Annotated in this window: 47 protein-coding genes and 4 tRNA genes (1 of these 51 running past the window's edge); 30 read left to right on the top strand and 21 right to left on the bottom strand. The window is 73.3% G+C overall.

From position 1 onward, the window contains the following. Positions 1-238 precede the first annotated feature (238 nt). Complete coding sequence (locus tag ACIRQF_RS33870; RefSeq protein ID WP_382486162.1) at positions 239-1,021, bottom strand: phosphatase; 783 nt, start codon at positions 1,019-1,021, stop codon at positions 239-241. Between the two features lie 34 nt (positions 1,022-1,055). Next, the gene (locus tag ACIRQF_RS33875) at positions 1,056-1,670 is read right to left on the bottom strand and encodes a TetR/AcrR family transcriptional regulator (RefSeq protein ID WP_404098314.1); all 615 of its coding nucleotides are present in this window, start codon (positions 1,668-1,670) and stop codon (positions 1,056-1,058) included. A 100-nt stretch (positions 1,671-1,770) separates the two neighbouring features. Here ACIRQF_RS33875 and ACIRQF_RS33880 point away from each other — a divergent pair, with 100 nt between their 5' ends. The 11 genes from ACIRQF_RS33880 (at position 1,771) to ACIRQF_RS33930 (ending at position 15,572) form a co-directional block, all read left to right on the top strand. Further along, positions 1,771-3,378, top strand: a complete 1,608-nt coding sequence (locus tag ACIRQF_RS33880) for a carboxyl transferase domain-containing protein (RefSeq protein ID WP_376637638.1) — start codon at positions 1,771-1,773, stop codon at positions 3,376-3,378. 20 nt (positions 3,379-3,398) lie between these two features. Next, complete coding sequence (locus ACIRQF_RS33885) at positions 3,399-5,417, top strand: biotin carboxylase N-terminal domain-containing protein (RefSeq protein ID WP_404098317.1); 2,019 nt, start codon at positions 3,399-3,401, stop codon at positions 5,415-5,417. Next, complete coding sequence (locus tag ACIRQF_RS33890) at positions 5,414-6,349, top strand: hydroxymethylglutaryl-CoA lyase (protein WP_376637640.1); 936 nt, start codon at positions 5,414-5,416, stop codon at positions 6,347-6,349. Before ACIRQF_RS33885 ends, ACIRQF_RS33890 begins: the two co-directional genes overlap by 4 nt. A gap of 2 nt (positions 6,350-6,351) precedes the next feature. Continuing rightward, a complete protein-coding gene (locus ACIRQF_RS33895) occupies positions 6,352-7,512 on the top strand; it encodes an acyl-CoA dehydrogenase family protein (protein WP_376637641.1) in 1,161 nt (386 codons plus the stop codon). A gap of 158 nt (positions 7,513-7,670) precedes the next feature. Next, positions 7,671-8,720, top strand: coding sequence for an ABC transporter substrate-binding protein (locus tag ACIRQF_RS33900; RefSeq protein ID WP_404098320.1), 1,050 nt, complete (start codon positions 7,671-7,673; stop codon positions 8,718-8,720). Between the two features lie 3 nt (positions 8,721-8,723). Beyond that, positions 8,724-9,599, top strand: coding sequence for a siderophore-interacting protein (locus ACIRQF_RS33905; RefSeq protein ID WP_404098323.1), 876 nt, complete (start codon positions 8,724-8,726; stop codon positions 9,597-9,599). 168 nt (positions 9,600-9,767) lie between these two features. Next, complete coding sequence (locus ACIRQF_RS33910) at positions 9,768-11,246, top strand: pyridoxal phosphate-dependent decarboxylase family protein (protein WP_404098612.1); 1,479 nt, start codon at positions 9,768-9,770, stop codon at positions 11,244-11,246. Next, positions 11,233-12,516 (top strand): lysine N(6)-hydroxylase/L-ornithine N(5)-oxygenase family protein, encoded by a 1,284-nt coding sequence (locus ACIRQF_RS33915; RefSeq protein ID WP_376637644.1) that lies wholly within the window; start codon positions 11,233-11,235, stop codon positions 12,514-12,516. The genes ACIRQF_RS33910 and ACIRQF_RS33915 overlap by 14 nt, the downstream gene beginning before the upstream one ends. Continuing rightward, positions 12,513-13,046: a GNAT family N-acetyltransferase gene (locus ACIRQF_RS33920; RefSeq protein WP_389759548.1), complete on the top strand. Its 534-nt coding sequence runs from the start codon at positions 12,513-12,515 to the stop codon at positions 13,044-13,046. Before ACIRQF_RS33915 ends, ACIRQF_RS33920 begins: the two co-directional genes overlap by 4 nt. Beyond that, entirely contained in the window at positions 13,043-14,824 is a 1,782-nt protein-coding gene (locus tag ACIRQF_RS33925; RefSeq protein ID WP_376637646.1) for an IucA/IucC family protein, read from the top strand. Before ACIRQF_RS33920 ends, ACIRQF_RS33925 begins: the two co-directional genes overlap by 4 nt. 133 nt (positions 14,825-14,957) lie before the next feature. Then, a complete protein-coding gene (locus tag ACIRQF_RS33930; RefSeq protein ID WP_404098327.1) occupies positions 14,958-15,572 on the top strand; it encodes a hypothetical protein in 615 nt (204 codons plus the stop codon). A 64-nt stretch (positions 15,573-15,636) separates the two neighbouring features. Here the strand turns inward: ACIRQF_RS33930 and ACIRQF_RS33935 are convergent, their stop codons facing one another. Continuing rightward, entirely contained in the window at positions 15,637-16,599 is a 963-nt protein-coding gene (locus ACIRQF_RS33935) for a hypothetical protein (protein WP_376637648.1), read from the bottom strand. A 262-nt stretch (positions 16,600-16,861) separates the two neighbouring features. Between ACIRQF_RS33935 and ACIRQF_RS33940 the strand changes: the two genes are divergently transcribed. Together ACIRQF_RS33940 and glmS are read left to right on the top strand one after the other, a co-directional pair. Continuing rightward, a complete protein-coding gene (locus ACIRQF_RS33940; RefSeq protein WP_376637649.1) occupies positions 16,862-17,137 on the top strand; it encodes a hypothetical protein in 276 nt (91 codons plus the stop codon). 33 nt (positions 17,138-17,170) lie between these two features. Further along, on the top strand, positions 17,171-18,988 hold the full coding sequence (gene glmS, locus ACIRQF_RS33945; RefSeq protein ID WP_376637650.1) for a glutamine--fructose-6-phosphate transaminase (isomerizing): 1,818 nt from the start codon (positions 17,171-17,173) through the stop codon (positions 18,986-18,988). A 145-nt stretch (positions 18,989-19,133) separates the two neighbouring features. On the opposite strand, the gene ACIRQF_RS33950 is transcribed toward glmS, so the two are convergent. Both ACIRQF_RS33950 and ACIRQF_RS33955 read right to left on the bottom strand, forming a co-directional pair. Continuing rightward, complete coding sequence (locus ACIRQF_RS33950; RefSeq protein ID WP_376637651.1) at positions 19,134-19,697, bottom strand: GPR1/FUN34/YaaH family transporter; 564 nt, start codon at positions 19,695-19,697, stop codon at positions 19,134-19,136. 142 nt (positions 19,698-19,839) lie between these two features. Continuing rightward, positions 19,840-20,361 (bottom strand): universal stress protein, encoded by a 522-nt coding sequence (locus ACIRQF_RS33955; protein WP_376637652.1) that lies wholly within the window; start codon positions 20,359-20,361, stop codon positions 19,840-19,842. 331 nt (positions 20,362-20,692) lie between these two features. On the opposite strand from ACIRQF_RS33955, the gene ACIRQF_RS33960 reads away from it, so the two are divergent. The 4 genes from ACIRQF_RS33960 (at position 20,693) to ACIRQF_RS33975 (ending at position 23,552) form a co-directional block, all read left to right on the top strand. Then, a complete protein-coding gene (locus ACIRQF_RS33960) occupies positions 20,693-21,139 on the top strand; it encodes a hypothetical protein (protein ID WP_404098332.1) in 447 nt (148 codons plus the stop codon). 307 nt (positions 21,140-21,446) lie between these two features. Continuing rightward, positions 21,447-22,616 (top strand): helix-turn-helix domain-containing protein, encoded by a 1,170-nt coding sequence (locus ACIRQF_RS33965; protein ID WP_382486141.1) that lies wholly within the window; start codon positions 21,447-21,449, stop codon positions 22,614-22,616. Between the two features lie 132 nt (positions 22,617-22,748). After that, positions 22,749-23,360: an oligoribonuclease gene (gene orn, locus ACIRQF_RS33970; protein ID WP_376637655.1), complete on the top strand. Its 612-nt coding sequence runs from the start codon at positions 22,749-22,751 to the stop codon at positions 23,358-23,360. Positions 23,361-23,479: 119 nt separating this feature from the next. Beyond that, positions 23,480-23,552, top strand: a tRNA-His gene (locus ACIRQF_RS33975). A gap of 267 nt (positions 23,553-23,819) precedes the next feature. Here the strand turns inward: ACIRQF_RS33975 and ACIRQF_RS33980 are convergent. The 3 genes from ACIRQF_RS33980 to ACIRQF_RS33990 form a co-directional block, all read right to left on the bottom strand. Continuing rightward, positions 23,820-25,307, bottom strand: a complete 1,488-nt coding sequence (locus ACIRQF_RS33980) for a cellulose binding domain-containing protein (protein ID WP_404098335.1) — start codon at positions 25,305-25,307, stop codon at positions 23,820-23,822. Positions 25,308-25,448: 141 nt separating this feature from the next. Then, positions 25,449-26,819 (bottom strand): sensor histidine kinase, encoded by a 1,371-nt coding sequence (locus tag ACIRQF_RS33985; RefSeq protein WP_382486136.1) that lies wholly within the window; start codon positions 26,817-26,819, stop codon positions 25,449-25,451. Further along, the gene (locus tag ACIRQF_RS33990) at positions 26,816-27,526 is read right to left on the bottom strand and encodes a response regulator transcription factor (protein WP_404098337.1); all 711 of its coding nucleotides are present in this window, start codon (positions 27,524-27,526) and stop codon (positions 26,816-26,818) included. Before ACIRQF_RS33990 ends, ACIRQF_RS33985 begins: the two co-directional genes overlap by 4 nt. 34 nt (positions 27,527-27,560) lie before the next feature. On the opposite strand from ACIRQF_RS33990, the gene ACIRQF_RS33995 reads away from it, so the two are divergent. Beyond that, positions 27,561-28,118 carry a hypothetical protein gene (locus tag ACIRQF_RS33995; protein ID WP_404098340.1) on the top strand — a complete coding sequence of 186 codons (558 nt, stop codon included), beginning with the start codon at positions 27,561-27,563 and terminating at the stop codon, positions 28,116-28,118. A 12-nt stretch (positions 28,119-28,130) separates the two neighbouring features. Here the strand turns inward: ACIRQF_RS33995 and ACIRQF_RS34000 are convergent, their stop codons facing one another. Next, complete coding sequence (locus ACIRQF_RS34000) at positions 28,131-28,997, bottom strand: spermidine synthase (protein ID WP_404098343.1); 867 nt, start codon at positions 28,995-28,997, stop codon at positions 28,131-28,133. A gap of 34 nt (positions 28,998-29,031) precedes the next feature. Then, positions 29,032-29,517: a hypothetical protein gene (locus ACIRQF_RS34005; protein ID WP_376637716.1), complete on the bottom strand. Its 486-nt coding sequence runs from the start codon at positions 29,515-29,517 to the stop codon at positions 29,032-29,034. Positions 29,518-29,741: 224 nt separating this feature from the next. Here ACIRQF_RS34005 and ACIRQF_RS34010 point away from each other — a divergent pair, with 224 nt between their 5' ends. Beyond that, positions 29,742-31,037 carry a tetratricopeptide repeat protein gene (locus ACIRQF_RS34010; RefSeq protein WP_404098346.1) on the top strand — a complete coding sequence of 432 codons (1,296 nt, stop codon included), beginning with the start codon at positions 29,742-29,744 and terminating at the stop codon, positions 31,035-31,037. A gap of 21 nt (positions 31,038-31,058) precedes the next feature. On the opposite strand, the gene ACIRQF_RS34015 is transcribed toward ACIRQF_RS34010, so the two are convergent. Further along, positions 31,059-31,652, bottom strand: a complete 594-nt coding sequence (locus ACIRQF_RS34015; protein WP_404098349.1) for a histidine phosphatase family protein — start codon at positions 31,650-31,652, stop codon at positions 31,059-31,061. Between the two features lie 149 nt (positions 31,653-31,801). On the opposite strand from ACIRQF_RS34015, the gene ACIRQF_RS34020 reads away from it, so the two are divergent. The 7 genes from ACIRQF_RS34020 (at position 31,802) to ACIRQF_RS34050 (ending at position 38,281) form a co-directional block, all read left to right on the top strand. Further along, complete coding sequence (locus ACIRQF_RS34020; protein WP_404098352.1) at positions 31,802-32,647, top strand: phosphatase PAP2 family protein; 846 nt, start codon at positions 31,802-31,804, stop codon at positions 32,645-32,647. Further along, positions 32,580-33,704, top strand: a complete 1,125-nt coding sequence (locus ACIRQF_RS34025) for a hypothetical protein (RefSeq protein ID WP_404098355.1) — start codon at positions 32,580-32,582, stop codon at positions 33,702-33,704. Before ACIRQF_RS34020 ends, ACIRQF_RS34025 begins: the two co-directional genes overlap by 68 nt. Then, entirely contained in the window at positions 33,695-35,278 is a 1,584-nt protein-coding gene (locus tag ACIRQF_RS34030) for a hypothetical protein (RefSeq protein ID WP_404098358.1), read from the top strand. Before ACIRQF_RS34025 ends, ACIRQF_RS34030 begins: the two co-directional genes overlap by 10 nt. After that, on the top strand, positions 35,275-36,618 hold the full coding sequence (locus tag ACIRQF_RS34035; protein ID WP_376637722.1) for an AAA domain-containing protein: 1,344 nt from the start codon (positions 35,275-35,277) through the stop codon (positions 36,616-36,618). Before ACIRQF_RS34030 ends, ACIRQF_RS34035 begins: the two co-directional genes overlap by 4 nt. A 480-nt stretch (positions 36,619-37,098) precedes the next feature. Then, on the top strand, positions 37,099-37,455 hold the full coding sequence (locus tag ACIRQF_RS34040; protein ID WP_376637435.1) for a hypothetical protein: 357 nt from the start codon (positions 37,099-37,101) through the stop codon (positions 37,453-37,455). 132 nt (positions 37,456-37,587) lie between these two features. Continuing rightward, positions 37,588-38,217, top strand: coding sequence for a hypothetical protein (locus ACIRQF_RS34045; protein WP_404098362.1), 630 nt, complete (start codon positions 37,588-37,590; stop codon positions 38,215-38,217). Further along, positions 38,208-38,281 (top strand) — tRNA-Lys (locus ACIRQF_RS34050). The genes ACIRQF_RS34045 and ACIRQF_RS34050 overlap by 10 nt, the downstream gene beginning before the upstream one ends. Positions 38,282-38,335: 54 nt before the next feature. On the opposite strand, the gene ACIRQF_RS34055 is transcribed toward ACIRQF_RS34050, so the two are convergent. Next, positions 38,336-39,568 carry a M6 family metalloprotease domain-containing protein gene (locus ACIRQF_RS34055; protein ID WP_382483599.1) on the bottom strand — a complete coding sequence of 411 codons (1,233 nt, stop codon included), beginning with the start codon at positions 39,566-39,568 and terminating at the stop codon, positions 38,336-38,338. Between the two features lie 381 nt (positions 39,569-39,949). Between ACIRQF_RS34055 and ACIRQF_RS34060 the strand changes: the two genes are divergently transcribed. Further along, positions 39,950-41,830: a putative bifunctional diguanylate cyclase/phosphodiesterase gene (locus tag ACIRQF_RS34060; RefSeq protein ID WP_376637438.1), complete on the top strand. Its 1,881-nt coding sequence runs from the start codon at positions 39,950-39,952 to the stop codon at positions 41,828-41,830. A 239-nt stretch (positions 41,831-42,069) separates the two neighbouring features. Here the strand turns inward: ACIRQF_RS34060 and ACIRQF_RS34065 are convergent, their stop codons facing one another. Both ACIRQF_RS34065 and ACIRQF_RS34070 read right to left on the bottom strand, forming a co-directional pair. After that, complete coding sequence (locus tag ACIRQF_RS34065) at positions 42,070-43,788, bottom strand: glycosyl hydrolase family 18 protein (RefSeq protein ID WP_404098365.1); 1,719 nt, start codon at positions 43,786-43,788, stop codon at positions 42,070-42,072. A 242-nt stretch (positions 43,789-44,030) separates the two neighbouring features. Continuing rightward, complete coding sequence (locus ACIRQF_RS34070; protein ID WP_404098614.1) at positions 44,031-45,122, bottom strand: LLM class flavin-dependent oxidoreductase; 1,092 nt, start codon at positions 45,120-45,122, stop codon at positions 44,031-44,033. 357 nt (positions 45,123-45,479) lie between these two features. Here ACIRQF_RS34070 and ACIRQF_RS34075 point away from each other — a divergent pair, with 357 nt between their 5' ends. Both ACIRQF_RS34075 and ACIRQF_RS34080 read left to right on the top strand, forming a co-directional pair. Beyond that, a complete protein-coding gene (locus ACIRQF_RS34075) occupies positions 45,480-46,238 on the top strand; it encodes an IclR family transcriptional regulator (protein WP_376637440.1) in 759 nt (252 codons plus the stop codon). 87 nt (positions 46,239-46,325) lie between these two features. After that, positions 46,326-46,399: transfer RNA gene (locus tag ACIRQF_RS34080), tRNA-Lys, on the top strand. Positions 46,400-46,453: 54 nt separating this feature from the next. Here the strand turns inward: ACIRQF_RS34080 and ACIRQF_RS34085 are convergent. From ACIRQF_RS34085 to ACIRQF_RS34110, 6 genes are all read right to left on the bottom strand, one after another. After that, positions 46,454-47,107, bottom strand: a complete 654-nt coding sequence (locus ACIRQF_RS34085; protein WP_382483605.1) for a response regulator — start codon at positions 47,105-47,107, stop codon at positions 46,454-46,456. Then, the gene (locus tag ACIRQF_RS34090; RefSeq protein WP_404098369.1) at positions 47,047-48,351 is read right to left on the bottom strand and encodes a sensor histidine kinase; all 1,305 of its coding nucleotides are present in this window, start codon (positions 48,349-48,351) and stop codon (positions 47,047-47,049) included. Before ACIRQF_RS34090 ends, ACIRQF_RS34085 begins: the two co-directional genes overlap by 61 nt. Before the next feature lie 135 nt (positions 48,352-48,486). Beyond that, a complete protein-coding gene (locus ACIRQF_RS34095) occupies positions 48,487-50,163 on the bottom strand; it encodes an AMP-binding protein (protein ID WP_404098372.1) in 1,677 nt (558 codons plus the stop codon). A 26-nt stretch (positions 50,164-50,189) separates the two neighbouring features. Further along, positions 50,190-50,780 (bottom strand): lytic polysaccharide monooxygenase, encoded by a 591-nt coding sequence (locus tag ACIRQF_RS34100; RefSeq protein ID WP_376637444.1) that lies wholly within the window; start codon positions 50,778-50,780, stop codon positions 50,190-50,192. 257 nt (positions 50,781-51,037) lie between these two features. Continuing rightward, entirely contained in the window at positions 51,038-53,149 is a 2,112-nt protein-coding gene (locus tag ACIRQF_RS34105) for an SPFH domain-containing protein (RefSeq protein ID WP_404098375.1), read from the bottom strand. A 1,497-nt stretch (positions 53,150-54,646) separates the two neighbouring features. Continuing rightward, a complete protein-coding gene (locus ACIRQF_RS34110; protein WP_404098378.1) occupies positions 54,647-56,005 on the bottom strand; it encodes a peptidoglycan-binding protein in 1,359 nt (452 codons plus the stop codon). Between the two features lie 182 nt (positions 56,006-56,187). Here ACIRQF_RS34110 and ACIRQF_RS34115 point away from each other — a divergent pair. Next, a tRNA-Lys gene (locus ACIRQF_RS34115) sits at positions 56,188-56,261 on the top strand. Between the two features lie 221 nt (positions 56,262-56,482). On the opposite strand, the gene ACIRQF_RS34120 is transcribed toward ACIRQF_RS34115, so the two are convergent. Then, positions 56,483-56,984, bottom strand: the 3' portion of a protein-coding gene (locus ACIRQF_RS34120) for a class F sortase (RefSeq protein ID WP_404098381.1). It continues 143 nt past the right edge of the window; only the last 502 of its 645 coding nucleotides appear in the window; its start codon lies beyond the right edge, outside the window; it ends in the stop codon at positions 56,483-56,485.

Consider the following 56,984-nt stretch of genomic DNA (forward strand, 5'->3'; position numbering starts at 1 on the left):
AGGGGGTGTCCGGACGTGGCGGCGACCTCCACGAGCGAAGCGAAGTGGAGCTCGCAGTCCGGACACCCCCTCCCCCGCGGAGCCGCCGGCCCCCGCTCGACGAGGGGTTTCCACGCGACGCCCCACAGGTCGGAGCACCCACCGCGGTGCCGGCGCCTGCGGCAGACAGCAGACGGCAGACGGCAGACGGCAGACGGCAGACGGCAGACGGGCGAGGGTAGCGCCCGGGCCGGGCCCGTCAGGAGAGGAGGCCGGCGGTGTCCAGGAGGTAGGCCGTCAGGGGTTCGTAGGAGCGGGGGTCCAGGACGTGGTCGTCGAGGGGGACCGTGACCTGCATCGTCCCCTCCGCCTCGGCGAGGAACAGCGCCGGGTCGTTGCAGTCCGCGTACCCCACCGAGTCCACGCCCCGCTGCGCCGCGCGCCCCGCCCATCCGTGGTCGGCGACCACGAGGTCCGGCGCGGGCTCGCCGAGCGCCTCCAGGCCGTCGAGGATCGCGTTCATCGGCTCCGGGGAGTGCGTGTGCCAGAGGCTGGCGCCCCGCTCGAAGACGGCGACGTCGGCGAACTGCACGACGTACCCCTCGTCGGCGGTGAGTCCGCCGGGGATCCGGACGATGTCGCAGCCGCGCGCCCGCAGCGCGCCGGCGACCCGGCCGTGCGCGTCGATGAGAGACCCGGGGTGACCGGTCGCGAACAGCACGCGCTCCTTCGCGGCCGCGGCCTTGGCGAGCCGGGCGGCCATGCGGTCGAGGGCGGCGACGGTGAGTTCGGGGTCGATGGTGTCCTGTCCCGTGCGGTGCGCCGGGTCGTCGACGACCCCGCACCGCTCGGCCATGACGGCGAGCACGTCCTGCTCGTCGGTCCACCGGTCGCCGAGCTCCAGGCCGAGCCAGTAGTGCCGGTCGCCGTTGGCGAGCTTCCGGTAGTGGCTGAGGTTGTTGTCGCGCGGTGTGGCGACGTCCCCGGCGATACGGGTCCGGACGAGGTGCTCGACGAGGGCGGCGCGGCTGAGTATCGGCATGGCGCCCATTCTGCCGGGCGCCGGGCCGGGCCTCCTAGGCGGCGCCCCCACCGCCGCCCAGCGAGCCGAAGGCCCCGTGGGCCAGGCCGCGCAGGAGGGTCTCCATCCGGGTGCGGCCCAGCGGGGCGCCGAGGTGGGGGGTGGAGTTGAGGAGTCCGAAGACCGCGTGGACGGCGGCGCGCACCTCGTACTCCCCGGCGGCCGGGTACAGGTCGCGGACGACGGCGACCCAGAGCTCGACGTACTGGCGCTGGAGCTGCCGGACCCGCTTGCGGTCCTCGTCCTTGAGGCGGTCGAGCTCGCGGTCGTGGAGCGTGATGAGCGGACGGTCGTCGAGGGCGAAGTCGATGTGGCCGTCGATGAGGGAGCGGAGGAGGGCGCGCGGGTCGCCGTCGGATTCGGCGACCCGCAGCCGGCCGCCGTCGAGCAGCCGCTCGCTGATGCCGACGAGCAGTTCGGCGAGCATCGCGTCCTTGCCGGGGAAGTGCCGGTAGAGCCCGGGGCCGCTGATGCCGACGGCGGCTCCTATCTCGTCGACGCCCACGCCGTGGAAGCCGCGCTCGGCGAAGAGACGCGCGGCCTCTTTGAGGATCTGCTCGCGTCGCGTCGGGGCGTCGGTCCGGCCGGTCGGGGTCGGCGTCGTGGTCATGGATTCGATTCTAGACAACGCGGTTAGCGCTCGTTAACCTGAGGCCATACGTTAACGCTCATTAACCCGAGTGGACCGACCGAGCAAGGGAGCTCGACGGATGCACCAGGCACCTGTGCTGACGAGCGCGGCGGATCCCGCCTCGGCGGCCTGGCAGGCCAACGAGGCGGCCCATCACGAGCTCGCCGCGACGCTGCGCGCCAAGCTCGCCGCGGCCGCCCTCGGCGGCGGCGAGCGGGCCCGCGCCCGGCACACCGCACGCGGCAAGCTGCTGCCGCGCGACCGTGTGGACACGCTGCTCGACCCCGGTTCGCCCTTCCTGGAGCTGGCCCCGCTGGCGGCCAACGGGATGTACGGCGACCAGGCCCCGGCGGCCGGCGTGATCGCGGGCATCGGCCGGGTCTCCGGCCGGGAGTGCGTGATCGTCGCCAATGACGCGACCGTCAAGGGCGGCACGTACTACCCGATGACGGTGAAGAAGCACCTCCGCGCCCAGGAGGTGGCGCTGGAGAACCGTCTCCCCTGTCTCTACCTGGTCGACTCCGGCGGCGCCTTCCTGCCGATGCAGGACGAGGTCTTCCCGGACCGCGAGCACTTCGGCCGGATCTTCTACAACCAGGCCCGCATGTCGGGCGCCGGCATCCCGCAGATCGCCGCGGTGCTCGGCTCCTGCACGGCCGGCGGCGCGTACGTCCCGGCGATGAGCGACGAGGCCGTGATCGTCCGGAACCAGGGCACGATCTTCCTCGGCGGCCCGCCGCTGGTGAAGGCGGCGACCGGTGAGGTCGTGACCGCGGAGGAGCTCGGCGGCGGCGAGGTCCACTCGCGGATCTCCGGCGTCACCGACCACCTGGCCGAGGACGACGCCCACGCCCTTCGGATCGTCCGGAACATCGTCGCCACGCTCCCCGAGCGCGGCCCGCTGCCCTGGTCGGTCGAGCCGGCCGAGGAGCCCAAGGTCGACCCGGCGGGCCTGTACGGCGCGGTGCCGGTCGACTCCCGCACCCCGTACGACGTGCGCGAGGTGATCGCGCGGATCGTCGACGCCTCCCGCTTCCAGGAGTTCAAGGCGGAGTACGGGCAGACGCTGATCACCGGCTTCGCCCGGATCCACGGCCACCCGGTCGGCATCGTCGCCAACAACGGCATCCTGTTCGCCGAGTCCGCCCAGAAGGGCGCGCACTTCATCGAGCTGTGCGACCAGCGCGGCATCCCGCTGCTGTTCCTGCAGAACATCACCGGCTTCATGGTCGGCAAGGCGTACGAGCACGGCGGCATCGCCAAGCACGGCGCCAAGATGGTGACGGCCGTGGCCACCACCCGCGTGCCGAAGCTGACGGTCGTCGTCGGCGGCTCGTACGGCGCGGGCAACTACTCGATGTGCGGCCGGGCCTACTCCCCCCGCTTCCTGTGGATGTGGCCGAACGCCAAGATCTCGGTCATGGGCGGCGAGCAGGCCGCGTCCGTCCTCGCCACGGTCAAGCGCGACCAGCTCGGCGACGCGTGGAGCGCCGAGGAGGAAGAGGCCTTCAAGGACCCGATCCGCGCGCAGTACGAGACGCAGGGCAGCGCCTACTACGCGACGGCCCGGCTGTGGGACGACGGGGTCATCGACCCGATGGAGACCCGGCAGGTGCTCGGTCTCGCCCTGACCGCCTGTGCCAACGCGCCCCTGGGTGACCCCCAGTTCGGCGTCTTCCGGATGTGAGGACCCAGAGGATGCAGCACATGTTCGACACCGTCCTGGTGGCCAACCGGGGCGAGATCGCCGTCCGGGTCATCCGCACCCTGCGGGAGATGGGCGTCCGCTCGGTGGCCGTGTACAGCGACGCGGACGCCGACGCCCGGCACGTGCGCGAGGCGGACACGGCGGTACGCATCGGGCCGCCGGCGGCCGCCGAGTCGTATCTCTCCGTCCCCGCGCTGCTCGACGCCGCCCGGCGCACCGGCGCGCAGGCCGTCCACCCGGGCTACGGCTTCCTCGCCGAGAACGCCGGCTTCGCACGGGCCTGCGCCGAGGCGGGCCTGGTCTTCATCGGGCCGTCCGCCGAGGCGATCTCGCTGATGGGCGACAAGATCCGGGCGAAGCAGACCGTGCAGGCGGCGGGCGTGCCCGTCGTCCCCGGCGCGGCCGACCCCGACATCGTCGACGCCGCCCGCGAGCTGGGCGCGCCCGTGCTGCTCAAGCCGAGCGCGGGCGGCGGCGGCAAGGGCATGCGCCTGGTGCGCGACCTGGCCGTCCTGGAGGAGGAGATCGCGGCGGCGCGGCGCGAGGCCCGCTCCTCGTTCGGCGACGACACGCTGCTCGTGGAGCGGTGGATCGACCGGCCGCGGCACATCGAGATCCAGGTCCTGGCGGACGCGCACGGGAACGTGGTGCACCTGGGCGAGCGCGAGTGCTCGCTGCAGCGCCGCCACCAGAAGATCATCGAGGAGGCGCCGAGCGTCCTGCTCACCCCGGAGATCCGGGCGGCGATGGGCGCGGCGGCGGCGGACGCGGCCCGCTCCTGTGGCTATGTCGGCGCGGGCACGGTCGAGTTCATCGTGCCGGGCGGCGACCCGTCCTCGTACTACTTCATGGAGATGAACACCCGCCTGCAGGTCGAGCACCCGGTGACGGAGCTGATCACCGGCCTGGACCTGGTGGAGTGGCAGCTGCGGGTCGCCGCGGGCGAGCCGCTGTCCTTCGCCCAGGAGGACGTCCGGCTGGACGGCTGGGCGATCGAGGCGCGGATCTGCGCGGAGGACCCGGCGCGCGGCTTCCTGCCGTCGGGCGGCACGGTCCTCGCGCTGGACGAGCCCCAGGGCGCCGGGGTCCGCACGGACTCGGGCCTCGCCGAGGGCACGGAGGTCTCGTCCCTCTACGACCCGATGCTGTCGAAGGTCATCGTCCACGCCCCCGACCGCCCGACGGCCCTGCGCAAGCTCCGCGCGGCCCTGGCCGGCACGGTCACCCTCGGCGTCCCCACCAACGCGGGCTTCCTGCGCCGTCTGCTGGCCCACCCGGACGTCGTCAGCGGCGAACTGGACACGGGGCTGGTGGAGCGGGACGCGGAGAGCCTGGTCGACGGTGCGGTCCCGCGGGAGGTGTACGCGGCGGCGGCGCTGCTGCGCCACTTCCCGGCGTCCGCGGCGGCGTCCGGCGGCGCCTGGTCGGACCCCTTCGACACCCGTACGGGCTGGCGCCTGGGCGGCACCCCCGCCTGGACGGCGCTGGACTTCCGGGTGCCGGGCCACGAGCCGGTGACGGTCCGCGTGCGCGGCGGGGCGGCGTCCGCCGAACTGCTGATCGGCGAGGCCGTTCCCGGCGACGAGGGCGGCGGCGTCTCCGCGGCGCTGGTCGGCGGGGCCGGCGGCTCCGCGCTGGTGGTCGCCGTCGACGGCGTCACGCACCGCTTCACCGTGGCCACCTCCCCGGAGGGGCTGTGGCTCGGCCGTGACGGCGACTCCTGGCACGTCCTGGACCACGACGCGGTGGCCGCCGCCCTCAGCGGCGCCCGGCACGGCGGGGCCGACACGCTGGCCGCGCCCATGCCCGGGACCGTGACGGTCGTGAAGGTGGCCGTCGGGGACGAGGTCGAGGCGGGACAGAGCCTGCTGGTCGTCGAGGCGATGAAGATGGAACACGTCATCTCCGCCCCGCACGCCGGCACCGTCACCGAGCTGGACGTCACGCCCGGCACGACCGTCGCCATGGACCAGATCCTGGCCGTGGTGACCCCGCGCGACGAGGAGGCGGCGGCATGAACGGCCTGCCGATGACCGTGTCCGACCCCACGCTCCCGACGCGGGTCCGGATCCACGAGGTGGGGCCCCGCGACGGGCTGCAGAACGAGAAGACCGCCGTCCCGACCGACGTGAAGGCCGAGTTCATCCGGCGGCTCGCCGCCGCCGGCCTGTCGACGGTCGAGGCGACCAGCTTCGTGCACCCCAAGTGGGTGCCCCAACTGGCCGACGCGGAGGAGCTGTTCCCCCGGGTCAGCGGACTGCCGGTGCGGCTTCCGGTCCTCGTGCCGAACGAGCGCGGGCTCGACCGGGCGCTCGATCTCGGCGCCCGCGAGGTCGCCGTCTTCGCCTCGGCCACCGAGTCCTTCGCCCGGGCCAACCTCAACCGGACCGTCGACGAGGCGCTCGCGATGTTCCGGCCGGTCGTCACCCGGGCCATAGAGGCGGGCCTCACCGTCCGCGGCTATCTGTCGATGTGCTTCGGCGACCCCTGGGAGGGCGCCGTCCCGATCGAGCAGGTCGTCCGGGTCACGAAGGCGCTCGCCGACATGGGCTGCGACGAGCTGAGCCTCGGCGACACCATCGGTGTCGCCACGCCGGGGCACGTCCAGGCGCTGCTCACGGCGCTCGGCGAGGCCGGGGTGCCCACCTCCCGGCTCGCCGTGCACTTCCACGACACCTACGGGCAGGCGCTGTCCAACACGCTCGCCGCACTCCGGCACGGCGTCACCACCGTCGACGCCTCCGCCGGCGGCCTCGGCGGCTGCCCGTACGCCAAGTCCGCCACCGGGAACCTCGCCACCGAGGACCTGGTGTGGATGCTTCAGGGCCTCGGCATCGAGACCGGGGTCGACCTGGCCGCCCTGACCGCCACGAGCGGCTGGATGGCCGACCAGCTGGGCCGCCCGAGCCCGTCCCGTACCGTTCGCGCGCTCTCCCACAAGGAGTCCTAGTCATGCCCCTCGATCACCGGCTCTCGGAAGAGCACGAGGAACTCCGCCGTACGGTGGAGGAGTTCGCCCACGACGTCGTGGCGCCCAAGATCGGCGACTACTACGAGCGGCACGAGTTCCCGTACGAGATCGTCCGCGAGATGGGCCGCATGGGCCTGTTCGGCCTGCCGTTCCCCGAGGAGTACGGCGGCATGGGCGGCGACTACCTGGCGCTCGGCATCGCGCTGGAGGAGCTGGCCCGGGTGGACTCCTCCGTCGCCATCACCCTGGAGGCCGGCGTCTCGCTCGGCGCGATGCCGGTCTACCGCTTCGGCACCGAGGAGCAGAAGCAGGAGTGGCTGCCGCGGCTGTGCTCGGGCGAGCTGCTCGGCGCCTTCGGCCTGACCGAGCCGGGCGCCGGCTCGGACGCGGGCGGCACCCGCACCACCGCCGTCCGCGACGGCGACCACTGGGTCATCAACGGCTCGAAGTGCTTCATCACCAACTCCGGTACGGACATCACCGGTCTGGTCACGGTCACCGCCGTCACCGGCCGCAAGGCGGACGGGCGCCCGCTGATCTCCTCGATCATCGTCCCCGCGGGCACCCCCGGCTTCACGGTCGCGGCGCCGTACTCGAAGGTCGGCTGGAACGCCTCGGACACCCGCGAGCTCTCCTTCGACGACGTGCGCGTCCCGGTGGAGAACCTGCTCGGCGAGGAGGGCCGCGGCTACGCGCAGTTCCTGCGCATCCTGGACGAGGGCCGGATCGCCATCTCGGCGCTGGCCACGGGCCTCGCGCAGGGCTGTGTGGACGAGTCGGTCAAGTACGCGAAGGAACGTCACGCCTTCGGGCGCCCGATCGGCGACAACCAGGCCATCCAGTTCAAGATCGCCGACATGGAGATGCGTGCCCACATGGCCCGCGTCGGCTGGCGCGACGCGGCCTCGCGGCTGGTGCTCGGCGAGCCGTTCAAGAAGGAGGCGGCGCTGGCGAAGCTGTACTCGTCCACGGTGGCCGTCGACAACGCGCGCGAGGCGACCCAGATCCACGGCGGCTACGGCTTCATGAACGAGTACCCGGTGGCCCGCATGTGGCGCGACTCCAAGATCCTGGAGATCGGCGAGGGCACGAGCGAGGTCCAGCGGATGCTGATCGCCCGGGAGTTGGGCCTGTCCGGCTGACCCCTCGGCCCCAGGCGCCGGAGCCCGTCACCCCGTCCCGGGGTGGCGGGCTCCGGCGTTCCCGGGCCGCCCCGCCCCTGTTGATCGGAATGAGGTTAGGCTAACCTACCTTCGACTTGCCCAGGCCGACCCCGGCACGTACCGAAAGCGACTTCGCCATGCCCAGCACCGCCCGAGCCACTTCCCTCACCCGTCGCGGTCTGCTCGCCGCGGGCGGCGCCCTCGGGCTCGGCGCCGCGCTCGCCGCCTGCGGCAGCGACACCAAGGGCGGCGGCGACTCGACCAAGGCCGGCGACAAGGGCGGCCCGTGGAAGTTCACCGACGACCGCGGCACCGCCGTCCAGGCCAAGTCCGTCCCGAAGAACATCGTCGCCTTCACCGGAACCGCCGCCGCCCTGAAGGACTTCGGCATCGAGGTCAAGGGCGTCTTCGGCCCGACCACGGTCAAGGACCCGAAGACCGGCGCGGAGACCGCCGACGTCCAGGCCGGTGACCTCGACGTCAAGAAGGTCGAGATCATCGGCAACGTCTGGGGCGAGTTCAAGATCGAGGAGTACCTCAAGCTCCAGCCGGAGCTCCTCATCACCGACATGTGGGAGAAGGGCGACCTCTGGTACGTCCCGGCCGAGCAGAAGGACAAGATCCTCAAGATCGCGCCGAGCGTCGCCCTGTGGGCCGCCGACAAGTCGATGCCGGCCGTCCTCCAGCGCCACGCCGACCTCGCCGCCTCGCTCGGCGCCGACGTGCAGACCGCGCGGATCAAGGCGGACAAGGCCCGCTTCGAGGCCGCCGCCGAGCGGGTCCGCAAGGCCGCGCAGGGCAAGAAGGACATCAAGGTCCTGATCGGCTCCGGCTCCCCGGACCTCTTCTACGTCTCCACCCCGGCCCGCCCGACCGACACGCTCTACTTCAAGGAGCTGGGCGTCAACGTCATCACGCCCGCCAAGCTCGACCAGGGCGGCTGGTTCGAGGGTCTGAGCTGGGAGAACGTCGGCAAGTACCAGGCCGACATCATCATGCTGGACAACCGCACCTCGGCCCTGCAGCCGGAGGCCCTGAAGGCCAAGCCCACCTGGGCCGCGCTGCCCGCCGTCAAGGCCGGCCAGGTCATCCCGCGCGTCACCGAGCCGATCTACTCGTACGCCAAGTGCGCCCCTCTGCTGGAGGACCTGGCCAAGGCCCTCGAGAACGCCAAGAAGGTGTCCTGACCCATGACGAACGCCGAGACCGCCCCGTTCCGGTTCTTCTCCCTCCAGGTCGACAGGACGCGGCGGCTCGGCCCGTCCCTGGTCCGCGTCACCTTCACCGGTGAGGACCTGAAGAACTTCGCCTCCGGCGGGCGCGACCAGTCGCTCTCGCTCTTCCTGCCGCACCCCGGCCAGGACGCCCCCGTGCTGCCCCCGCTGGACGACCCGGACATGTACGCGATCCTGGGCGCCTACCGGGCCATGCCGCACGAGGAGCGGGCCGTGATGCGCTCGTACACCGTCCGCGCGCAGCGCACCGAGCCGGTGGCCGAGGTCGACATCGACTTCGCCGTCCACCCGCCCTCCCCGGCCGCCGGTGCGGCGGGCGTCGGCCCCGCCTGCCGCTGGGCCCAGCACGCGAAGCAGGGCGACCGCGTGGTCGTCCTCGGCCCGGCCGTGGCCGACAACACGGGCGTGCGCTTCCGGCTCCCCGAGGACGCCGACTCCGTCCTCGTATGGGGCGACGAGACGGCCCTGCCGGCCGTGTCCGCGATCCTGGAGTGGCTGCCGGCCGACACCCGCGCGCACGTCTATCTCGAAGTCCCCCACTCCGGCGACCGCACCGAGCTGGCGACCGAGGCCGACGCGACCGTCACCTGGCTGGTCCGCGAGGAGGGCGCGCCGTCCGCCGTCGAGGCGATCGCGGCCGCCGAGCTGCCGGGCACCGACCCGTACGTCTGGATCGCGGGCGAGTCCGGTGTCGTGAAGGCGCTGCGCCGGCACTTCGTGCGCGAGCGCGGGCTCGACAGGCGCCGGGTCACCTTCGTGGGCTACTGGCGCAAGGGCCTGTCCGAGGACGCCCTGCGCGAGGTCCCGGACGAGACGCAGGAAGAGGCGTAACTCCCGCCTCCCCGGGGCTCGTCGAGCCCTCCCCCGAACCCCCCACAGGGCCGACGGCCCCTCAACCCTTCCGGGCTGAGGGGCCGTTGTTGTGTGCCAAGTTAGGTTAGGCTAACCTTACTTTTACCGAACTTGACCGACCGTGTCCCCACCCGGAAGGGCCCCCACATGCGCTCCCACCTGCTCAACGCCACGACGGCGGAGTCATATCGACGCTCCGTCACCGAAGGAGTCGAGCGGGTCGCGAGGAAACTCGCCACGACACGCGGCCCGTTCACCGGCGTCACCCCCGCCGGACTCGCCCCCGTCGTCGACGCCGTCGACCTCGACCGGCCGCTCGGGGACGCCTCCGCGGCCCTCGACGAGCTGGAGGACGTCTACCTCCGCGACGCGGTCTACTTCCACCACCCGCGCTACCTGGCCCACCTCAACTGCCCGGTGGTCATCCCCGCCGTCCTCGGCGAGGCCGTGCTCTCCGCCGTCAACTCCTCCCTCGACACCTGGGACCAGAGCGCCGGCGGCACCCTGATCGAGCGCAAGCTCGTCGACTGGACCGCCGGCCGGATCGGCCTCGGCCCGCTCGCCGACGGCGTGTTCACCAGCGGCGGCACCCAGTCCAACCTCCAGGCGCTGCTGCTCGCCCGCGAGGAGGCCGGCAGCACCGACCTGACGAAACTGCGGATCTTCTCCTCCGAGTGCAGCCACTTCAGCGTCCAGAAGTCGGCCACCCTCCTCGGACTCGGCCGCGACGCCGTCATCTCGATCCCGGTCGACCGCGACCGCCGGATGCAGTCCGTGGTCCTCGCCGCCGAGCTGGAGACCTGCCGCGCCGAGGGCCTGATCCCGATGGCGATCGTCGCCACCGCCGGCACCACCGACTTCGGTTCCATCGACCCGCTGCCCGAGATCGCCACCCTGGCCGCCGAGTACGGCGCCTGGATGCACGTGGACGCGGCCTACGGCTGCGGACTCCTCGCCTCGCCGACCCGCCGCCACCTCCTGGACGGCATCGAGCAGGCCGACTCGGTCACCGTCGACTACCACAAGTCCTTCTTCCAGCCGGTGAGTTCCTCGGCCGTCCTGGTACGCGACGGGTCCACCCTGCGGCACGCCACCTACCACGCGGACTACCTCAACCCGCTCCCCCAGGCTCTCGGCTCCGCTCGCGCAGGGGGGACCCCCACGACGACCGCCGAGCGGGTCCCGAACCAGGTCGACAAGTCCCTCCAGACCACCCGCCGCTTCGACGCCCTCAAACTGTGGATGACCCTGCGCGTCATGGGCGCCGACGGCGTCGGCGAGCTCTTCGACGAGGTCTGCGCCCTGGCCCGGGCGGGCTTCGAGCTGCTCGCCGCCGACCCGCGCTACGACGTGGTCGTCGCGCCGCAGCTGTCCACCCTCGTCTACCGCTACATCCCCGAGGCCGTGACCTCGCCCGCCGACATCGACCGCGCCAACCTCTACGCCCGCAAGGCCCTGTTCGCGTCCGGCGAGGCCGCGGTCGCCGGCACGAAGGTCGACGGCAAGCAGTACCTCAAGTTCACCTTGCTCAACCCCGAGACGACCGTGGCCGACATCGCCGCCGTCCTCGATCTGATCGCCGGCCACGCCGAGCAGTACCTGGGAGAGAACCTTGTCCACGCCTGAGACGACTCGGCCGCACGACTTCATCGGCATCGGGCTCGGTCCGTTCAACCTCGGCCTCGCCTGCCTGACCGAACCGATCACGGAGCTGAACGGCCTCTTCCTGGAGTCCAAGCCGGACTTCGAGTGGCACTCCGGCATGTTCCTGGAGGGCGCCCACCTCCAGACGCCGTTCATGTCGGACCTCGTCACCCTCGCCGACCCGACCTCGCCGTACTCCTTCCTCAACTACCTGAAGGAGCGCGGCCGGCTGTACTCGTTCTACATCCGCGAGAACTTCTACCCGCTGCGGACGGAGTACGACGACTACTGCCGCTGGGCCGCCGGGAAGCTCTCCTCGATCCGCTTCGGCACGACCGTCTCGGGCGTCTCGTACGACGCGGACACCGAGCTGTACGTGGTGTCCACCGAGGCCGGAGAAACGTTCCGGGCCCGCCGGATCGTGCTCGGCACCGGCACCCCGCCGTACGTCCCCGAGTCCTGCCAGGGCCTCGGCGGGGACCTCATCCACAACTCGCGCTACCTCCCGCACAAGGAGGAGCTCCAGAAGAAGAAGTCCATCACCCTGGTCGGCAGCGGCCAGAGCGCCGCCGAGATCTACTACGACCTCCTGAGCGAGATCGACGTCCACGGCTACCGGCTCAACTGGGTGACCCGCTCCCCGCGCTTCTTCCCGCTGGAGTACACCAAGCTCACCCTGGAGATGACCTCGCCGGAGTACGTGGACTACTTCCACGCCCTTCCCGAGCGGACCCGCTACCGCCTGGAGACCGAGCAGAAGGGCCTCTTCAAGGGCATCGACGGCGAGCTCATCGACGCGATCTTCGACCTGCTGTACCAGAAGAACCTGGCCGGCCCGGTCCCCACCCGGCTGCTCACCAACGCGGCGCTGACCTCGGCCGCGTACGACGAGGCGACCGGCAGCTACACGCTGGGCTTCCGCCAGGAGGAGCAGGAGAAGGACTTCCGGCTGGAGACCGAGGGCCTCATCCTCGCCACCGGCTACAAGTACGCCGTCCCCGCCTTCCTGGAGCCGGTCCGCGACCGCCTCCGCTGGGACTCCCAGGGCCGCTTCGACGTGGCCCGCAACTACTCCGTCGACACCACGGGCCGCGGGGTCTTCCTGCAGAACGCCGGTGTGCACACCCACTCGATCACCTCGCCCGACCTGGGCATGGGGGCGTACCGCAACGCCTACATCATCGGCGAGATGCTGGGGTCCGAGTACTACCCCGTCGAGAAGACCATCGCGTTCCAGGAGTTCGCCGTATGACCACCGTCCACATACGTCCGCTCGATCCGCTGAAGGACGCCGAGCTGATCCACCCCTGGGTCACCGACCCCAAGGCGACCTACTGGATGATGCAGGGCTTCAGGCTCCAGGACGTCGAGCGCGAGTACATGGCGATCGCCGCCAACCCGCACCACGACGCCTTCATCGGCCTCGTGGACGGCACGCCCGCCTTCCTGATGGAGCGCTACGACCCCGCACGGGCCGAGCTGGTCGGGTTGTACGAGGCGGAGCCGGGCGACGTCGGCATGCACTTCCTCGTCGCCCCCACCGAGACCCCCGTGCACGGCTTCACCCGCACCGTGATCACCGCGGTCATGCGCGAGCTGTTCGCCGACCCGGCCACCGCCCGCGTGGTCGTCGAGCCCGACGTCCGCAACACCGCCGTCCACGCGCTCAACGAGGCCGTCGGCTTCGTGCCCGAGCGGGAGATCCAGAAGCCCGAGAAGAAGGCGCTGCTGAGCTTCTGCACCCGCGCGCAGTTCGAGGCCGCCGTGGGAGCCGCCGTATGAGCACCTTCGCCGACCCCGTCGCCCACCTCACCCCCGAGCGCTGGGCCGACGCCAACCGGGCGCTGATCCGCAAGGGCCTCGCCGAGTTCACCCACGAGCGCCTGCTCGACCCTCGGGAGCTGGGCGAGGGCCGCTACCTGGTGCTGAGCGACGACGGGCGCACCGAGTACCGCTTCACCGCGGACCGCTTCGCCCTCGACCACTGGCAGGTCTACCCGGAGTCGATCAGCCGGCACCGCGGCAGCGAGCAGCTCCCGCTGGACGCCCTGCAGTTCATCACCGAGCTGCGCGGTGCGCTGGGCCTGAGCGACGAGATCCTGCCGGTCTACCTGGAGGAGATCTCCTCCACCCTGTCCGGCACGGCCTACAAGGCGACCAAGCCGCGCGTGACGGCCGCCGAACTGGCCCGCTCGGACTTCCAGGCCATCGAGACCGGGATGACCGAGGGCCACCCCTGCTTCGTCGCCAACAACGGGCGGCTCGGCTTCGGGGTCGACGAGTTCCGCGCCTACGCCCCGGAGGCGGCCGCCCCCGTGCACCTGGTGTGGCTGGCGGCGCACCGCGACCGCACCACCTTCACGGCCGGTGCCGGGATCGACTACGAGACCTTCGTCCGGGCCGAGCTCGGCGACGCGGCCGTGGACGGCTTCGCGGCGACCCTCGCCGCCCGCGGCCTGGACCTCGCCGACTACCTGCTCGTCCCGGTCCACCCCTGGCAGTGGTGGAACAAGCTGTCCGTCACCTTCGCCGCCGAGGTCGCCCAGCAGCGCCTGGTGTACCTGGGCGAAGGCGACGACGCCTACCTGGCGCAGCAGTCCATCCGGACCTTCTTCAACACCAGCGACCCGGCCAAGCACTACGTGAAGACGGCCCTGTCCGTCCTCAACATGGGCTTCATGCGGGGCCTGTCGGCCGCCTACATGGAGGCCACGCCGGCGATCAACGACTGGCTGGCCGGTCTCGTCGAGGCCGACCCCGTCCTGAAGGCGGCCCGGTTCTCGATCATCCGCGAGCGCGCGGCGGTCGGCTACCGGCACCTGGAGTACGAGGCCGCCACCGACCGCTACTCGCCCTACCGCAAGATGCTGGCCGCGCTGTGGCGGGAGTCCCCGGTGCCGTCCCTCGCCGAGGGCGAGCGGCTCGCCACGATGGCCTCGCTGCTGCACCTCGACCACGCGGGCGCGTCCTTCGCGGGCGCCCTGGTCAAGGAGTCGGGGCTCGCGCCGGCGGAGTGGCTGCGCCGCTACCTGGACGCGTACCTGCTGCCGGTGCTGCACTGCTTCTACGCCTACGACCTGGTCTACATGCCGCACGGCGAGAACGTGATCCTGGTCCTCGACGAGCACGGCGCGGTGTCCCGGGCGATCTTCAAGGACATCGCCGAGGAGATCTGCGTCATGGACCCGGACGCGGTGCTCCCTCCGGCCGTGGAGCGGATCCGCGCCGAGGTGCCCGAGGACATGAAGCTGCTGTCCGTCTTCACGGACGTCTTCGACTGCTTCCTGCGCTTCCTGGGCGCCACGCTGGCGGCCGAGGGCGTCGTCGGCGAGGACGACTTCTGGCGCGCGGTCGCGGAGTGCGTGCGGGGCTACCAGGACTCCAAGCCGGAGCTCGCGGACCGCTTCGCGCAGTACGACATGTTCGCGGAGACCTTCGCGCTGTCCGCGCTCAACCGCCTCCAGCTGCGCAACAACAGGCAGATGGTGGACCTGGCGGACCCGTCGGCGGCGCTCCAGCTCGTCGGCGACCTGGTGAACCCGATCGCCCGGTTCGCCTGACGGACCGGGGGCGGGCCCCGGCGGAGATACGGTCCTCCGCCGGGGTCCGCCTCCCCCCTCCGTTCAGGCGATCACCCTGTGTCACCCGACGGATCTCTTCGACTACCCACCGTGTCTGTGGGAGTTTGGCCGCGTGATGACGCGAATCGCCCGCGGCCTCGTCGGCGCGGCACTGGTCACGGCTCTGGCGATGACGGTCGGCTGCGGAGGCGGCGACGCAGACGAAGGGGACGGCTCGACCGAGACCCCGGACGCGCCGACGACCACGACCGAGCCCGAGCAGGGCGGCACACTGGGCAAGACCTTCCCGGGAAAGGGCGGGGGCGGCCAGGCCGCCCCGGTCCACGTACCGACGACGAAGGTCGGCGAGACGACGGGCGGGAAGGTGACGGTCCACAACGCCTCCCCCGCGCCCATGAACTTCGACGCTCCGCAGACGGACACCGACAACCCTGACATGGGGGACGGAGCGGCGGACCTCGGCACCTGCGACGGCACCCTGGCCCCCGGCGAGGAGTGCGAGATGAACCTCCAGTTCACGCCGTACCAGGCGGGAACCTACTCCGGAACCCTGAGCTTCGTGACCTCGCAGGGGGAGACGGTCACCGTGCCCTTCTCCGGGGAGGCGGTGAGCGACACGCCGACGGAGAGCGAGACGTCCGAGCCCACGCCCACCTCGGAGCCGACCGAGACCCCGGAGGAGACCGAGACCCCGGAGGAGACCTCGACCGATCTGTTGACGCCCTAGGGATGTCTCGTCGACCGGGCCGGATCACCGCGAGCCCGGCCTGATCGGCAGGACACCCCACGGCTCACTCGACGTCCGCGGACGTGAGCGCCACCCGCACCGTGTCGTCGTCGGGCAGCACGACCGTCATGTGGTCCGCGTACCGCGAGTGGTAGGAGACCAGGTAGAAGCGGGACGGAGACTTCGCGAGCAGGAGGAATCCGGTGTACCGGTGCCGGTACGGGCCCCTGGCCGTACCCACGTCCCGGTAGTCGATGTCCTTCGCCTCGTGCATGATCGGGATCCGCGAATAGACGACCACCGGCAGGCTCGCCCGGTTCCCGCCTTTGATGGCCACCCAGGCGTCGGATTTCCCCGCGTCGGCCACGTACCTGGACAGGCCGAAGAACAGGCTCATGGCAAGCAGCCCGATCAGCAGGGTGCCGCCCGCCGCCCACATCCGGTAGGCGGTCTCCTCCCGCCGGCCCGGACGCTCCACGCTCCACTGAAGACGCTGCTGCACGGAGAAGAACGCCAGGGTGGCTCCCAGAGCCACCACGAGGGTGGGGGCGAACCGGGTGCCCCACCAGCCCGCGGGGAGGAAGGTCGGGATGTGCAGCCCGAAGAAGACCGGAAATCCCAGCATCGCCATGAGCAGGCCCACGGCGAGGAACCACCAGCACACCGTGCGGCGTCGGCGCTCGTTCCCTGGGCGGCCCAGCACATGGCCGATGCGGCCGAGCACCAGCAGCACGACCAGCCCGCAGACCAGCAGGAACCACACCGGGCCGAAGACCGCCCTCGGACTCTTGGCCAGGTAGGCCTGGACCGAGAGCTGGAGGTCGGCCGGGGGCACACCGAAGGCCGCGTAGTACGCGTCGGTGTAGACGCTGCCGAAGTAGTACAGCAGGCCGATGACGGCGGTCCCCGGCGCCACCACGTAGGCCGCCTTGTCGATGAACGACACCTTCGGCGGCGCGGACCGCTCCGCCGGCGCGGGCTCCGGCTCGGGCCCCGGCGCGGACTTCTCCCCAGGCGGCACGTACATGCCGTCAGTCTCCGTACCGATGTCCGGCCGTGCACGCAGAGCACGCCACCTGGCCTAGCCCGTCTCTCCCGGATCTTGCCGGGCGCGCGGCCCGATCCGAAGGAGACGGCCTGTCCCGGGCCTGCCCAGCGTCTCGGCCCCCCACTTCCGACGGTCAAGGTGTAGACCAATTGGCCCATCCAGGGGTGTGATCAAGGCCTCTCTTGCCCGAAATCGGGCAGGATTCTTGCACTGACCCTCGGGTAGCCCTCAGTATTCACGGGTGCTCGATCGCCGCCCGTCGTACGACGACCTCATCGACCACCTGGTGCGCAGCACCGCGCTCCAGCGCGGGGAGGCCTCCCGGGTGGTCCTCGACGTCCTCGCGTACTTCGACGAGACGACCGAGGACTTCGTGCGCCGCCGCCACCGCGAACTGCAGGCCGGCGGTTCGGTGAACACGGAGATCTTCGAGCGCATCGCGGCCGAACTGCCGCACCGCGCCGTGGCGCCACCGGAGCTCTCGCTCCGGCAGCTGCGCCGCATCGTCTACGGCTGAGCACACTCACTGACTCGGAGGGTTGACACCTATATGTGCGGAATCGTCGGTTACATCGGCAAGCGCGACGTCGCTCCCCTGCTGCTCGAAGGGCTGCAGCGCCTGGAGTACCGGGGTTACGACTCGGCGGGCATCGTGATCACCAGCCCGAAGGCCGCCGGCCTGAAGATGGTGAAGGCCAAGGGCCGCGTCCGCGACCTGGAGGCCCGCGTCCCCAAGCGCTTCACCGGCACCACCGGCATCGCGCACACCCGCTGGGCCACCCACGGCGCCCCCAGCGACGTGAACTCGCACCCGCACCTCGACCCCGAGAACAAGGTCGCCGTCGTCCACAACGGCATCGTGGACAACGCCGCCGAGCTGCGGGTGAAGCTGGAGGCCGACGGCGTCGTCTTCGCCTCCGAGACCGACACCGAGGTCATCACCCACCTGATCGCCCGCTCCCAGGCCGCCACGCTGGAGGAGAAGGTCCGCGAGGCGCTCAAGGTCATCGAGGGCACGTACGGCATCGCCGTCATGCACGCCGACTTCAACGACCGCATCGTGGTGGCCCGCAACGGCTCCCCGGTCGTCCTCGGCATCGGCGAGAAGGAGATGTTCGTCGCCTCGGACGTCGCCGCCCTGATCGCCCACACCCGCCAGGTCGTGACCCTCGACGACGGCGAGATGGCCACCCTGAAGGCCGACGACTTCCGTACGTACACGACCTCCGGCGCGACCACCACCGCCACGCCCGAAACCGTGGAGTGGGAAGCCGCCTCCTACGACATGGGCGGCCACGACACCTACATGCACAAGGAGATCTCCGAGCAGCCCGACGCGGTCGACCGCGTGCTGCGCGGCCGGATCGACGACCGCTTCTCCACCGTGCACCTGGGCGGCCTCAACCTCGACGCGCGCGAGGCCCGCGGCATCCGCCGGATCAAGATCCTCGGCTGCGGCACCTCGTACCACGCCGGCCTCATCGGCGCCGGGCTGATCGAGTCCATGGCCCGCATCCCCGCCGACGCCGAGCCGGCCTCCGAGTTCCGCTACCGCAACCCGGTCGTCGACCCCGACACGCTCTACATCGCCGTCTCCCAGTCCGGCGAGACCTACGACGTGCTCGCCGCCGTCCAGGAGCTGAAGCGCAAGGGCGCCCGCGTCCTCGGCGTGGTCAACGTGGTCGGCTCCGCCATCGCCCGCGAGGCCGACGGCGGCGTCTACGTGCACGCCGGCCCCGAGGTCTGCGTCGTCTCCACCAAGTGCTTCACCAACACGGTGGTCGCCTTCGCACTGCTCGCCCTGCACCTCGGCCGCATCCGCGACCTGTCCGTCACCGACGGCAAGCGGATCATCGAGGGCCTGCGCAAGCTGCCCGGCCAGATCGAGGAGATCCTCAAGACCGAGGACGAGATCAAGAAGCTGGCCCAGGAGTACGCCGGCGCCCAGTCGATGATGTTCATCGGCCGCGTCCGGGGCTACCCGGTCGCCCTGGAGGCCTCCCTCAAGCTGAAGGAGATCTCCTACATCCACGCCGAGGCCTACCCGGCCTCCGAGCTGAAGCACGGCCCGCTCGCCCTCATCGAGCCGGCCCTGCCGACGGTCGCGATCGTCCCCGACGACGACCTGCTGGAGAAGAACCGCGCCGCCCTGGAGGAGATCAAGGCCCGCAGCGGCCGCATCCTCGCGGTCGCGCACCAGCCGCAGGAGAAGGCCGACCACACCATCGTCGTGCCGAAGAACGAGGACGAGCTCGACCCGATCCTGATGGGCATCCCGCTCCAGCTCCTCGCCTACCACACGGCGCTCGCCATGGGCCGCGACATCGACAAGCCGCGCAACCTGGCCAAGTCCGTCACGGTCGAGTAGGCGGCTCCTCGGGCCTGTCCCCCGAGGTCCCGCCCGCCGGGCCTGTCCCCCGGCGGTCGGCCGGACACCGGAGCGGCCCCTGTGCATCCCAGGTGCACAGGGGCCGCTCCTTCATGTGCGCGCCCTCGGGCGCGCGTGCCGTGGATCAGCTCGCGGCGGCCGCGCCGCGGCGCGAGCGGGCCACGGAGGTCGGCCAGCCCGCCACCGCGGCCGTCGCGCCGTACCAGGCCGCGAGACCGGCGACCGCGGCGATCCAGCCACCCGCCTTGCCGAGACCGGAGTTGTCCGCGAGGGCCCCGATGCCCATCAGCAGGAGGGCGACGAAGAGCAGCCCGTACACGCCCTGGCCGAAGAGGCCGCTGCCGCCGGACGCCATCGTCAGGGTGAGCGCCAGCAGCGCCCACAGCAGCAGGAACAGCCCCGCGGCCTCGGCCGAGCCGCTGTCGCCGACGCCCGTGCCCCAGGTGAACCAGAAGGCGCCGAGCGCCGAATAGGCGGTGCCCTCGGCGGAGTTGCCCGCGCGCAGCGCGAGCAGGCCGACGAGGAAGAGGGCCACGCCGCCGACCCAGGTCGCGAGCCCGGCGGCGTCGGCGCTGCCGACGTGGTCGATCACGCCTGTCGAGCCGAGGCCGAAGGCGAGCAGGGTCAGTCCGAGTGCGAGGTGTCCGAGGGTGGAGGTGGTGTTTCCCGCGGCGGCTTCGTTGGACACGGCGGGCTCCCTTCAGGTGTGCAGTTGTGCTGCTTGGGCCACTTTGTTCCGGTGACCTTTATCTACCCTTCACAAGCGCACAATTCACCTGACGAAGGCCGAAATTATGGCCAGATCAAGGGAGTTGGGGCGAAAGCCGCCGTTACGGGATGACGACCACGGGCCGCTGCGCGCGCTTCGCGAGCCGGCCGGCCACCGAGCCGAAGATCCGGCCCACGATGCCGTGCGTCGAACCGACCACGATCGCGTCGGCCGAGTACTCCCGGCCGACCTCCTCCAGCTCGTGACAGATGTCACCGCCGCGCTCGACGAGGATCCAGGGCACCTCGGAGAGATGCTCGGCGCAGGCCAGCTCCAGACCGAGCACCTCGGTGCGGTGGTCGGGCACGTCGACGAAGACCGGCGGCTCGCAGCCGGCCCACACGGTGGTGGGCAGCCGGTTGGCGACGTGCACGATGATCAGGCCGGAGCCGGAGCGGCGGGCCATGCCGATGGCGTAGGCGAGGGCGCGCTCGCTGGACATGGAGCCGTCGAAGCCGACGACGACACCGTGCCGGAAGGCCGGGTCGCAGGCGTGGCGTGGCTGTTCCACCGCGAGGGGGTCGACCGTGGAGTCGGCGACGCGCTTGCGGTCCGCGGGTTCGGGGAATTCGTGACCGGCCATCGGTGTCTCGGCGAAGAGGGTCCTCTTGAGAGGGACGGAAAGGACGGGGATCGGAACAACGGTTGGCGGCGGAGCTGTGTCCGGGAATCATCTTCCCAAGCCCATACCCCCAAGGGTACGGCGACACTCCTCCCGTGCCCAGAGGCGGCTGTGGCTCGTCGGGGCATCCGCCCGGCGTTCCAGGGAGCATGCACGAGCCCCGCGCCGATGCGCAATGCCGGATGTGCCCTACAGGTGTCCGTACGGGGGCCAAACGGACGGCACCCGCAGTGACCGGAACGTTCCGCTCCTCGTTGCCACAGGTCACGCCACCGTCGCAGGGAGTCCGCCCGTGCCCGCACCGTCCCCCGCAGACACCACCCGCCGCTCCGCCTCCGCCGTCTCCCCGTCCGCCGCCGCCCTCGCCTCCGCCGAGACCGTCACCGCGGTCGTCCTGCCGCCCGCCGCCGCCCCCGCGGCCCGGCCCCCGGGCGGACGCGGGCGCCGCAGGGCGCCGGAGCCGGCCGCCGGACCGGCCGGGCGCCGGGTGCCGGGCGACCCGGCTCCGGACCCGGTGAACGACCTGGTGCGCTGGGCGGTCTTCTGCTGCGTGCTCGTCCCGGTCGTACTGCTGGGCTACGGCGCCTCCGTGGGCGGGGCGGCCGGGACGGCGGCCGGTCTCGCCGCGGTGACGGCCGCCTGCCGGGTGCTGCTGCGGCGTTCCGAACGCGGGCTGCTCGCCGAGGCGCGTGCGGGCCGCAACCGGCCGCGCGCCCCCCGGGACCACTCGCGGAGTTGACAGGGTCGCACAGCCGATCCCGTATGTTTTCGGCCAAGTTCCCGTACCCGGCGAGTCCCCGTCCGAAGGCCGCTCAACCCGCGTAGGTCCAGGCATCGCCGCCCTGGACTGCACTTCACGATCGAACGCTTCACGCCAAGTGGCCATGTCGACAATGTGCCGGAAGGAGAACTTGTCACGCCGGCGCCACGGGACGCAGTAGATTCGATCATGGATACCGAAGACTGGGGTCTCGTGCAAAACCGAGGGGAAACGTGGCACAGCGACACGACCAGGGAGACGCCAACACCGAGGGGGGCTTAGCGTCATGAGCCAGGACTCCGCCGCACCGGAGGCGGCACGGAAGCTGTCCGGGCGCCGCCGTCGCGAAGTCGTCGCGGTACTGCTGTTCAGCGGTGGCCCCATCTTCGAGAGCTCCATCCCGCTCTCCGTTTTCGGCATCGACCGCCAGGACGCGGGGGTGCCGCGCTACCGGCTGCTGGTGTGCGCCGGCGAGGAAGGCCCCCTGCGGACCACAGGCGGGCTCGAACTCACCGCGCCGTACGGACTGGAAGCGATCAGCCGCGCCGGCACCGTCGTCGTGCCGGCCTGGCGCTCGATCACCTCGCCGCCGCCCCCGGAAGCGCTCGAAGCGCTCCGCCGGGCGCACGAGGAGGGCGCGCGCATCGTCGGCCTGTGCACCGGGGCGTTCGTCCTCGCCGCGGCGGGCCTGCTCGACGGGCGCCCGGCGACGACGCACTGGATGTACGCCCCGACGCTCGCCAAGCGCTATCCGTCGGTCCACGTGGACCCGCGGGAGCTCTTCGTCGACGACGGCGACGTGCTGACCTCCGCCGGCACGGCGGCCGGGATCGACCTCTGTCTGCACATCGTGCGGACCGACCACGGCACGGAGGCCGCGGGCGCCCTGGCGCGCCGGCTGGTCGTCCCGCCGCGGCGCAGCGGCGGTCAGGAGCGCTACCTCGACAGGTCTTTACCCGAGGAGATCGGCGCCGACCCGCTGGCCGAGGTCGTCGCCTGGGCGCTGGAGCACCTCCACGAGCAGTTCGACGTGGAGACCCTGGCGGCCCGCGCGTACATGTCACGGCGGACCTTCGACCGCCGCTTCCGCTCGCTGACCGGCTCCGCGCCGCTGCAGTGGCTGATCACCCAGCGGGTGCTGCAGGCACAGCGGCTCCTGGAGACCTCCGACTACTCCGTCGACGAGGTCGCGGGACGCTGTGGCTTCCGCTCGCCGGTGGCCCTGCGCGGGCACTTCCGGCGCCAGCTGGGGTCCTCGCCTGCCGCGTACCGGGCCGCCTACCGGGCCCGGCGACCGCAGGGCGAGAGCAGCACGGCCGTGCTCGACGCGATGGTCCCGGCCCAGTCCCAGGCCATGCCGCGGCGTCCCGGCCACCCGCTGGAGCCCGGCAAGCCGATGTCGGACGCCTTCGCCCCCGGCCGGCCGGCCCTCCCGGGCCAGCGCAGCGCCCCGTAGACCGCGCGAGCCACAAGCCGCGCACCGAGAAACCGAAGGGCCCCCGAGGACACCTCCCAGGGGGCCCTTCGGCCGTTCCCGCCCGCGCCCTTTCTGCGGCTGCGGCTTCCCTTCGGCCATAAGGTAGGACGCATGAACGATCGCATGGTGTGGATCGACTGCGAGATGACCGGGCTCTCGCTGACGGACGACGCACTCATCGAGGTGGCCGCGCTGGTCACCGACTCGGAACTGAACGTGCTCGGCGACGGTGTGGACATCGTGATCCGCCCGCCGGACGCGGCCCTGGAGACCATGCCGGAGATCGTGCGCCAGATGCACACGGCCTCCGGCCTGCTCGACGCGCTCGCCGAGGGGACCACCCTCGCCGACGCCGAGGCCCAGGTCCTCGCCTACATCCGCGAGCACGTGAAGGAGCCCGGAAAGGCTCCCCTGTGCGGGAACTCGGTCTCCACCGACCGCGGCTTCCTCGCCCGGGACATGCCGGCCCTGGAGAAGCACCTCCACTACCGGATCGTCGATGTCTCCTCGATCAAGGAACTGGCCCGCCGCTGGTACCCGAGGGCGTACTTCAACAGTCCGGAGAAGAACGGCAACCATCGGGCGCTCGCCGACATCCGCGAGTCCATCGCCGAGCTCCGCTACTACCGGGAGGCGGTCTTCGTGCCGCAGCCCGGCCCGGACTCCGAGACCGCCAGGCAGATCGCGGCCAAGCACGTCGTCACCGGGGACCAGCCGCTCTGAGGCACCGCGGCTCGCGCCCACGGAGCCCCTCGGGGAAACGTGTGCGCGAGCACCCCCTCGGACCCTGTAGACTTCTTCTCGGCCGGTCAGGGAAGCCCTCGGGCAGATGACCGGTCGTGGTGGGTATAGCTCAGCTGGTAGAGCACCTGGTTGTGGTCCAGGATGTCGCGGGTTCGAGTCCCGTTACTCACCCTGAAGATCAAGGCCCCGGTTCGAACGAACCGGGGCCTTGATCGTTTTCGTGCGGGCCGCCGCCGCGACCCGGTGGAGCCCATCGCTCCGGCGGCCGGACCGGCCGCCGGACTCCGCGGACGGAAAGGGGCGCGCCCCGGACGGCGGTGGGGGTGGTCCGTCCGGGGCGCGCGGTGTGGGGGGATCGGGTGGCCTCGCGGCGACGAGAGGCGGCCCGGCCGCCGGGGCCCGCCACGGTGGGCGGGACGGCGGCGGGCGGGTGTCCGGCTACTTGTAGGCGCCGAAGGCCTTGGTGAAGGCGAGCGGCTGCTGGAGGATCGAGGAGCAGGTGGGGTCCGCGTAGCCCACCGCGCCGGCCGCGCACTGCTTGTCGCGGGCGCCGGACCACATCGCCAGCCAGCCGATGCCCTTCGAGCGCGCGAAGTCGACGAGCTGGGTGGCGTCGTCGACCTTGAAGACCTCGGAGGAGACGTCGTTCACTCCGATCATCGGGGTGACCGCGACGGCCTTCCAGGCGGCCGCGTCCGACAGGCCGAGGACGCCCTTGATCTGGGCCTGGGTGGCGGTGGCGGCCGAGATGGCGTACTGGCCCATGTCGGCGCTGTAGGCCGGCCCGTAGTCCATCGCCATGATGTTCACGGCGTCCACGCGGACCCCGTTCCGCTTCGCGTCGGCGACCAGGTCGACGCCCGGCTGGGTCAGGCCCTCGGGCATGACCGGCAGGGTGAAGGAGACGTTCAGGCCCGGGTGGGACTTCTGGAGCTGGGCGATGGCCTGGGAGCGGCGGGTGTTGGCGGCCGTGTCCGGCAGGGCGGCGCCCTCGATGTCGAAGTCGACCTTGGTGAGCTTGTACTGGTCGATGACCTTGCCGTACGCGGCGGCGAGGGCGGTCGGGGTCGAGCAGTTGAGCGCCAGCTCGTGGCCGGCCGCGCCGCCGAAGGAGACCCGGACGTCGCCGCCCTTGGCCCGCAGGGCGCCTATCTGGGCGGCGACCTTGTCGGAGGCCAGGTCGGTGACGCCGCCCCACAGCGGGGCGCAGCTGCCGCCGGAGGTGATGAAGGCCAGGTTGAACTCCTTCACGCCGGTCTGGTCGGCGGTGGCCAGGAGGTCGTAGGCCGGGTAGAGGGAGGTGTCGACGTAGGGGGCGAAGCGCGCCGCACCGACCGGGGCGGTGGTGGTGGTCGGCGTCGGCGTGGGGGACGCGGTCGCGGTCTTCGTCGGGGTGGGCGTCGCGGTCCGGGTGGGGCTCGCGGTGGCGGTGGGGGTCGCGGTCGCGGTGGGCTGCCCGGTGGGGCGGCCGCTCGGGGTGGGGGTGGGTCCGCCGACGGAGCAACTGGCCTTGTTGATGAGGCAGTTGACGGGGTCGCCGGCCGCGCCGGAGGCGGAGGTCACGAAACCGACGGTGACGGACTGGCCGGGGGCGAGCTGCTTGTTCCAGCTCGCGGGCTTCACGGTGACGTGGCGGCCGGAGACGGTGTGCTCGCCGTTCCAGAGCGACCCGATGACGGTTCCCGCGGGGAGGTCGAACTCCAGGGTCCAGTCGGTCTGGGGTGCGGAGGTCTCGTTGGTGACGACGTACTGGCCGGTGTAGCCGCCGGTCCAGGAGCTGGTCCTGGTGTAGGCGGCGCCGACGGACGCGGCCTGGGCGGTGCCGGAGAGCGCGAAGGCCGCGCCGCCGATCACCGCGGCGGCGACGACCGCGCCGACGACCTTGGTCCTGCCGCTGGTCCTGCGCCGGTGCGAACTGGTGCCCATCGCGTTCCTGCCTCTACGTGCCGGGGGGGTGGGGGGTGCGGCAGCACGCTAGCGACAGGGAAACGGACAAATGGCCACGAGCAGGCCGGGGTTGAGGATTCTTAGGGTCCGCTTAAGGGAGGCATCGGAGCGATTAAAGGTTCACCGTGCACGACGCCGGCCGCGACGCCCGGCGGGGGTGCGGGCGCCCCGCTCGCCCAGGCCGATCCAGATGCGGACCTCGGTACCGCCGAGCACCGAGTGCCCGATCCGGACGTCGCCGCCGGTCGACTCCGCCATCCGCCGGACGATGTCCAGGCCGAGGCCCGTGGAGCCCGCCCGGCCGCTGCCGGCGCCGCGGGCGAGCGCCGCCGCGGGGTCGGGAATGCCGGCGCCCGCGTCGGAGACCAGGATGATCACCGCGTCGTCGCCGTTGTGGAGGTCGACCGAGAAGGCGGTGCCTTCCCGGGTGTGCCGGAAGACGTTGCCGAGCAGGGCGTCGAGCGCGGCGACGAGTTCGGGCCGCGCGACCGGGATGCGTACCGGCCGCTCGACCCCGGCGACGCGCACCTTGCGCCCCTCGTCCTCGGCGAGTGCCGACCAGAAGTCCATCCGCTCGCGCACCACTTCGGCCGCGTCGCAGCCGGCCACGGCGGCGGTGGCCTGGGTCTTCGGCTTGGCCTCGCGGGCGGTGCGGATGATCGTGTCGACCTCGCGCTCCAGCTGCTCGACGGCGGACCGGGTCTGGTCGGCAGCCGGTCCGGAGCCCAGCGAGGCCGCGTTGAGCCGGAGCACGGTGAGCGGGGTGCGCAGCCGGTGCGAGAGGTCGGCGGCCAGCTCCCGCTCGTTGGCGAGCAGCTGGACGACCTGGTCGGCCATCGAGTTGAAGGCGACGGCCGCCGACTTGAGCTCGGGCGGCCCCTCCTCGCGGACGCGGGCGCCCAGTTTGCCCTCGCCCAGTTCGTGGGCGGCGCGGGCGAGCCGCTGTGCGGGCTGGACCATGCGCAGGCCGAGCCGGTCGGCGACGGCGACGGAGCCGACGATCAGGGCGATGCCGACCGCGGCGAGGACCAGCCAGGCGGTGGCGACGCCGTTGCTGACCTCGCCCTCGGGGACGAAGAGTTCGACGACCGCGACCTGTCCGGAGCTGACCGCGGTGGGCTGCAGCAGCGCGGAGCCGCCCGGCACGTCGGCGATGGTGGCCCGGCCGAGCGACCGGGTGGTGGCCAGGTCCTCGTCGCTGGCCCGCCGGGTGCCGATCTCCTCGCCGCCGCTGCCGGGTTCGCCGGGCGACGGGAGGTGGACGGCGAGGCGGCCCTCGGCGCCGTCGTCGGTGGTGGCGACGGCCCGCTCCAGCTGTTCGCGGTCGGTGGTGATGGCGAGGACCGGGGCGAGACCGGCGGCGCGCCGCTCGGCGTTGGAGAACGCGCGGTCGCGGGCCATCTCCTTGACGACCAGACCGAGCGGCACGGCGAACGCGACGACGACCATCACGGTCACCGCGAGCGACACCTTGACCAGGGCCCATCTCACGGCCGGGACTCCCCCGCGCCGACGGGCGGCTCCAGCTTCACGCCCACCCCGCGCAGGGTGTGCAGATAGCGCGGCCGGGCGGCCGTCTCCCCCAGCTTCCGTCGCAGCCACGACAGATGGACGTCGATGGTCTGGTCGTCCCCGTACGCCTGCTGCCACACCTCGGCGAGCAGCTCCCTGCGGGACACGACCACGCCCGGCCGCCCGGCCAGGAAGGCCAGCAGGTCGAACTCACGCCGGGTCAGGTCGAGCGCGGTCCCGTCGAGGGCCGCCTGGCGGCGCAGCGGGTCGATGGCGAGCCCGCCGACCCGGAGCTCCCGGGAGGGCGGCGCCTCGCCCCCCGAGGCACGGGCCCGGCGCAGTACGGCCGCCATGCGGGCGGACAGGTGCTCCACGGAGAACGGCTTGGTGAGGTAGTCGTCCGCCCCGTCGTTGAGCAGCCGGACGATCTCCGCCTCGTCGTCGCGGGCGGTCGCGATGATCACCGGGACGTCGGTGATCCCGCGCAGCATCTTGAGCGCCTCGGCGCCGTCGAGATCGGGCAGTCCGAGGTCGAGGATGACCACGTCGAAACGGAGATGAGCGACCTCGCGCAGCGCCTCCAGGGCCGTGCCGACGCTTCTCACGGTGTGGGAGGCTTCGGTCAGGTGCCGGATGAGGGCGGAGCGCACGAACTGGTCGTCCTCGACCACGAGCACACTTGCCATGGGCGGCACCGTACGCCATCCGGGGGATGGCAGGATGAGCCGGATGCGAAGAGGACTGGTTCACGCGCTGGCGTGGTCGCTCGCCACGGGCGCCGCGGTCACGCTCTCCTGGTGGGGCGTGCACACCGTGCTGGCCGGGACGGTCTACGATCCGCCGCGGGCGCTGCCGATCCCGTCGGTCGCCGCCGGGGACGGCGCCGGCACGGACCCGCTGACCTCCTCGACCCACAGCCCCGAGTCGCCCTCCGCGACCCCGACGGCCACGCCGTCCTCGGCCCGGCCCACGACGACGGTGCCCACCGCCCCCGCCCACCGGCCCGCCGCCCCGAAGACCGCGTCGAGCGGCTCCGGCGAGGGCGCGGGGGACACCGGCAGCGTCAAGAGCTACGGCACGGACGGCGGCCGGGCCGTCTTCGACATGGGCCCGTCCTCGGCCGAGCTGGTCTCCGCCACCCCCGAGTCGGGCTGGCAGATGCAGGTGTGGAAGCAGCCCACCTGGATCCGGGTGACCTTCACCAAGGACGGGCGGGAGATCTCCGTCTTCTGCCTGTGGCACGACACCGCGCCCCGCGTGGAGATCGACGAGCGCTGAGCCGGCGCCGGGTCAGCGGAAGACGGACGCCGGCGGTACGGGCGAGGGCTTGGCGCTCGCGTCGGTGACCGGCGCCGCGCCGCCCGTGAAGTCGGTGAGCGCCCGCCCGTGCTCGACGCGCCCGGGGTGCGGGTCGGTCGCGACCCGCCGGGTCAGCTCGGCCACCGGCAGCTCCCGGTCCGAGGCGAGCAGCACGGCGTTGCCGAAGCGCCGCCCGCGCAGCACGGTCGGGTCCGCGACCAGGGCCAGCTCGGGGAAGACGGTGGCGGCGGTGGCGACCTGGCCGCGCAGATGGGTCAGTGGCGGGCCGTCGGCGAGGTTGGCCGCGTAGAAGCCGCCGGGCCGCAGCACCCGGCGCACCTCGGCCAGGAACTCCGTGCTGGTCAGGTGGGCGGGCGTACGGGCACCGCTGAACACGTCGGCGATGATCAGGTCCGCCCAGCCGTCCTGCACCTTGCCGAGCCCGTCACGGGCGTCGGTGGAGCGGACCCGGATGCGGGCGGTGGAGTCGAGCGGCAGCTCCCGGCGGACCAGCTGCACGAGGGGCCCGTCGAGCTCCACGATCTGCTGCGTGGAGCGGGGCCGGGTGGCCGCGACGTAGCGGGCCAGGGTGAAGGCGCCGCCGCCGAGGTGCACGACCTGGACCGGCTTGTTCGGCGGGGCGGCGAGGTCGGCGATGTGGCCGAGACGCCGCTGGTACTCGAAGGAGAGGTACGCGGGATCGTCGAGGTCGACGTGCGACTGCGGGGCGCCGTCGATGAGCAGCGTCCACCCGCGGGGGCGCTCCCGGTCGGGTATGAGTTCGGCGAGCCCGCCGTCGACGGTCTCGACGACCGCTACGGCTCCCGCCGCCCGTTCCCGCTGCTTGTTCCTTGCCACGTGGCCCATTATCGGTGCACTCGCGGGACCGGGCTCAGCGGCAGCCGTCGGCCGCCTCGATCAGCCGGGCCGCCTGCCCCAGGGCCGCGCGCAGCATGGCCGGGTCGGTGACCTCGCTGCTGTCGCCGGGCGGCAGCAGCCAGTCCGCCGGACGCGGCGTGGCGCCGTCCATGCCGGGCAGCTCGGGCAGCTCCGGCAGCCGCAGCCCGCGCCCGTCGGTCCGGGTACAGGCGCTGCCCGGCATGTCCCAGCCCGCCGCGGTGCCGGGCGGCACCAGGAAGCCGAGGGTGTCGCAGGCCCCGTCGTGCAGCACGGGGCCGACCGCCGGTGCGCCGCCCCGGCGCAGGATGTCCACGGCCTCCAGGCCCTGCCGGGCCGGCACGGTCACCAGGTCGCAGTCCCCCAGGCGCTCGGCCTCGCCCGAGCAGGGGGCACTCCCACCGTGCGACGCGAGGGACGCGCTCGCGTCCTGCGAAGGCATGTGCCGCTCGGTCGACTGCGACGCTTCGGTCTCCACCATGGGACCCCTCCTCGCTCAAGAGGAGACACGTTCCGTCTCTCCGCATGGTTCAACGCCCGTACGCGTCAACGGCTACGGCGGCACGCCGCCGCAAAGGATGGCAGTTCATGGCAGATCGCGTGCGAGATATCCGATTTGTTGCCAAACCCTGCGTACGCGGCCGGTCACAGCAGGTACGTTCTTGCCCCGCCGGAACACCGGCAGCACCAGGAGAGGGCTCGGCCATGGCGTTGTCACGGGCAGTTCCCAATCTCGCCTTCCGCAGACTCCGCGGACAGCGCTCGCCGGCGGAGTTCGCCGCGATCGTCCGCCGGGCCGCGCGGGAGATCGGCGAGCAGGTCGCATGCGACGCCCGCTACATCGGGCGCGTGGAGGCGGGCGAGATCCGCTGCCCGAACTACGCGTACGAGCGGGTCTTCCTGCACATGTTCCCCGGACTGAGCCTTGCGGACCTGGGGTTCTCGGCGCGGGAGGCCGTTCGCGGCCGGCGGCCGGCCGCCGTGGCGGCCGGGGCACCACCGCCCCTCGCCATCACCACCCGGAACGATGAGGAGAGCGACGTGCTGCGTCGCGCATTCATGACCGGCGGCACCGCCACTCTGGCGACCGCCTCGCTGGGCCTCGGCGGCGCCACCGCCGCAGCCGCCATTCCCGCCCCCCGTGGCGCCCACCGCGTCGGCGACGCCGAGGTCCGCGCCGTCGAGGACGCCGTACGGCAGATCCGTCTGCTCGACGACCGGCACGGCGCCGAGGGCCTCTACCAGCGGGCCACCCAGCCGCTGCGCACCGCCTACGCCCTGCTCGACGCGGGCGTGGCCGCCCGCCGTTCCACGGCCGACCGGCTGCACAACGGCGCCGGCGAGCTGGCCATCTCCGTCGGCTGGCTCGCCCACGACTCGGGGCGTCTCGACGACGCCCGCTCGCACTATGCGGAGGCCCTCGCCACCGCGCGCGTGGCCGGCGACGCCGCCCTGGAGGCGCACGCCTTCTGCAACACCTCGTTCCTGGCCCGGGACTGCGGCCGGTACCGGGAGGCGGTCCGGGCCGCGCAGGCCGGGCTGCGGGCGGCCCAGCCGCTCGCCTCGTCCCGGCTGCTCGCCCTGCTCAGCCTGCGGGAGGCCGGGGCATGGGCCGGGCTCGGCGACCGGTCCGCGTGCGCGCAGGCCCTCGGCCGGGCCCACCGGCACTTCGAGCGGGGCGCCGGCGAGGGCGACCCGGAGTGGATGTCCTTCTTCGGCGAGCCCGAGCTGGAGGCCCTGGAGGCCCAGTGCTGGTCGCTGCTGGGCGACTGGTCCCGAGCGGCCCGGCACGCCCAGCGCGCCACGGTCCTGCAGAACCCGCACTTCACCCGGAACCTCGCCCTCTACCGGGCCCAGCTCGCCGGCGACCTCGCCCACGCGGGCCGCCCCGACGAGGCCGAGGCGGAGGTGCGCCGGGTGGAGTCCTCCCTGAACGGCGTCGAGTCCGCCCGGATCCGCACGATGCTCGCGGAGACCCGGCGGGTCCTCGCCGCGTACTGAGCGGCCCGCCCGGCGGCGGCCCTACTCCAGGTGTCCGGTGTCGTTCCAGCGCTCGATCGCCGGATCGCCGTAGGCCCAGCCCAGGACCGACAGGCTCGTCGGGTCGAGGCGGATGCGGGCGGCGAAGGACACGTCCTCGCCGAGCCAGCGGGCGCCGATGGACCGCAGGATGTGCCCGTGCGCGAAGACCAGGACGTCACGGTCGGCCGAACGGGCCCACTCCACGACCCGGTCCGCCCGCGCCGACAGCTCGGCCAGGGCCTCCCCCTCGGACACGCCGTCCCGCCAGATGAACCAGCCGGGCTGAACGGCCTTGATCTCGTCCGGGGTCATGCCCTCGTAGGCACCGTAGTCCCACTCCATGAGCGCGTCCCAGTCCTCCGCGCGCTCGCCGAAGCCCGCCAGGTCACAGGTCTCCCGGGCGCGCACCAGCGGGCTGGTGCGCACCTCGACCCCGTCGAGGCCCGCCCACGGCTCCCGGGCCAGGCGCGCGCCGAGCAGCTTGGCGCCGCGGCGGCCCTCTTCGAGGAGGGGGATGTCCGTCCTGCCGGTGTGACGGCCGGACAGCGACCACTCGGTCTGGCCGTGCCGGGCGAGCAGGATGCGCGGTGCCATGAAGGCTCCCTGGTTCTTCAGCGGGGCGATGTGCGGACTTCCCCTCCATCATCGCCCACGTGAATTCCCGGTGACCTCCGGGCAACCTCGCACCACGCCGCGGCGTCCTCCCCCGGTCGGGGACGGGCCGGGGAAGGCGGGGGACTCGCATGCGCAGGCCACGGTGGTGGACGGAGCTCATACTGATCGCCGCGGTGTACGCGGCCTACTCCTGCGGGCGCCTGCTGGCCCGCGGGGACCGGACCGCCGCCGTCGACCACGGCCTGGCGGTCCTGCGTGCCGAGGAGACGCTGGGCCTCGACCTGGAGCACGCGCTCAACCGCCTGTTCACGGCGACGCCCGCGCTCGGGATCCCCGCCGACTTCGCGTACGCCTCCCTGCACTACCTGGTCACGCCGGCCGTCCTGGTCTGGCTGTTCCGCCGCCGGCCCGCCGCGTACCGGGCCGCGCGCACCTGGCTGATGCTCTCCACCCTGCTCGGACTCGCCGGCTTCACCCTGCTGCCGACCTGCCCGCCCCGGCTGCTGGACCCGGCCCACGGCTTCGTCGACACGATGGCTCAGTTCAGTGCGTACGGCTGGTGGGGCGGGGAGGCGAGCGCGCCGCGCGGACTGGGCGGGCTCACCAACCAGTACGCGGCGATGCCCAGCCTGCACGTGGGCTGGGCGCTGTGGTGCGGCGTGATGCTGTGGCGGTACGGGCGTTCGCCGCTGGTCAAGTCGCTCGGCGTGGCCTATCCGCTGCTCACCGCCCTCGTCGTCATGGGCACGGCGAACCACTACTTCCTGGACGCGGTCGCGGGGGTGGCCGTAATGGGGGCGGGACTGCTGCTCGCGCCGTACGCGATGCGTCTGACGGACCGGGTGATCACGGGCGGATCCCGGCAAAGCGCCCCACTTGTCAGTGGCGGATGGGAGACTTCCGCGGGTGAGCGCATCCCTGGGCAGCGGTCCGCACCGGCCGCCGCAGACGACACTCCGGCATCAGCTCGCTGAGCTGCGCGGACCGGCCTCCGTGCCGCGTCCGCTGGACGCGCGGGCGCTGGCCGCCCTGGCCGCCAATCCAGGCTGCCGGCGGCGGGCGATCCTCGACGGCGCGGGGATCGACAAGACGGCGCTCGCCGCGAAGCTCGGCGCCCCCTCGGGCTTCGGCCAGTCGCAGTTCGCCATCGCCCGGGGCAACGCGTTCGAGGCCAGGGTGAAGGCGGACGGCGGGCGGGAACTGCTGCGGCTGCTCGGCATCGAGGACCCGTCGGACGTGGACCTGCCGGAGCTCGCGGCGGCCGGGCCCGAGGGCCGGGCGGCCCGGACCGCGCTCGCGCTGCGCGAGGCGACGGCGGCCGGCCGCTGGGCGCTGCTGGACCACCCCATGCTGGCCCTCGAGGTGGCCGGCTCCCCCGTCTACCTGGAGCCCGACGCGGTCGTGGTCCACCCCGACGGGCGGTGGACGGTCGTGGAGATCAAGTCCTTCCCGATGGTCGACGGTTCGGCCGACGCGCCGAAGGTGGGCGCGGCGGCCCGGCAGGCCGCGGTGTACGTGCTGGCCCTGGAGCGGGTCGCCGGCGTCACGGAGGGCGCGGAGGTGGCGCACACCGTGCTGCTCGTCTGCCCCAAGGACTTCTCCAACCTGCCGACGGCCTCGGCGGTGGACGTGCGCAGGCAACTGTCGGTGACGCGCCGCCAACTGGCCCGGCTGACCCGCCTCGACGAGATCGTCGACGCGCTGCCGGAGGGCGTCACCTTCGACGTGGCGGCGTGTTCGGCCGAGGAGCTCGCCTCGGCGGTGGAGTGCGTGCCGCACGCGTACGCGCCGGAGTGCCTGGCCGCCTGCGAGCTGGCCTTCCACTGCCGCGAGCGGGCTCGGGCCGCGGACGCCGTGACGACGCTCGGCCGGTCCGTACGGGGCGAGCTGGGCGGCCTGACGACGATCGGCGCGGTCCTGGCCGCGGCGCGCGGCGAGGCCGGCGATCCGGACGACCCGGCGGTCGCGGCCCTGCGCCGGGCCCGCGCGCTGCGGAGCGAGGCGCTCACGGGGGTGACCGCATGTCGCTGATCTCCGCCCTCGCCCGGATGGAGGCCGTCGAGGCGGGCCGGGCGCAGCCGCTGACCACGGTCCGGCACCGGCATCTGTCCGAACGGCCGCTCGTCCTGGTGCCGTTGACCACCGCGGGCGAGGCGGGCGCGCCGCTCGGGGCGCTGCTGGGCACGGACGCGGAGGAGCCGCGGCTGCTCGTCGTGCCGCAGCCGCGCGACCGCGACCTGCGGTTCGCGTTCCTCGCCGAGCTGGCCGACGGGATCCTGCCGTACGTCGACTCCTTCGCGTCGGTGGTCGAGGCGGCGGAGCGCAACGAGACCGACCCGGAGACCGGCAAGAAGGTCAAGGTCGAGGTCGAACTGTGCGCGGACGCCCCGCAGCTGGTGGTGCCGAGCCGGGCCGCCGTCGAGTACGTCCGCCTGCTCGGGCGCTCCACGCGCTTCCGGCGGACCGCGGAGCAGGACCCGGAGACGCCGTTCCCGGCGCCGCCGCGGGTGCCGCTGCTCGGCCGCTGGCTGACCCACTTCGGGGAGCGGGCCCGGGTGCCGGGCTCCTCGCTGCTGGTCGCCGCGACCGACCTGCTGAACCGGCACTGGGCCACCGGCCAGTCCTCCCTGGAGGACCAGCACCTGGGGGCGCTGCTCGCCTGGATCGACCCCCCGGAGGGGGAGTCCGGGGCCGAGGCGGCGCTGCGCGCGGAGCTCGGGCGGGACGCCGGGGGACAGTTGCTGTGGCCGCCGGCCGGCCCGGCGACCGACCCGGCCTTCGACAACAAGCTGCTCGCACCCGCGATCGAACGCTACGACCGGGCCCGGCAGGCGCTCGGCGCGGCCGAGGACGGCGGCGCCGCGGAGGACGGACTGGCCGAACTGCACCGTGCCGAGCGGGAGATCCGCCGACTGGTCGCCTCCCAGCTGAAGCCCACCTGGGACGCGGTGTGGCGGGCGCTCGACCTGCTGCGCGAGCTGCCGGAGGGGGCCCGGGTGCCCGATCGCTGGACCCGTGACCGCTGGTCGTTCACCGGCCAGCGGGACCGGATCGCGGCGGGCGAGCCGCCGCAGCCGCGCCGGGACGACGCCGTGACCGCCGCGCAGAAGCTTGCCGCGCGCGAGCAGGCGCAGGGCCAGCTGGAGGCGCAGGAGGCGCTCGACGACCCGCTGGTGCTGGCGGGCCGGCGGCTCGCGGGCGAGGCGTTCGTCGCGGAGGTCGTCGAGGTGACGATGGCGCGCACGGAGAAGAACCGACCCCGCCCGCAGCTCACGGTCCGCACGGACGACCGGCCGCATCTGGGCGCGGGCGTGAAGGTGTACCGCTCGCTGGACGGCAAGCCGCAGTCCGCCGAGTTCGTGGGGCAGGAGGAGGACGGGGCGCTGGTGCTGCGGATCCTCGACCGGATGGGCCGCGCGAAGGAGCCGGCGGAGGGCTCGGTCCCGGAGAAGGGCGAGCGGATCTCCTGGACGCTCTTCGAGCACGACCAGCGGGTGGGCGCGAAGCTGCCCGACCCGGAGGAGACCCCGTGGACACACGGCGGTCCCCCGCGCTCCGACGTCGCCGAACTGCCCGACGCCATCACCCGCGAGGACATCCTGTGAGCCACCGGCCGCTGACCTTCGACCCGTCCGCGGAGGCCACGCGGGCGACGGACGCCATCCTGGAGAGCACCCTGCACGGGAGCGCCCGGGGTGTGGTCGTCGACTCCCCGCCGGGTGCCGGCAAGTCGACCCTCGTCGTGCGGGCCGCGCTCGAACTGGCCGACGCGGGCCGCCCGCTGATGGTCGTCGCACAGACCAACGCGCAGGTCGACGACCTGGTGCTGCGGATCGCGGAGAAGCGGCCCGAACTCCCGGTGGGCCGGCTGCACTCGAACGACTCCGACCCGTACGACCGGGCGCTGAACGAGCTGGAGCAGGTGCGGAAGTCGGCGAAGGCCGGCGATCTGACGGGGCTTCCGGTGGTCGTGTCGACGGCCGCGAAGTGGGCGCACGTGAAGAACGTGGAGCCGTGGGCGCACGCGATCGTGGACGAGGCGTACCAGATGCGCTCGGACGCGCTGCTCGCGGTGGCGGGCCTGTTCGAGCGGGCGCTGTTCGTGGGCGACCCGGGACAGCTGGACCCCTTCTCGGTGGTGGGCGCGGAGCAGTGGGCGGGCCTGTCCTACGACCCGTCGGCCTCCGCCGTCTCCACGCTCCTGGCGCACAATCCGGAGCTGCCGCAGCACCGGCTCCCGGTGTCCTGGCGCCTCCCGGCCTCCGCGGCCCCGCTGGTGTCCGACGCCTTCTACCCGTACACGCCCTTCCGCAGCGGCACGGACCACGGGGACCGGAAGCTGTCCTTCGGGGTGCCCTCGGACGGCTCGGGCCCGGACCGGGTCCTCGACGAGGCGGCGGAGTCCGGCTGGGGCCTGCTGGAGCTGCCCGCCCGGCACACCCCGCGCACGGACCCGGAGGCGGTCCACGCGGTCGCCCTCGTCGTGCGCCGCCTCCTGGACCGCGGCGGCGCGGCGGTCAGCGAGCGGTCCTCCGAGCCCGTGCCCCTGACCGCGGACCGGATCGCCGTGGGCACCGCCCACCGCGACCAGGCGGCGGCGGTGCGGGCGGCGCTCGCGGAGCTCGGCGTCTCCGGGGTGACGGTCGACACGGCGAACCGGCTCCAGGGCCGCGAGTACGACGTGACGGTGGTCCTGCACCCACTGTCCGGCCGCCCGGACGCGACCGCCTTCCACCTGGAGACCGGCCGCCTGTGCGTCCTGGCCTCCCGGCACCGGCACGCCTGCATCGTGGTCTGCCGCGCGGGCGTCGCGGAACTCCTGGACGAGCATCCGTCGACGGAGCCGGTCCAGCTCGGCGTCACGGTGAAGTTCCCGGACGGCTGGGAGGCGAACCACGCGGTGCTGTCCCACCTGGCGGAGCACCGGGTCAGCTGGTCGGCATGACGTCCGACGACGGCGGGAAGTCGTCCGGAGCCCCCGCACACGACGGACAGCCGACGACGTCGGGAATGGGTCCGGGCCCGGAGCCCCGCACCCGACGACGGCGGGGAGGGGTCCGGTGACTCCGCGGGGGTGGGGGTGTCCGGACGTGGCGGCGACCTTCCCGAGCGAAGCGAAGGGAAGCTCGCAGTCCGGACACCCCCACCCCCGCGGAGGCGCCGGACCCCGCGGACCCACGGGTCTCGCGCAGCACCCCGTCGGACGTGACGCGCCGGGCGGGCGGACCCACGGGTCTCGGGCAGCACCCCGTAGGACGTGACGCACCCCCGTAAGGCGTGACGCGCCGGGCGGGCGTACCCACGGGTCTCGCGCCGCACCCCGCCAGGGAAAAGGCGGAGTCCGCCGAGGCCCTCTTGCCAGGCGCGGGAGAATGGAAAGTGGCCCGGGTGTCCGGGCCGCGTGTGTGCGAGGAGGAGAAGGACCATGGCGGAATCCGCGGAACGGAGCGGACAGCGGCGGGTCAGGCCGGCGCCGCTGATCTTCGAGCCTGCCGAGGCGACCGCCGACCCGGAGCACTTCTTCGACCTGGAGTCGATCGAGGACCCGCGGGAGCTGCTGGCCCGGGCGACCGAGCTGACGCTGGCGTTCCGCGCGGCGACGGACCGGGCGATCGAGTTCCAGGCGATCGCGGCGGCCCAGCTGGCGGACCCGCGCCGGTTCGACCGGCTGACGCCGGCGGACGTGGCCGAGCGGGCGGCGTGGACCGAGGACTACGCGCGCAAGATGATCGAGTTCGGGCAGGGCCTGATCCGGACGGGCGGCCCCGACCGGGAGGAGTGAGCCCCCGGTCTACTCGCGCCGACCAGCGCCCTGGCATATGCCGGGGCGCAAGATACCCCTCCCGACCCCACGCTGTCCGGGTTTCCGACAACTCGCCGCAACGGATCCGTCACGCCCGGTACACCTACCGGTATGACCACCTGGCTGCGCGACGAGACCGCCCCGTACGACATCCTCCGACTTCTGGCGGACCCCGAGGAGGAGCGGCACCAGCCCGCGCGGGTGACCGAGGACGGCGCCGCTTGGCTCGCGTCCGCGACCGCGGACGCGTGGGCCACGCTCGACCGCTGGGAGGCACGGCCCGTCGCCCCGGCCCTGCTGCCCTGCGGCGGGGTCTTCGACGTGGTGAACGTGGAGCCGATCTTCGGGCGCCGGATGCTGGACCGGCTCTGGGCCGAGGGTCCCGGCTCCGGACCCGTCGCCGTGCACCGGGGCCGGATGCTGCTCTTCGCCGCCCCCGGCACCGCCCAGCGCTTACCGTCCCTGCTCGACTGGGAGGAGTGGGGGAGCTCCGTGCCCCGGCCGCTCTGCCACGGCACCGGGGACGCGGTGACCATCCCGCCGCTCGCCCCGCAGGACAGCTCGGGCCCGCGCTGGCTGGTGGCGCCGGACACCCGCAAGCCCTGGCTGCCGGGACCCGAGGTGCTGCTGTGGGCCTGTGTCCGAGCGGCCCGGGCGGTTTCGACGGCCGACGTGCGGGTATCGATTTTTCCTTCGGCGGATCCGGATGCTAATGTCTACGACGTCAGCAGGCGCCGCTAGCTCAGTTGGTTAGAGCAGCTGACTCTTAATCAGCGGGTCCGGGGTTCGAGTCCCTGGCGGCGCACAGACGGAAGAAGCCCCTCGCGAAAGCGGGGGGCTTCTTCGTGTGCGCGGCGCCTCAGGACAGCGCGTCCACGCTCGGACCCGTGACGCGGACCGCCCACACGCCGGCGCGGGTCCGCTCGTCGACCTCCACCCGTACGCCGGTGCCGGGCACGGTGAAGGACTCGCCCTCCCGCAGGGGCGCGTCGGCGAGCGGCGGGTAGACCGAGCTCTCCCAGCACGCCTCGGTCCTCGGGTGGGTGTCGACGACCTCGACCGGGCCCTCTCCCGACGCCGCCTCGTTGCGGACCCGGTAGATGAGCACGCCCTCGGCGCAGGTGTCGCGGTCGTTCCCGGTCGCCGAGCGCGCCTCGATCGCGAGCACGCTGTCCTCGCCCGTACGGACGACGGCGAGCCGGGTGCCGAGGGTGCCGCCGGCCACCGGGGCGGCGGCGACCGGCTCCAGGCTGATGACGTGGGTGCCGGGCCCGCGGACGCAGGTCACCTGGGAGCGGTCGAGCCAGCCCAGCTTCCACTTGTGCCATGCGAAGAGGTCCGGGGCGAGCCCGAACTGGCTGCCCATGACGTCCCAGTCACCCACGTGGGTGTCCCAGTCGCCCTTGCCGTCCGTGGGCCGGTGATAGAGGTCGGGCAGGTCGAAGACGTGCCCGGTCTCGTGGGCGAGGACGTTGCGGTCGGGCGGGTGGCGCTCGAAGACCGTGACGACCCGCTTGAGCTCCGTGCCGTCGGCCTCCAGCGGGTGCTCCAGGTTGACCACCTTGGTGGCGTCGGAGTCCACACCGGGGGCGTCGGGATCGGCGACCAGATAGACGATGTCGTAGCGGGAGAAGTCGACGGAGTCGTCGGCGGCCCGGATCGCGTCGCGCAGGTAGGCCGCTCGGTGCTCGGCGCTCCAGTCGCGCCTTATGGCGTAGGCGGCGGAGTCCCGCGGCATCCGGGCCCAGGTGGCCTGGGGGTGCACCCGCAGGCTGAACCGCCCGTAGGAGGCGCGCGCGAAGAACTCGGACGTGCTGGGGAAGTGGTCGGCGGCCAGCTCGGCGGGAGTGGTCAGGGGGGTGGCGTCCGGGAAGGACAGGAAGATCATGACCGCGTCGAGGGGGCGGGTGGGCCTTGGATAGGACGTGTTCCAGGTGTCGAGGCCGAGCGAGTGGTGGGCGGCGGTACGGGGCAGGGCGCAGGGTCCCGCGGAGGGCACGGCGACGGCGGGCCCCGCGACCAGCCCGGTCGCGGCGAGCGCGGCGAGGGAGGTGAAGGCCGCCGCACCGGCACGCAGGCGCGAGCGTTGCACTCCCCCGGGTGGCTGCTGACCCCTCACGTGGACCTCCGGCTCCGGAAAGCGTGACACCCCACCCACCTTGTGTCGGTTTGGGGGGTTTCGCACCTTTCCACTGCCCCGGTCGGGTGAGCGGGACCCGCCGGGTCGACGCGACACGGACCCGCATCAGCTCACGGAAAGTCACATTCGGTCAGAGCGTCGTCGACCCGTGTCATACCCGCGCAGAAACGATCGGCCGGTCCTCCGGGTGGGCAGCCTCACAGCTCCCACGGACCCGGCGCCGGGTCCCGAAGCTGGAACGGCCCCCGGGCCAGCCTCTATGATCGGCACACTTTCCTTGGCCGACCATTCCGACCACATCTGTACGGCCCGAACGCACTACGGGAGCGAGCGGTGAGCGGAACCTCCGAAGAACCGGTGCACCCGTCGGCTGAGCCGATGCTCACGGAGCGTCACGGAACCGATCCCGATCACGAACTCCCGCCGCCGGAGTCCCGGGAGAGCGAACTGCGCGACTACCGCGCCGCCTTCCGGGCCGCCCGGCTCGCCATGGCCGTGGTCGACCGGAACGGCGTCGTCGTCGCGGCCAACGAGTCGCTGGCCGCCCTCCTCGGCACCGAGACCGCCGCGCTGCACGAGCAGGCCGCCGCCGACCTCGTCGACCTGGCCGCCGACGGACGCACCTGGCACGCCTACCGCGAGGTGCTGCGCGGCCGCCGCTCCCGCTTCCGCTGCACCCGCCGACTCAAGCACCCCGACGGACGCTCCCTGTGGGCCGAGGTGACCGTCTCCCCCGTTCCCGACAGCCCGCGCGTGCTGCTCACCGTCGCCGACATCAGCGACCGGCGCGAGCTCCAGGCCCGGCTGCGCCACCTCCAGATGCACGACCCGGTCACCCGCCTGCCCAACCGCACCCTCTTCTTCGAGCGCCTCACCGCCGCCCTGGAGAGCGCCGTCGCCGAGAGCCCGGCGGACGAGGACCCCCGGGACCGGTCGTACGAGTCGTACGAGTCGTACGGGCATGGCAGAACAGGGCGGATCGGCATCTGCTACCTCGACCTCGACGGTTTCAAGGCCGTCAACGACACCCTCGGCCACCGGGTCGGCGACCGGCTGCTCGCGGCCGTCGCGAGCCGGCTCACCGAGTGCGCCGACGGCTACGGCTACACGCGCAACGGCGGGCACCTCGTGGCCCGGCTCGGCGGCGACGAGTTCGCGATCCTGGTCGAGGACTCGACCGGCACCGAGCAGCTGGCCGATCTTGCGCAGTCGGTCCTCACCGCGCTCCAGGAGCCCTTCGACCTGTCCGGGCAGCGGCTCTCGGTCTCCGCTTCCATCGGCGTGGTCGAGCGGCGGGCGCACGGCTCCTCGGCGACCTGTCTCATGCAGGCCGCCGACACCACGCTCTACTGGGCGAAGGCCGACGGAAAGGCCCGCTGGACGCTCTTCGACCCGGAGCGCAACGCGCACCGGATGACCAGGCAGGCGCTCTCCTCCACCCTTCGCCCGGCCGTGGAGCGCGGCGAGTTCGCGCTGGAGTACCAGCCGCTGGTGGACCTCGCGAACAGCGCGGTGCGCGGGGTGGAGGCGCTGGTGCGCTGGAACCATCCACAGTTCGGCACGCTGACGCCGAATCGGTTCGTCGGGATCGCCGAGGAGGACGGCTCGATCGTCGAGCTCGGGCGCTGGGTGCTGCAGACGGCCTGCCGCCAGGCCCGGCAGTGGCAGAAGGACCACCCGGGCGACCGGCCGATCTTCGTCAGTGTCAACGTGGCGGTGCGCCAGGTCTGGGACTCCGACCTGGTGGCCGATGTCGCGGGCATCCTCGCCGAGACCGGGCTCGCGCCGCATCTGCTCCAGCTGGAGCTGACCGAGTCCGCGGTGATGGGCTCGGCGGGCCGCCCGCTCCAGGCGCTCCAGGCGCTCAGCGACATGGGCGTGCGGATCGCCATCGACGACTTCGGCACCGGCTACTCGAACCTCGCCTACCTGAGCCGGCTCCCGGTCTCGGTCCTCAAGCTGGACGGATCGTTCGTCCGCGGCTTCCAGGACGAGGAGCACGCGAACCCGGCCGACGAGCTGATCGTCGAGGCGCTGGTCCAGCTGGCCCACCGGCTCGGGCTCACGGTCACCGCCGAGTGCGTGGAGACCGCGGGCCAGGCCGCCCGGCTGCGCCGCATCGGCTGCGACACCGGCCAGGGCTGGCTCTACTCACGGGCGGTGCCCCCGGAGAACATCGCGGACCTCATCGGCGTCGCGCCGCTTCCCGTCTGACCGGGCGCCGGGGGCCGCCTCCCGTCTGACCGGGCGCCGGGGGCCGCCTCCCGTGTGACCGGGCGCCGGGGACCGGGCTCGTAGGCGTCGCCCGCGCCCGTGTCGGCCCCGCCCTGGCCTGTCACGCCCCGGCTCCGCTCCGGCCGCCCCCGCGTCCGGGCATGGAACTGCCCCCGGCCGGAGGGACATTCCGGGCGGGGGCAGTGGTTCATGCGGTGCTACGAGGGATCAGCGGGCGGTCAGCAGGCGCCGAGGTCCTGCCAGACGCCCCACTCGCCGGTCGTGCCCGGCTCCTCGTTCTGGGTCCACCACTTGGCCTTCCAGTTGTGACCCTTGTGGGAGACCGTCTGGCCGCCGGTGTAGACCTGGCCGGCCACGTACGCCGGGCCGGTGCAGCCGGTGGGCGGCGTCGTCGGCGGGGTCGTGGGCGGAGTGGTCGGCGGGGTGGTGGGCGGCGTCGTCGGCGGGGTGGTCGGCGGCGTCGTGGTGGGCGGGGTGGTCGGGTTGGTCGGGGACGAACCGACGGCGGTCACGATCTGGTTGAGGAGCGTGGTGTTGGCGTCCAGGCCGAGCAGCGAGTACATCATCGCGCCGGCGAGACCGCGCTGGTGGGCGTAGTCGGCGCGGGCCTGGATGGTGCGCTGGTCGAGACCGGTGAAGAACTCGCCGTCCTTGTAGAAGTACGCGGACTTGGCCTGGTCGTCCCAGAAGGTGGTGGCCGCGTTGTCGACGATGCCGCCCAGCTCCTTGTAGTGGGCGATGCCGGGCTGCTGGCTCAGCGGGCGGGCGCCGGAGGGGCCGGTGGCGGGCTGGGCGAGGCCGTTGGCGGTCCCGGCCGGGACGCCCTTCCAGCCGCGGTAGTAGAACTCGTAGCCGAGGGTCAGCTTGTTCGCGGGGAAGCCGCCGGTGATGCCGTAGGCGGGCTTGCCGTCGATCCAGGAGTCGATGGCGTTGTCGATCGAGTACTTCTCGGTGCCCGGCTTGATGGGGTCGGTCGGGTCGTTGGTGCCCGAGTAGAGCGGGGACTGGTGGTACGTCGGCCCGTCGCCGTCCCAGGCGCCGTGCATGTCGTACGTCATAATGTTCGCGTAGTCGAGGTACGCGCCGATCTTGTCCGTCTCGATGTTCTTGATCTTGTCCTGGCCGGCCGGCAGTGCGGCGGTCAGCAGGTACTTCTTGCCGCCGTGGGCGGCGCCGTACTCGTCGAGCTGCTTGCGGAACTCGGCGAGCAGGAGGGTGAAGTTCTGCTTGTCCTCGGGGGCGTAGTGGTTGCCGAGGTGCCCGTCGGGCGAGCCGGGGTACTCCCAGTCGATGTCGATGCCGTCGAAGATCCCGGCCGCGGTGCCGGGGCCGCCGAAGCCGCCCTCGACCGGGAGGTCGCCCTGGATGTACTGCTTGATGCAGGAGGCGACCAGCTTCTTGCGGCTGGCGTCGGTCTTGGCCGCGTCCGAGAAGTACTTGGAGTAGGTCCAGCCACCCAGCGAGATGTTGATCTTCAGTTTGGGGTGCTTCGCCTTCAGCTCCTTGAACTGGTTGAAGACGCCCACGATCGGCTGGTCCCACTTGTCGGCCACGCCGTCGACGCTGTCCGCGGCCGAGAAGGACTTCTGGTAGTCGGCGTACGAGTCGCCCGCGCCGTCACCGGCGCTGGGGTTGTTGTCGTCGCCCGCGGCCTTGTTGGCCTCGAAACAGGTGAGGTCGGTCGGGTGGATGTTCCCGAACGAGTAGTTGATGACGTCCAGTTTGGCCGCGATGCCCCGCTCGTCGAGGTGCTTCGGGTAGAAGGCGTTCCCGTACACGCTCCACTGGTCGTAGTAGGCGATCTTGACGCCGCCGGTGGACGGGGCGGTGGCGGTGTCGGCGGCCTGGGCGGAGCCGAGGCCGACGGTCGTGGCGATCGCGCCGGCGGCGAGTGCCGAACTCAGCAGGGCGGCGATCAGTGGTCTGCGGGGGTGCACGTGCGGCCTCCGGGAGGGGTGGCGGTACGGAAGTTGGAGCAGTGATATCCGCCGCGTGAACATCACGTCAATGGTCTGAACCAGATTGAGGACTAGACCAATTGGCGAGAAAAAGCCCTCGTCAGAGGCGTGCAGCACAAAAGAGAACCGCCCGCCACCACGCGTGACGAGCGGTTTAAGGCTCACTTAGGCTTCCCGCGCCCGCCGGTTCGAGGACGAACCAACGGGCGGGGAAATTCCGCTTATCCGAGCTCCGCGGGGGCCTCCGGCGCGAGCTCCGGCAACTCGTAGGCGTCGGCGATCAGCTCGTAACTGCGCAGCCGGGCCTCCCCGCTGTGCGCGTTGGCCGTGATCATCAGCTCGTCGGCGCCGGTCCGCTTCTGGAGCCCGTCCAGGCCCTCGCGCACCTCGTCGGGCGTGCCGTGGACGATGTTCGCGAGCCAGCCGTCGACGAACTCCCGCTCGGCGGGACTGAAGGCGTACGCCTCCGCCTCCTCCGGCGTCGGGACCAGACCGGGCCGGCCGGTACGCAGCCGCAGCATCGACAGGGCACCGGTCAGCACCTGGCGACGGGCCTCCTTCGCCTCGTCGGCGGCGAGCGCGGCGACACCGATCAGCGCGTACGGCGCGTCGAGCACCGCCGAGGGCCGGAAGGACTCCCGGTAGAGGTCGAGCGCGGGGACGGTGTTGCGCGCCGAGAAGTGGTGGGCGAAGGCGAAGGGCAGCCCGAGCAGGCCGGCGAGCCGCGCGCTGAAGCCGGAGGAGCCGAGCAGCCAGATCGGCGGCCGCCCCTTCGGCCCCTGCACCGGGCCGGGCACGGCGTGGATCCGCGCGTACGGGTGCCCGTCCGGGAAGTCGTCGTCGAGGAAGCGGGTCAGTTCGGCCAGCTGCTGCGGGAACTCGTCGGCGCCCTCGTCGAGGGTCTCGGTGCGGCGCAACGCGGCGGCGGTCGCCCCGTCGGTGCCGGGCGCGCGGCCCAGACCGAGGTCGACCCGGCCCGGGGCGAGCGCCTCCAGGGTGCCGAACTGCTCGGCGATCACCAGCGGCGCGTGGTTGGGCAGCATCACACCGCCCGAGCCGAGCCGGATGCGGCTGGTGTGGGCGGCGAGGTGGGCCAGGATCACGGCGGGCGAGGAGGAGGCGACGCCGGGCATGGAGTGGTGCTCGGCCACCCAGTGCCGGTGGTAGCCGCGCCGCTCGGCGAGCCGGCTGATGCCGACGCTGGTGGCGAGCGCCTGGCTCGCGGTGCGCCCGCTGCCGACGGTCACCAGGTCCAGTACGGACAGCGGTACGGGCGCGGTGCCGCGCACCTCTCCTCGAATCGCGTCTCGAATCGCGTCGCTCACCGTGGACGGCCTTCCTGCGCTGTGACGAACGGGGGTGGGGGTGTGTGGGGGCGTGTGGGATCTTCCGGAAGATCCTCAAGACCTAACAGGAGGGTGTCTCCGGTTATTCCGGCGAAAGAATCTTCACGTCCGGAGGCGGCCCGAACGCCCGTACGGAAGGCCTCCCCCACGGCCCTGACCTCAGCCTCTCGTGCAAGGCTGTGACCATGGCATATGCCAGAGTGGCGCGCCGCAGCCCACGGCCCGTGGGCACCGCATCAATCTCGCCAACAGCCGCCCCGTAACGGGTGCTTGGCGGCTATCGTGGTACGGAAGCTTGCGGTCACAACCTGGTAGGGGGAAACCGTGGCGCTGAAGCCCGAGCCCACCGCGCCGTTCCACTCGGTGCAATACGCCCTGCGCGTGCTGGAGACGGTCTCACGGCACGGCGGTGGCGTGACGGACGTGCAGATCGCACGGGAGACCGGCCTGCCGACCGCCCATCTGACGTCCCTGCTCCTGATGCTCCGCCGCGAGGGCTATGTGGAGCAGGTCTCCGACGGCGCCTATGTCATCGGCGACTCCCTGGTCCTCCTCGGCTCCGGCAGCACCCGGCGCGAGGCCCTGGAGCTCAAGCTCCAGGAAACCCTGACCGAGCTGCGCGACTCGGTCGGCGCCGCGGTCTACATCAGCCGCTACATCGACGGCGAGGTGAAGATCACCCAGTTCGCCGACGGCCCGCGCACCCCCAAGGTCAACGAGTGGGTGGACTTCCGCTCGGCCGCCCACGCCAGCGCGGTCGGCAAGTGCCTGCTGACCCAGCTGGACCTGAACGGACGCCGGGACCACCTGGCGCGCCACAAGATCGCCCGGCTGACCTCCCGGACGATCACCAACGAGAAGGTGCTGTTCTCCAAGCTGGACAGCCAGCCGCCGACCGTCCCGGTGCTCGACCTCCAGGAGTACGCGGTGGGCACGGTCTGCGCCGCGGTGCCGCTGACGGCCGGCTCGGCCGTGGGCTGCCTGGCCCTTTCGCTGCCGCTGGAGCACGCGCACCGGCTCCGCTCGGCGGCCGACATGCTGAACCGGCGGGCGGCCCCGGTGGTGCTCTCGCTGGCGATCTGAGTCCTCCCCGGTCACCCCGCCTCGGGGTGACCACCGGGGTGGTCACGAGCACCCCTCGGGACCGGGTAGTATTTTCTCTGTCAGCAGGCGCCGCTAGCTCAGTTGGTTAGAGCAGCTGACTCTTAATCAGCGGGTCCGGGGTTCGAGTCCCTGGCGGCGCACAGACAGGAAGGCCCCTCGCGAGAGCGAGGGGCCTTCTGCTTTGCCGCGTCCCGTCAGGCCTGGAGGTAGGCGAGGACGGCCAGCACCCGCCGGTGGGTGTCCTCGGCGGGCGGCAGGTCGAGTTTGGCCAGGATGTTGCCGATGTGCTTGCCGATCGCCGCCTCCGTCACGACCAGCCGGCGGGCGATCGCCGCGTTCGAGTGCCCCTCCGCGACCAGCCCCAGCACCTCCCGCTCGCGCGGGGTCAGCGCCCGCAGGGGGTCCCGGTGGCGGCGCAGCAGCTGCCGTACGACCTCGGGGTCGACGACCGTGCCGCCGTCCGCCACCCGGGCCAGGGCGTCCAGGAACTCCTCGACCTGGCCGATCCGGTCCTTGAGGAGATAGCCGACGCCGGTGCCGTCGCCCGCGTCCAGGAGATCGGCGGCGTACGAGCGCTGCACGTACTGGCTGAGCACCAGGATCGGCAGCGCCGGCCGCTCGGCGCGCAGTGCGACCGCCGCGCGCAGCCCCTCGTCCTGGAAGCCGGGCGGCATCCTCACGTCCGTGACGACGACGTCCGGTTCGTGCGCGGCGACGGCGTCGCGCAGGGCGTCGGCGTCACCGACCGCGGCGGCCACCTCGTGGCCGAAACGCGCCAGCAGGCCGATCAGTCCCTCGCGGAGGAGGACGCTGTCCTCGGCGAGGACGATTCGCAGAGGGCGCTGCACGGGATCTCCGCTCGTAGCAGGGTCGGCCCGCCGGGCGGGCTCGTGATCGTCAGTGTGCCATCGAGGACGGCGAGCCGGTCGGCCAGTCCGGTGATGCCGGTGCCCCGGGCGGAGTCGGCCCCGCCGCGCCCGTCGTCCTCGACGGTGACGACCAGCGTTCCGTCACGGTGCCGGGCGGTGAGCCGGGCGCGGGCGGCGCCGCTGTGCCGGTCGACGTTGGCGAGCGCCTCGCGGCCCACGAAGTAGCCGGCGCTCTCGACGGGGGCGGGCAGCCGGGGCAGCTCGACCTCCGTGTCCACGGGGGTGGAGGCGCGGTCGGCGGCGTCGGCGAGGGCGGCGCCGAGCCCGTAGTCGGCGAGCACCTGGGGGTGGATGCCGTGGATCAGCTCGCGCAGCTCGGTGAGCACCTGTCCGGCCTCCGCGTGCGCCCTGGCGAGCTGGTCGGCGAGCGGCCCGGGCGGGGCGTCGTAACGGGCGAGGCCGAGGGTCATGGTGAGCGCGACCAGGCGTTGCTGGGCACCGTCGTGGAGATCGCGCTCGATCCGGCGCCGCTCCCCCTCGAAGGCGGCGGCGAGCCGGGCCCGCGAGGCGGTGACCTCCCCGATCCGGTCCCGCAGCTCCGCCTCGCGCGGGGCGAGCAGTGCCCGTGCGAGAGCGGCCCGGGCACCGGCGAGCGCGGTCAGCGGAAGGAGCAGCAGGGGCAGCAGCACGAGCCCGAGCAGCGCGGCCCCGCAGGCCTGGGGGTACGAGGTGACGAGATACGCCTTGACGACCTTCGCCTCCTGTCCGTCGAGCGCGAACTGGATCGGGGCGCTCATCAGCGCCGCGGGCAGCCCGATCCCGACGGCGAGGACCACGAGATCCAGCGGCCACAGCACGGTGGCGTGGAGCAGCGCGTACCCGAACTCGCGCCACGTCGCCTGCTCCCGTACCCGCAGGCCCACCCAGGCTCCGAGCCCCGGCGCCTCGGGCACCCGGTGCGGGTCGACCGCCGGCTCGCCGTCGACCAGCCGGAGCCGCCACCGCTCGACCCCGCCGAGCGCGACCCCGGCCAGCGGCAGCAGGGGCAGCCCCACGAGCAGCACGGAGAAGCCGAGGAGCACCAGCAGCACGGCGAGTGCGACGGCTCCGCCGACGACGCCGGACGCGAGATAGCCGACGGCCCGCCAGGGCCAGGCGGTGCGGAGGAACACGTGTGGCCGGGCGAGGGCCTGCCAGACGGTACGGGGGCTACGGGGCTGCATGGCGATCACGCTATGCGCGGGGAGCCGGGCCGGGCCATGGGCGCAGTGGGTGGGCCGGTGGCGGGTCTGGCCCCACCCTCGCGGCGGAGGGTCCGCCCGGGCGGCGGGTGGGACCCGTCCGGACGGGGGTGGGACCTACCCCCGCGGCGGGGGGAGCTGTCCGGGGAAGGGCCGGTTCTGCCGTTCGTACCGCCGCCGCACCCGTTCCCGGCTCTCGGGGGTGAGCGGCTCGTACGGCGCGGTCGGTGCCGGGCGCCACCAGAGGGGATCGGGGGTGGTGAGGCCGGCGCGACGGAGGGCCACGCGGTGGATCTTGTTCGTGGCGGTGAGGGGGAGTTCGGACATGACCCGGACGTAGGTGGGGGGCATCTTGGTGCCCAGGTCGCTCTGGGCTTCGAGGAAGGCGGCGAAGGCGGTCGGGTCGAAGGCGGCGCCGGGGCGCAGCGCGAGCGCGGCCATGACCTGGTCGCCGGAGACCGGGTCGGGGATCGCGTAGACGGCGACGCCGGCGGCGCGGTCCCAGCGGGCGAGGATGTTCTCGATCATCGCGGCGGCGAGGTTCTCGCTGTCGACGCGCAGACGGTCGTCGGTGCGGCCCGCGAAGTAGAGGAAGCCGTCGGCGTCGCGGTAGAAGAGGTCGCCGGTCCAGTACCAGCCCGCGCGGAGCCGGGCGGCGTCGGCCTCGGGGTTGCGCCAGTAGCCCTCGAAGGGGCTGCGGCCGCGGTTGACCAGCTCGCCGACGGCCTCGTCGGCGTTGAGGAGGAGGCCGGTGGCCGAGAAGCGGGCGGGCGGGCACTCGCGGCGGGTCTCCGGGTCGACCACGGCGAGGTCGTCGCCGGGCGCGGCGCGTCCGATGGCTCCGGCCGGGGTGTCGGCGGTCCGCTGGATCGCGGCGCCGCCCTCGGAGGAGCCGTACCCCTCCACGAGCCGCGCCCCGAACCGGGCCTCGAAGCGGGCCGCGTCCACCGCACCGGCCTCGGTACCGAAGCCGAGCCGGAGGCGGTGGTCGCGGTCGTCGGGGCTCTCGGGGGTGGCCAGCAGGTACTGGACGGCGCGGCCGACGTACGTGAAGTACGTGGCGCCGAAGTGGCGTACGTCGGGGAGGAAGCGGGAGGCCGAGAAGCGGGCGCGGAGCGCGATGCCGGCGCCGGCGGCGAGGGCGGGCGCCCAGTCGGCGATGACGGCGTTGCCGTGGAACATCGGCATGCAGATGTAGTGCGTGTCGTCGGGCGTGACGCCGAAGTGGGAGACGAGCGAGGCCCCGGCGGCGGCGAGCCGCCCCTGGGAGCAGACGGCCGCCTTCGGGGCGCCGGTGGAGCCGGAGGTGAAGTACAGCAGCAGCCGGCTGTCGGGGCGGGCGGGCCGGAGGAAGGCGTCGTCGGGCGTGGCCGTGGCATAGGGCGCCAGGAGGGCGGCGTAGGCGTCGGTGTCCGTGACGAGGACGCGCAGCCCGGGCAGCGGCAGGCCGTCGAGGAGCGGCAGGTGGGCGCGCTGGGTGACCAGGACCCGGCAGCCGGTGTGCCGGATGTCCCGGGCGAGTTCGGCGCCGCGCCGGGTGGGGTTGATCCCGGCCACGGCGGCCCCCGCGAGGGCCGCCGCGCCGAGCCAGAGCGGGTACTCCGGTGTGTTGTCGAGCAGGAGGCCGAGGTGCGGCTCGCTCCCCGGCCGGTCGGGCATCAGCTCCGTGAGCAGGGCGGCGCGCGCGGCGGCGCCGGCGGCGACCTGGTGGTGGGTGAGGGTGGTGCGCTCGTCCCTCAGTCCGGTCCGGTGGTCGCCCCATTGGCGTCGTACGAGTTCCGCGACGGTCCCCATGCGGCGGGATGGTAGCTGACGCTCTGTCAGAACTGAACGTCCGAGCACGCGTAGAAGGCGTTCCCGGTGTCCGCGACGGTCCACACCGCCAGGATCAGATGGCGGCCGGTCTTGCCCGCCGGGACGGTCCCGGAGTGCGAGAGGGTCGAGGGCGGTTGCTGGTTGTTGTAGGGGACGACCAGGAAGGGCTGGGAGTCGAGGTCGGCCCTGGTCAGGGCCTTGGTCCCGGTCCAGCCGTTCTTGGTGATGTAGTAGCGGAAGTCCGTGGTCGCGTGGCGGGCCGTGAACTGCCAGCGGAAGGTGTAGCTCTGGCCCGCGGTGACCCTGGTGGTGGGCCAGGCGCCGTTGCGGGGGGCGTCGAGCTGTGCGAAGCGGGAGTTCCCGCCGGCGCAGATCTTCCCGTCGGCGGGGCCCGCGGCCGGGAAGCCCTTGAGCCCCTCGACCGACTGCGGCTCCCACTGGATGTCGCCGCAGTTGGTCACGGTGCCGTTGGCGCAGAGCTTCTGACGGCTGATCGGCGAGTCGGTGTAGCCGTGGCTGCTCGCACTGGTGGTCGCGAAGAGGGAGGCCGCGGCGACGCCGAGCGCCACGGCCGCCACTCCTGTCTTTTTGCGCATGCTGTCGCTCCAGGAGAACGTGGGGGAGTTCTGTGGGCTGTGCTGCACGCGTGCGGGAGGGATGGTTCCGGTCTAGACCAAGTACCAAGGTAGGGACGAAACTTGAACATGTCCATACCAAAGGAGGGGGCGGGGGCGAGCGGCCGGAGCGGGGCGGGCCCGGGGACGGCGCGCGGCGGGAGCGGGGACCGGCCGGCACACGGATGTCCCCGCGGAAAAGCTCCGCGGGGACATCGGCCGGCGGGACGCGCCCCTTGCTACGCGCCCTCCACCGGAGCCGTACGACCGGTGTAGAACGCCACCGTCAGATCCTTCACCAGCGCCTTCCGCTCGTAGTCGTCCAGCTCCACCAGACCACGAGAGGTCAGCCGGTGGACCACGTCGTCCACCGCGTCCACCACCGAGGTCAGCACGCTGTCCCGGTGCTTCGCGTCGATCGCCGCGATCCGGCGGCGCTGCATGGCCGCCGCGACCGCGGGGGCGTACTCGATCCGGGTCGGCTGCACCGAGAACACGTCGATGCCGACCGGCGCGCACTCCGCCGACAGCAGCCGGGTCAGCGCCTCGCCCACCGCCTCCGAGTCGCGCAGCGTCGGCGCGTCCTCGTGGAACGCGTCGGCCGGCAGCTGCGACAGCACGCGGGCCATCGCCGCCTCCACCTGCTCGCGCAGGTACTCCTCGTGCCGGTCGACCCCGAGCACGGCGCGCACGGTGTCCCGGATCCGCCACACGACGAGGACGACCACGTCCAGCGCCGTGCCCTTGGCGTCGACGGCGGGCAGCGGCTCGCTCCGCCAGTGCCGCAGGCGTACGTCGACGCGGCGGCGGAGGAGAAGCGGGCTCACCCAGAGGAGTCCGGTACGGCGGACGGTGCCGCGGTAGTCCCCGAAGAGCGTCAGGACCAGGGCGTACCCCACCCGCCCGCGGCCGAGCCCGCCGAGGAAGAAGAGGGTCAGCGTCACCCCGGACGCCAGCAGGGCCCACTGCCAGAGATGGATCCCGTGGTACGGCCGCGAGGGCACGTGCAGCATCCGCGTCACCTCGGCGGGCACGGCGCCGGTCCACCACACCAGGGCAGCGCACGCGGCGAGCGCGAGCACTCCCCCGGCCACCCCGACCCACCCGGGCAGCACCGGCCCCGACCGCTCGACCAGCTTCGGATCGGCGGTCGGCGCGGGGCGGGCGGGCGCGGCGGCATGGCGGGCGGGCCCGGGCAGGGACGCCTTGCCCTTCCCCTTTCGCGGCGCGGCCTTGGACCCGCCCGGCGTCCTGGACAGCTTGGGCACGGGCACGGTGGCCGGTCCCCCGTCGTCCGCGCCGCCCGGCTCGTCCCGGAACAGCAGGTGCACGGGGATGGACCCGGTGGTCTCGGCCCCGATCACGTTCCGCCGCCGGGCGCTGCCGTTGCTGATGTTGTTGCTGGGGTTGTTGTTGCGGTTGTTGCTGGGGTTGTTGCCGGGTTTCCCGTTGTTGCTCGTGTTGCCGTCGGCGTGGCTGGTGCCCCCGCGCGGAACGACCTCGACGGAGGCGGCGACGGGCACGGCGACGGTCCTGACCCGACCACCGGCGGTCAAGCGGGGGTCGACCGCCCTCTCCCGCCCGGGCTCGGCCGCCGTGGTCCGCGCACCGGCCGCCGAACCCGCGGGAACGGCGCCCTTCGTGGCCGGGTCGTCGAGCGTGACGGCACCGGGCGAGGCAGCGCCCGGCCCGGCGGCAGCGCCGGCGGGCACCGCCGTACGGGCGCCCTGGCCGGCAGCGGGACCCTCGCCGGTCGCGCGTGGTGCGCCCGAGCCGACGGGCCGCGCGGTGGCGGGACCGCCCGCGGCCGGGCCGGACCCCGCCGAGGGGGTGGTGGACGCGGTGTGCGGGGCGGGCGTGCCCGGTGCCGCCGCGGGCCGGGCCGGGCCGGGTGACGTGGCGCGCGGACCGGACTGCGGTGCGGCACCTGAAGGAGCGGGGCCACCGGAGGCCGCCCCCGCGCGGGTCAGTCCGGGCGCCGCGGGGCGCAGGCCCGGCCGGGCCTGCTGCGGCGAGCCGCCCGACCCCGCGGTGGCGGGCGCGGACGCGCCGGTGGCGGCGGACTTGGCTGCGGGCGCTTCTCCGGCCGCGTCGGGGATGCTGCCGGCCCCGCCCTTGGCGGCGTCCGGGCTGCCGGGTCGAGGCGAGGCGGCGGGCGCGCCGGCGCCGGAGGAAGGCATGCGCGAGGTGGCGGCGCCGCCCGGCGCCTCGCCCGGCCGGGCGAGGCCTGGCGCCGCGCCGTGCGAGCCGGGCCGCGGCGCGGCACCCGAACCGGCGGCGGCTGCCCCGGAGTCGGCCCGCGGACCGAGGTCCCGCGCCGCCCCGCCCCCGGAGGCGAGGCCGGGCGACACGGCAGGTGAACCGGCGGCCGGCGCGGCGGGGGCATCGGCGGCGGCGACCTGCGAAGGAGCGGAGCCGCCCGGGCCCCCGACCGGGCCGGCGCCGGGGCGCGTCTCCCCGACACGCGGACCCGGCTGCGGGCCGTCGCTCGGGGCGGCACCCGGGCCGGCGCCCGGGCGCGTCTCCCCGGCACGCGGACCCGGCTGCGGGCCGGCGCTCGGGCCGGTCGGACCGGTTAGCCCGGCACGCGGACCCGGCTGCGGGCCGGCGCTCGGGGCGGCACCCGGGACGGCGCTCGGGGCAGTGCCCGGGGCGGCGCCCAGGGCATCGCTCCGTCCGGCGGAGACGGCCTCGGAGGAAGCGGCCCGCGAGGAAGCGGAGTTCTCCGCAGCGCCGTCCGAGCCGGCCAGGCCCGGCGCACCGGCGGGCGCGCCCTGCCGGGGCCCGGCACCCGAACCGGCCGCGGGCGCCGCCGTGGTGGCGCCTCCGTGGACCGGGCCGGGCGTCGCCGAAGGCGGACCGGCGGCGGAGACCGCGGAGGGGACCTGTGGGGCGGACACCGCCGAGGGGACCTGCGGGGTGGCGGCGGGGCCGGACACGGTCCGGAGGGCCTGCTGCGGTGCGGCGGGCGCGGCGCCCTGCGCCTCGGCGACGCCGGAAGCGGCGCCGGGCGATGCCGTCGAGGCGCTGTGCCCGAGGCTGTGCCCGAGGACCGGGTCGCCGGCCGGACGCGCGTGCACCGCGCTGCCGGGCGTCGCCGCACCGTCCGGTGCCGCCGTGTGCGGGGCGGGCTCGACCGGACCGGGCCCCGCCTGCGGCGCGGCCGGGCCCGGGCCCGACACCGGACGTGCCGCCCCTGACGCATCGACGCGCGCCGCCGGACCGACTCCCGTGCCCGGACCACCCGCGACGCCCACCGGCGGGACGACGCCGCCCGCGACGGCACCCGGGGACCCGGCCCCCGGCGCACCCACCGCCGCGCGGTCGGCGGCACCGAGCACGGCCGGGCCGGCCCCGACGGCACCGGACGCCACCGAGGCACCGGGCGCGGCTCCCCCGGCCGGGGCTCCCCCGCCAGGCGCAACGCTCGCCGTGTCCACGCCGCCCACCGCCGGCGGCACCGGCGTCGGGGCGACCGGACCCGTCCCTGCTCCCGGGCCAACCGCGGCGGCGCCGCCCCCCGCGGCCTGTGCCGCGCCGGGCAGCGGGCCGACGCCCGCCGCCTCGGCCACGCCCGAACCCGTACCCGCGGACGAGCCCCCGCCCGCGGACGAAGCCGGCGCGGAGCCACTCTCGGCAGGCGAGGCGCCGCCCCCGGTCGCCCCCGCGCCGCCCTCGGGCGAACCCCCGGCGGCAGGCGAACCCGCCCCGCCCGGAGGCCCGGTCGGCCGTAGGCGGCCGTCGGTCAGACGGCGGGCCGTGCGGGCCGCGTCTCGGGTGGCGGCCGGGCCGGAGTCCGGGGGGTTCGGGGTCGATGCCGTCATTCGGTCCACCTCATGTTCTCGGGGTCATCGGAACAAGCGCCGCCAGGTCTCCGGACCCGGGTAGCCGTCGGCCGCGCCGCCGCGCCAGCCCTGGGCCTGCTGGAAGGCCTGGACGTTGCGGCGGTCCGCCTCCGTCCACCGCGGACCGGGGCCCGACACGTAGTGCTTGCCGTAGCCCCGCTTCACCAGTTGTTTGCCCAGCTTCTCCACATATGCGTTGGATTGGCCCAGACGGAAGTAGCCACGCCCGGGGAACCCGTTCGCAGTTGCGCTCGACCCGCCCGAACCACTCGAACCGCCGATGCCCCGGCCCTGGCCGGAGACGAGCAGCGCCCAGCTCTGCGGGCCGGGCAGGCCGTCGGCCTCGCCGCCCTTCCAGCCCTGGGCCTGCTGGAAGGCCTGGGTCGCGCGGCGGTCCGCCTCGCCCCAGCGCGGCCCGGGACCCTGGGTGTAGAACTTCTCGCCACCCCGGGCGACCAGCAGCTTCCCGAGCTGCGTGACGTACGCGTTGTTCGCGCCGGGCCCGAACATCGCCGCTCCCGGATACGGCGTCGCCGTCGTACCCGCCGAGCCGCCTCCCGTGCCGCCGCTGACCACGCCCTTGTAGCGGTAGGCGACGTATCGGTCGGAGTTCTCCCAGTACGCGAGCGGGGTGGCCTGCTTCCGTGCGCGCGGCTTCGTCTGTTCGTAGGCGATGTACGAGGCGTGGGTGTAGTCCGTCCACCCCCCGAAGACCGTCACGTGCGAGCCGCGCGTCGGGTTGGCCGGGTTGTGGAAGAGCAGGATGTCGCCGGGCTGCAGGTCGGCCCGGTCGATCCGGTCGGCGAAGCGGTCGAGGCTGCCGGTCCACTCGTTGCCGGGGAGGTTCCAGGCCATCGAGATGTAGCCGGAGCAGTCCTGGCGGTAGCCGTCGCTCCAGTACCGCTCCATCGAGTACGGGACACCCGCCGTGACCCAGGTCTTCGCCCGGTTGACGATCTCGGTCCGGGTCGTCTTCCGCAGGGACGGGAGCGAGATCTGACTGGTCGTCGGGGTGGCGCCCGGGGACGGCGCCGAGGCCGGGCCGGGTGCGCCGCCGTGCAGCGGGCCCCGGTCGCCCTGCGGGGTGTCCGCGCCCGGACCCGTGAGGGTTCCGCCGCCGTCCGTGACCCCCGCCGCGTCCTCCGCCCCCGCCGTCCGCGCGCCGGCGGCGGCACCCGCGCCCCCGCCCAGGACCACCCCCGCCGCCGTCACCAGGACCAGCGCCCGGCGGGCGCCGTGTGCCGACGGGTGACCTCCCGCGCGCACGGGGAGGCCCAGCGCGAGGTCGCGCCGCTGCTGGGCGCAGCCCGCGCAGCCGCAGTCGGCCGCGGGCTCGATTTCTTCGAAGACCGGCACAGTCATGCGTTCCCCTCCACACTCGTCAAGATCTTCTGGCGCTCGGGTACGGGCCCCACTGTCTCAACTGTCTGGACAAATCGCATTTTGACGGATCGAAGGCACAATACGACCATCCGACAGGCCGGGCGGACCGTAAATGGTCAAGAGCATGGTCAGACGTCCTGTAGAGTTATCTCTGTCAGCAGGCGCCGCTAGCTCAGTTGGTTAGAGCAGCTGACTCTTAATCAGCGGGTCCGGGGTTCGAGTCCCTGGCGGCGCACGCGAAGACCGAGGCCCTTCACCGGATGGTGAAGGGCCTCGGTCGTTCTCCCGTTCTCCTCTACAGTGAGCGGCACCCGACCTCCCGCGGCGGCTCCGGGCTCCTCCCGCGGCCCGTGAGCCCGCGGTCGAGGACCGGACCGGCCGGCGGCCGGCGCCTTCCGCCCCGCCGGCCGGACCCCGGTCGCGGCAGTTCCCACCGGTCCCGCGCCCCCGCCGGGGTCAGCCCCGCGTCCCCGTCAGATACGCCGACACCACCACGTTCGCCGAGTACGCCCCGCTCTCCCGGTCGAACGTGCCCCCGCACGTGATCAGACGCAGCTCCGCCCGGTCCGGGACGTGCGGGCCGTAGGCCCTGCGGGCGTCGAAGTCGGCCCTCGGGTGCACCTGGACGTCGTCGATCGTGAATTCCGCGACGCTTCCGTCCGATCGGGTCACGGCGACCGTCGCGCCGGGGCGGGCCGCGCTCAGTCCGTAGAACACGGCGGGGCGGGTCTCGGTGTCGACATGGCCGACCAGCAGGGCGGGCCCCGGGGCGCCCGGCCGGACGCCGGCGCCGTACCAGCCGACGGTGTGCGGCATCTCGTACGGGGGCGGTTCGATCGCCCCGTCGGCGTCCAGGCCGCGGGCCACGACGGGCGCGGAGATCCCCAGCGAGGGGATCTCCACGCGGCGCGGTTCGAGCGGGGCCAGCGGGGTGCGCGCCGGGGGCAGCGGCGCGCCG

This window comes from Streptomyces sp. NPDC101191 (genome assembly GCF_044767915.1).
Taxonomy (GTDB): domain Bacteria; phylum Actinomycetota; class Actinomycetes; order Streptomycetales; family Streptomycetaceae; genus Streptomyces.

What these genes read in the sequence shown, in the direction of transcription:
- ACIRQF_RS34095 (WP_404098372.1), bottom strand. Translation starts at nt 50,163, where the DNA reads ATGGGGACCGTCGCGGAACTCGTACGACGCCAATGGGGCGACCACCGG.
- ACIRQF_RS33990 (WP_404098337.1), bottom strand. Translation starts at nt 27,526, where the DNA reads ATGGCAAGTGTGCTCGTGGTCGAGGACGACCAGTTCGTGCGCTCCGCC.
- ACIRQF_RS33925 (WP_376637646.1), top strand. Translation starts at nt 13,043, where the DNA reads ATGAGCACCTTCGCCGACCCCGTCGCCCACCTCACCCCCGAGCGCTGG.
- ACIRQF_RS34015 (WP_404098349.1), bottom strand. Translation starts at nt 31,652, where the DNA reads ATGGCACCGCGCATCCTGCTCGCCCGGCACGGCCAGACCGAGTGGTCG.
- ACIRQF_RS33910 (WP_404098612.1), top strand. Translation starts at nt 9,768, where the DNA reads ATGCGCTCCCACCTGCTCAACGCCACGACGGCGGAGTCATATCGACGC.
- ACIRQF_RS33965 (WP_382486141.1), top strand. Translation starts at nt 21,447, where the DNA reads ATGAGCCAGGACTCCGCCGCACCGGAGGCGGCACGGAAGCTGTCCGGG.
- ACIRQF_RS34010 (WP_404098346.1), top strand. Translation starts at nt 29,742, where the DNA reads ATGGCGTTGTCACGGGCAGTTCCCAATCTCGCCTTCCGCAGACTCCGC.
- glmS (WP_376637650.1), top strand. Translation starts at nt 17,171, where the DNA reads ATGTGCGGAATCGTCGGTTACATCGGCAAGCGCGACGTCGCTCCCCTG.
- ACIRQF_RS33895 (WP_376637641.1), top strand. Translation starts at nt 6,352, where the DNA reads ATGCCCCTCGATCACCGGCTCTCGGAAGAGCACGAGGAACTCCGCCGT.
- ACIRQF_RS34100 (WP_376637444.1), bottom strand. Translation starts at nt 50,780, where the DNA reads ATGCGCAAAAAGACAGGAGTGGCGGCCGTGGCGCTCGGCGTCGCCGCG.
- ACIRQF_RS33880 (WP_376637638.1), top strand. Translation starts at nt 1,771, where the DNA reads ATGCACCAGGCACCTGTGCTGACGAGCGCGGCGGATCCCGCCTCGGCG.
- ACIRQF_RS34030 (WP_404098358.1), top strand. Translation starts at nt 33,695, where the DNA reads ATGTCGCTGATCTCCGCCCTCGCCCGGATGGAGGCCGTCGAGGCGGGC.
- ACIRQF_RS33920 (WP_389759548.1), top strand. Translation starts at nt 12,513, where the DNA reads ATGACCACCGTCCACATACGTCCGCTCGATCCGCTGAAGGACGCCGAG.
- orn (WP_376637655.1), top strand. Translation starts at nt 22,749, where the DNA reads ATGAACGATCGCATGGTGTGGATCGACTGCGAGATGACCGGGCTCTCG.
- ACIRQF_RS34110 (WP_404098378.1), bottom strand. Translation starts at nt 56,005, where the DNA reads ATGACTGTGCCGGTCTTCGAAGAAATCGAGCCCGCGGCCGACTGCGGC.
- ACIRQF_RS34040 (WP_376637435.1), top strand. Translation starts at nt 37,099, where the DNA reads ATGGCGGAATCCGCGGAACGGAGCGGACAGCGGCGGGTCAGGCCGGCG.
- ACIRQF_RS33890 (WP_376637640.1), top strand. Translation starts at nt 5,414, where the DNA reads ATGAACGGCCTGCCGATGACCGTGTCCGACCCCACGCTCCCGACGCGG.
- ACIRQF_RS34045 (WP_404098362.1), top strand. Translation starts at nt 37,588, where the DNA reads ATGACCACCTGGCTGCGCGACGAGACCGCCCCGTACGACATCCTCCGA.
- ACIRQF_RS34090 (WP_404098369.1), bottom strand. Translation starts at nt 48,351, where the DNA reads ATGCAGCCCCGTAGCCCCCGTACCGTCTGGCAGGCCCTCGCCCGGCCA.
- ACIRQF_RS33870 (WP_382486162.1), bottom strand. Translation starts at nt 1,021, where the DNA reads ATGCCGATACTCAGCCGCGCCGCCCTCGTCGAGCACCTCGTCCGGACC.
- ACIRQF_RS33995 (WP_404098340.1), top strand. Translation starts at nt 27,561, where the DNA reads ATGAGCCGGATGCGAAGAGGACTGGTTCACGCGCTGGCGTGGTCGCTC.
- ACIRQF_RS33955 (WP_376637652.1), bottom strand. Translation starts at nt 20,361, where the DNA reads ATGGCCGGTCACGAATTCCCCGAACCCGCGGACCGCAAGCGCGTCGCC.
- ACIRQF_RS34005 (WP_376637716.1), bottom strand. Translation starts at nt 29,517, where the DNA reads ATGGTGGAGACCGAAGCGTCGCAGTCGACCGAGCGGCACATGCCTTCG.
- ACIRQF_RS34020 (WP_404098352.1), top strand. Translation starts at nt 31,802, where the DNA reads ATGCGCAGGCCACGGTGGTGGACGGAGCTCATACTGATCGCCGCGGTG.
- ACIRQF_RS33900 (WP_404098320.1), top strand. Translation starts at nt 7,671, where the DNA reads ATGCCCAGCACCGCCCGAGCCACTTCCCTCACCCGTCGCGGTCTGCTC.
- ACIRQF_RS33885 (WP_404098317.1), top strand. Translation starts at nt 3,399, where the DNA reads ATGTTCGACACCGTCCTGGTGGCCAACCGGGGCGAGATCGCCGTCCGG.
- ACIRQF_RS33935 (WP_376637648.1), bottom strand. Translation starts at nt 16,599, where the DNA reads ATGTACGTGCCGCCTGGGGAGAAGTCCGCGCCGGGGCCCGAGCCGGAG.
- ACIRQF_RS33980 (WP_404098335.1), bottom strand. Translation starts at nt 25,307, where the DNA reads ATGGGCACCAGTTCGCACCGGCGCAGGACCAGCGGCAGGACCAAGGTC.
- ACIRQF_RS33875 (WP_404098314.1), bottom strand. Translation starts at nt 1,670, where the DNA reads ATGACCACGACGCCGACCCCGACCGGCCGGACCGACGCCCCGACGCGA.
- ACIRQF_RS33905 (WP_404098323.1), top strand. Translation starts at nt 8,724, where the DNA reads ATGACGAACGCCGAGACCGCCCCGTTCCGGTTCTTCTCCCTCCAGGTC.